Below are 57,671 nucleotides of genomic sequence, written 5' to 3'. Positions count from 1 at the left end.
AGCGCGGCCGCGGCGTCTTCGACCTGCTGCAGCGCAAGGGGCTGGCCAAGCGGGTCACCGAGGACGAGGCGGTGGACGCCGCGGTGGAGACTCCGCCGCAGACCACGAGGGCCAAGCTGCGCGGCGATTTCATCACCGCCGCCCAGGAGGCGGGACGGGACTTCACCGTCGACTGGGTGCACCTCAAGCTGAACGACCAGGCGCAGCGCACCGTGCTGTGCAAGGATCCGTTCCGCTCGGTGGACGAGCGCGTGGATCGGCTCATCGCATCCATGTGACGGCCGTCCATTACCCTCTATCGGGTGGCGATATCCAAGGTCGAACGGCTGATGAATCTGGTCATCGCGCTGCTGTCGACCAGGCAGTTCCTCACCGCCGAGCGGATCAGGACCAGCGTCGCCGGGTACGAGGACTCGGCCAGCGACGACGCGTTCAGCCGGATGTTCGAGCGGGACAAGAACGAACTGCGCGATCTCGGCATCCCGCTGGAGGTCGGGCCGGTCGGCCGATTCACCTCGGTGGAGGGGTACCGGATCAACCGGGACGCCTACGAGCTCCCGGAGATCGACCTCACCAGTGAGGAGGCGGCGGCGGTCGCGGTCGCCGTGCAGATGTGGGAGTCACCGGAGCTGGCCGCCGCGGCGGAGGGCGCGCTGCTCAAATTGCGCGCCGCCGGTGTGCACGTGGAGACCGACGCCGCCATCGCCTCGGTGCCCGCCGTCCCGGCGCGCACCCGCGGGTCGGAGCCGGTGCTGAACAAGCTGCTGGCCGCGGTGGACGCCGGGCGCGCGGTGCGCTTCGAGCACCGGGCCCGGTTCAACGCCCCCTACCTCATGCGCGACGTCGAGCCGTGGGGCGTCGTCACCCACCGGGGCCGCTGGTACCTGGTCGGGCACGACCGCGACCGGGACGCCGTGCGCACCTTCCGGCTCTCCCGGATCGGCGACGACATCACCGCGTACGGCCCGGAGAACACCGTGCGCAGACCGGACGGGGTCGACCTGCGCGAGGTGGTCGGCCGGGTCACCGAGGATTCCCCCGTGGTCGGCACCGCCACCGTCTGGGTGGCCGACGGCCGCGGCCGCGAGCTGCGCAGGCGCGGCACCGTCACCGGGACGAAGGAGCTCGCAGGCCGTAAGGGCGAGGTGGTGGAGCTGCCGGTGCGCTCCCTGGGCTGGCTCGTCGGGCTGATCACCGGGCTCGGTGCGGACGCGCTGGTCATCGGGCCGGAGGAGCTGCGCACCGATGTGGTCGCGCGGCTCCGCTCGGTCCTCGACCGCACCGAGGTGGCGCTGTGACCAGCAGGCTCTCCGTGCGGCTCGCCCGGCTGCTGAACATGGTGCCGTACCTGATCGCCAACCCGGGGATCAGCGCGGCCGAGGCCGCCGCCGACCTCGGCGTCACCACCAAGCAGCTGATGAGCGATCTGAACCAGCTCTGGATGTGCGGGCTGCCCGGCTACGGCCCCGGCGACCTGATCGACCTCTCCTTCTCCGAGGAGAGCATCGAGGTCACCTTCTCCGCCGGTATGGACCGCCCGCTGCGGCTGACCTCGACCGAGGCGACGGCGCTGCTGGTGGCGCTGCGCTCGATCGTGGACATGCCGGGCATGGTCGATCCGAGCGCCGCCTACGCCGCCATCGCCAAGCTGGAGGCGGCGATCACCGGCGCCGCGCCGGCGCCGTCGGTGCTGCCCGGCGCCGAGCCGCCGGTGGAGCCGCCCGAGGTGGCCACCGTGCGCGCCGCGCTGGCCGACGGGCGGGCGCTGCGGCTGGTCTACTACTCGGCCAGCCGGGACGAGGTGGCCGAGCGGGTGGTGGACCCGATCCGGATCGTGCTGGTGGACGACAACAGCTACCTGCAGGCCTGGTGCAGGCAGGCCGAGGGGGTGCGGCTGTTCCGGTTCGACCGGATCGAGGGCGCCACCGAGCTCGACGAACCCGCGGCGCCGCCGCGCGACGCCACCGACCGGGCCGCCGGGCTCGACCTCTTCCAGGACGATCCGTCGGTGCCGCTGGCCCGGCTGCTGATCCGCGCCGAGCACGCCTGGGTGCTCGACCAGTACCCGATGCACCGGGTGCGCACGAACCCGGACGGCGGGCTGGAGGCCACCATGCGCTTCGCCACCCTGGACTGGATGGCGCGGCTGCTGCTCGGCTTCGGCTCCGGGGTGACCGCGCTCGGGCCGCCGGAACTGGTCGCGGCGGTGCGCGACCGCTCGACCGCCGCGCTGGCCGCGTACGCCGAGGCCGGGCTGACCGAGTCCGGCATCTGATGGCGGTCGCCCGCAAATGCTGACCGCAACACGCGGTCCCGCCTATCCGGGTCCGGTAGCATCGGACCTACCACAGCTTCGGGAGGTAGAACAATGGGCAGTCTGAGCATTTGGCACTGGCTGATCATCGCCGCGCTCTTCGTGATGTTCTTCGGCGCGAAGCGGCTGCCGGATGCCGCCCGCGGCCTCGGCCGCTCGCTGCGCATCTTCAAGAGCGAGGTCAGCCAGATGCAGAACGAGAGCGGGAGCCAGCAGGCGGCGCCGCAGCAGCAGGCCGCCGAGCCGACGCAGCAGCTGCCCGCCGCGGCGCCGCAGCCGGCGCCGGTCACCGAGCCGACGACGCAGACCAAGTCGCTCTGACGAGGCCGGCCCGCCGCTCCGCGGGGCCGGAAGCGGTCCGGTCGGCGGCCGGGCCAGCGCGCCGCGGCGCCGGACGGCACGCCGGGCGCGGACGCCGGTCGTTCGCCACCGTCACCACGCACCACTCCGCATCCACGACGCAGCCGGCAGGTGCCGCGCCGCGCGGCTAGCCAGGGGCCTCACCGATCATGCGAATCCCGTTCGATCCGCGGCGCAGCCGGCGCCGGACGAACCCCGACGGCACCATGTCGTTGGTCGAGCACCTCCACGAACTGCGCAGCCGCATGCTCAAGGCGATCGCGGCCGTCGCCTTGGGCACCGTCATCGGCTTCCTCTGGTACTCGCACTCCTTCTTCGGGCTGGAGAGCCTGGGCGAGCTGCTGCGCGGCCCCTACTGCTCGCTGCCGCCGGAGGCGCGCGCCGCGCTGACCACGGACGGCGCCTGCCGGCTCCTCGCCACCGGTCCGTTCGAGCAGTTCATGCTGCGGCTCAAGGTGGGCATGACCGCGGGCATCGTGCTCTCGGCGCCGTTCTGGCTGTACCAGATCTGGGCGTTCATCACCCCGGGGCTGTACGCCAAGGAGCGGCGCTACGCGGTGAGCTTCGTCGTCATCGGCACCCTGCTCTTCGTGACCGGCGCGGTGCTGGCCTACGTCGTCGTCGCGCACGCCCTGAGCTTCCTGCTCACCATCGGCGACAATGTGCAGATCACCGCGCTGAGCGGTTCGCAGTACTTCGGCTTCATCATCCAGCTGCTGGTGATCTTCGGCGTGAGCTTCGAGTTCCCGCTGCTGATCATCGGGCTGAATCTGGTCGGCGTGCTCAGCTACGTCAAGCTCAAGGCCTGGCGGCGCGGCATTGTCTTCGGGCTCTTCGTCTTCGCCGCCATCGTCACCCCGCAGGACCCGTTCTCCATGCTGGCGCTCGCCCTCGCGCTGACGGTGCTCTTCGAGGTCGCGGTGCAGATCTCCCGGTTCAACGACGGCCGGAAGGCCCGCCGCGACAGCGCGGATGGCCTCGGCGCGCTCGACGACGAGGAGGCCTCCTCCATCGATGGGCCGTCCGGCGTCGACGCCGCGGCCCCGGTCACGAAGGCCGGAAAAACTCCGCGCTCGGTGTCGGACTACTCCGATACGCTCTGAGGAGTGACACACGACCGGTCGCTGACGGGCGAATTGGCACGCTTCGCCGCCCGCCTCTCCTTCGCGCTCGACCCCTTCCAGCGGGATGCCTGCGCCGCCCTCGAGGCGGGGCACGGCGTGCTGGTCTGCGCGCCCACCGGCGCGGGCAAGACCGTGGTCGGCGAGTTCGCCGTCCACCTCGCGCTCGCCTCCGGCGGCAAGTGCTTCTACACCACGCCGATCAAGGCGCTCTCCAACCAGAAGTTCGCCGACCTGGTGGAGCGGCACGGCCGCGAGAGCGTCGGGCTGCTCACCGGTGACCAGTCGGTGAACCCGACCGCCCCGGTGCTGGTGATGACCACCGAGGTGCTGCGCAACATGCTCTACGCCTCCTCGGACACGCTCCGCGCGCTGTCGTATGTGGTCATGGACGAGGTGCACTACCTGGCCGACCGGTTCCGCGGCGCGGTGTGGGAGGAGGTCATCCTGCACCTGCCCCAGGAGGTCAGGCTGGTCAGCCTCTCGGCGACGGTCAGCAACGCCGAGGAGTTCGGCGCCTGGATGGAGACGGTGCGCGGCGACACCGCCGTCGTCGTCGACGAGAACCGGCCGGTGCCGCTCTGGCAGCACGTGATGGTCGGGCGCAGGCTCTTCGACCTCTTCGACACCTCGTCCAGCGAGCAGAAGATCATCGTGGACGAGGATCTGGTGCGCTACATCCGGCAGCGGGAGAGCGCGGACCGGATGAACAACTGGGGCGGCCCGCGCGGCCGCGGCGGCGGGCCGCGCCGCGACTTCCGCCCGCTGCCGCGCCCCGAGGTGCTGGCCCAGCTGGACGAGGAGGGGCTGCTCCCGGCGATCACCTTCATCTTCAGCCGGGCCGGCTGCGACGGCGCGCTGGCGCAGTGCGTGCGCTCCCGGCTCGACCTCGGCCGCCAGGACGAGCTGGCGGAGGTCGACCGGATCATCGAGCGGCACACCGGCGACCTGCCGCGCGGCGATCTGGAGGTGCTCGGGTACTGGGAGTGGCGCGAGGCGCTGCACCGCGGGCTCGCCGCGCACCACGCGGGCATGCTGCCCGCGTTCCGGCACACCGTGGAGGAGCTGTTCGTGCGCGGCCTGGTCCGCGCGGTCTTCGCCACCGAGACGCTGGCGCTCGGCATCAACATGCCCGCCCGCACCGTGGTGCTCGAGCGGCTGGTCAAGTTCAACGGCGAGAGCCATGCCGAGCTCACCCCCGGCGAGTACACCCAGCTCACCGGCCGGGCCGGGCGGCGCGGCATCGACGTCGAGGGGCACGCCGTGGTGCTCTGGCAGCCGCAGGTCGACGCCAGCGCGGTGGCCGGGCTCGCCTCCACCCGTACCTACCCGCTGCGCAGCTCCTTCCGGCCCGGCTACAACATGTCGATCAACCTGATCGACCGGATGGGCGCGGCCGAATCGCGCGAGCTGCTGGAGCGGTCGTTCGCGCAGTTCCAGGCCGACCGCTCGGTGGTCGGGCTGGTGCGCGGCATCGAGCGCAACCAGGGGCAGCTCGCCAAGCTGCGCGACCAGCTCGGCGGCGCGGGCGGCGGCGTGCTCGAGTACATCGCGCTGCGCGAGCGGATCGCGCAGCGTGAGCGGCAGCTCAACCAGCAGCGCAGGGCCGATCGCCGGGGCGCCGCCGCGGACGCGCTCGTCGCGCTGCAGCGGGGCGACGTGGTGGCGATTCCCGCCGGGCGCAGGGCCGGGCTCGCGGTGATCCTGGAGCCGGACGCCACCCCGGGCGATCCGCGCCCGCTGGTGCTCACCGAGGACAAGTGGGCGGGGCGGATCTCGGTCGCCGACTTCCCGAGCCCCGCCGAGGCGCTCGGCCGGATGCGGCTGCCGCGCCGGGTCGACCACCGCACCGCGCGGGCCCGCCGGGATCTGGCGTCGGCGCTGCGCAGCACCGGCATCGCCGCGCCCGGCCGGGGCAGGCGCACCGGCAACCGGGCCGATGCCGCCGACGACCGCGAGCTCGCCACCCTGCGCCGCACGCTGCGCGCGCACCCGGCGCACCACCGCCCCGACCGCGAGCAGCTGTGCCGGGTGGGGGAGCGGTACAGCCGGCTCGAGCGGGAGACCGAGTCCATGCGGCAGCAGGTCGCCGCCACCACGAACTCGCTGGCCCGCACCTTCGACCGGATCGTCGGTTTGCTGGCCGAACGCGGGTACGTCGCCGACGGCGAGGTCACCGCGGACGGCAGGCGGCTGGCCCGGATCTACACCGAGAGCGATCTGCTGGTCTCGGAGTGCCTGCGGCAGGGCATCTGGCGCGGGCTCGGCCCGGCCGAGCTGGCCGCGGTGGTCTCCGCGCTGGTGTACGAATCGCGCCAGGAGGTCGGGCTGATCGGGGCGGCCGGGCCGACCCAGCCGATCCGGCGGGCGCTGAACGCCACGCTCGCGGTCTGGACCGCGCTGCGCGCGGACGAGGCGGCGCACCGGCTCGCCCCCACCCGCGAACCGGACCCCGGTTTCGTCGGCACCGTCTACCTGTGGGCGCGCGGCGACGGCCTGGCCGATGCGTTGCTGGCCGGTGGCGAGCAGAGCTCGCCGCTCTCCGCCGGTGATTTCGTGCGCTGGTGCAGGCAGGTGATCGATCTGCTCGACCAGATCCACGGCACCGCCGACGACGTCGAGCTGGCGGCGACCGCCGCCAAGGCGGTGCGGGCCATCCGGCGGGGTGTCGTCGCCGTGGACGCCGCGTGACCGAACCGTGTGTGATTTGATTTCCTCGCGTACCGACCGTGTACGCAGCCGTCGCCATGCGACGGGTCGCGCACGGGGGGCTACCGTGTGTACAACGATGCGAGTGGAGGCAAACCGATGAGCGGCCCGTACGGACCGAGCGGCCCCGATCAGGGACGCAACGATCCCACCCAGCAGTGGGGTGGACAGCAACCGGTGAGCGGCGCGCAGCCGACGCAGCAGTGGACCGGTCAGCCTCCCTCGCAGGCCCAGCCGACCCAGCAGTGGGGCGGGGGTGACCAGTCGCAGCAGCCGCAGCAGCAGTGGGGCCAGTCGCAGCCGCAGTGGGGGCAGCAGCCGCAGCAGTCCCAGCCGCAGTGGGGCCAGCAGCAGCCGCAGCAATCGCAGCCGTGGGGGCAGCAGCCGCAGCCGGGGCAGCCCCAGCAGCAGTGGGGTCAGCCGCAGCAGCAGTGGGGGCAGCCCCAGCAGCCGCAGCAGGGTGGCAAGGGCAAGGGGCTGCTGATCGGGCTGATCGTCGGCGGGCTCGTCGTCGTCGGGCTGATCGTGGCGCTCGTCCTCGCCGTCACCGCGACCGACAAACTGGACCAGGCGGCCGTGCAGGACGGCGTCGAGAAGGTGCTCGGCGATTCGTACGGCATCTCCGATGTCGGCTCGGTCTCCTGCCCCTCCGGGCAGAAGGTCGAGGTGGACGCGGTCTTCCAGTGCACCGTCGACATCAGCGGTGAGCAGAAGACGGTCCAGGTGAAGATCACCAGGGACGACGGCACCTACGAGGTCGGTCGACCCAGCTGAGACCGGTCCCGGCGGATTCCGCCGGGAGGTCCGGGCGGCGCCGACGAGGGGCGTCGCCCGGTTTGTCGTGTCTCGCACCGGAGCCGAGCGGACGGGCCGGTTCGCCGAGGCCAGGGCCTGCGGGCGGGTCAGCCCCGGTTGCCGCGGGTCAGCCCGCGTGCGCGGCGGCGATGGCCTTGATGAGTCGCTCGATCGGGCTCTCCGCGTTGTACTTCGCGGCGAGTTCGCGCAGCCGCTCCGGATCAGCCGGCTCGGCGGGGAGGGCATCGTCCTTGGAGAGCGCGACGTCGGCGTCGCGGACCACCCGTACCACCGGGGCCGCGGCGGTCAGGTAGTCGGCGGCGGCGCGGAGTTTCGCGCGGACCCCCGCGGCCAGGTCGGCCGCCGGATCCTCGACCGCGGCGCGCAGCGCCTCCAGCGAGCCGAAGCGCTGGATGAGCGTGGCAGCCGACTTGTCGCCGATCCCGGCGACGCCGGGCAGCCCGTCCGAGGCGTCGCCGCGCAGCGTCGCCATATCCGCGTAGGCCGGGCCCGCGTTCGGCACCGGCACCCCGTACTTCGCCGCGACCTCGGCGGGCCCGAACAGCTCCGCCTTGGCCAGCCCGCGCCCGGCGTAGAGCACCCGGACCCGCGGCTCCGGCTCGTCGCGCACCAGCTGCAGCAGGTCGCGGTCGCCGCTCACGACCACCACCGGGTCGGTGCGCTCCCGATCGGCGAGGGTGCCGAGCACGTCGTCGGCCTCCAGGCCTTCGGCGCCGCCGGTGGCGATCCCGGCCGCGGCCAGTACCTCCAGGATCATCTCCACCTGCGGGGTCAGCTTGTCCGGCACCGCCTCGGTGCCCGGCGCCGCGGCGGTGTCCAGCCGGTGCGCCTTGTAGCTGGGCACCAGCTCGACCCGGTAGGCCGGACGCCAGTCCAGGTCGAGCGCGACCACCAGCCGGCGCGGGGTGTGCTTGGTGACCAGCGAGGCCACCATGTCGGTGAAGCCGCGCACCGCGTTCACCGAGCGGCCGTCCGGCGCGGTCAGCTTGTCCGGGATGGCGTGGAACGCGCGGAACCACAGGCTCGCGCCGTCGAGCAGCAGCAGGGGCCGATCGGGATCGCTCACGGGCCGAAGGGTACCCGGCATCCCCGACACCGGGACGTGACGCCGCGCGGGCTGGTCGCCCCGGCGTACCACGCGCGCCCGCACCGGGGGCGACGGCCGAGTAGGGCCGCGCGCCGCCATTCGGCGCTCGCACGGCGGGCGTTGCACGCGGGGCGGCCGGGTGCCGGGTACGGTCGTTCCATGAGCGAGGAGACGCGGTTCGCGGCAGATGTCTACGGCGACCGGCTCGAGCGGGCGGTCGCGGCCATGCGCGCCGCGCACCTGGACGCCCTGCTGGTCACCCCCGGCCCCGACCTGCGGTACCTGCTCGGGTCGGCGGCACAGTCGTTCGAGCGGCTCACCTGCCTGGTGATCAATGCCGACGGCGCCACCCCCTCGGTCGTGGTGCCCAAGCTGGAGCTGGCCTCACTGCAGGGATCCGCGGTCTCGGATCTCGGGCTGCGCGTGCTCGACTGGGTGGACGGCACCGATCCGTACAAGCTGGTCCGCTCCGCGCTGCACGCCGGGTCACGGGTCGCGGTGGCCGACGCCATGCCCGCGCTGCACCTGATCCCGCTCGCCGAGTCGTTCTCCGGGCTGCCGGTCTCGGCCACCCCGGTGCTGCGCGAACTGCGGATGATCAAGGACGAGGCGGAGATCGAGGCGCTGCGCCGGGCCGGCGCCGCCATCGACCGGGTGCACGCCAGGATGGGCGACTTCCTCATGGCGGGCCGCACCGAGGCGCAGGTCGCCGCCGATATCGACCGTGCCATCCAGGAGGAGGGGCACACCGAGGCCGCCTTCATCATCGTCGGCAGCGGCCCGCACGGCGCCGACCCGCACCACGAGGTCTCCAACCGGGTGATCCAGCGCGGCGACGTGGTGGTCATCGATATCGGCGGGCCGGTGGAGCCCGGCTACTACTCCGACAGCACCCGCACCTACGTGCTCGGTGAGCCGCGGGGCGAGGTCGCGAAGCGGATCGCGGAGCTGGAGCGCGCGCAGGCGGCCGCGGTCGCCGCGGTGCGGCCGGGGGTGACCGCCGAAGCGGTGGACGCCGCCGCGCGGGCCCCGCTGACCGACGCCGGGTTCGGCGATGCCTTCGTGCACCGCACCGGGCACGGGATCGGGCTCTCGGTGCACGAGGAGCCCTACATCGTGGCGGGCAACGACCTCGAGTTGCGCGCGGGGATGGCGTTCAGTGTGGAGCCGGGGATCTACTTCCCCGGGGAGTGGGGCGCCCGGATCGAGGACATCGTCGTGGTGACAGAGGACGGGTGCGAGTCGGTGAACCAGCAGCCGCACGGGCTGACTGTGCTCTGAGCGCCTACCGGTCGCGCAGGGTGCGGCTGGACAGCACCTTCGCCACCCGGATCACCAGGACGACGCGGGTCGGGTTCTCGCGGGGGACGCGGTAGCGGGCGGCGTAGCGCTGCTCGGCGTCGGTGACGCTCGCCGGGTCGTCGAGCACCTCCGCCGGACCCTCCAGGGTGAGCCAGCGCGGGCCGTCGACCTGGCTCACCGCGGCGTAGCCGGAGCGGCGCGCGTTGCGCGCCTTCACCGAGCCGCCGTCGGTGATCACCCGGGCCAGCCCGGCCTCCGGATCCCAGGTGAAGCCGACCGCGGTCACCTGCGGGGTGCCGTCGGCGCGGAGCGTGGTGAGCGTGGCCAGGTGCCGCTCGGTGACGAATTCGCTGGCGGCGGGGGAGAGCTGCGTGATGCCGGTCGTCATGGCACGACGGTAGCCGGGGCGCGCTCCGGCGCCGCGCCCGGTGCCTGACAGGATGGGCGCATGGGAGAAGGAACCGTGCTGGTGCTCGGGGGCCGCAGCGAGATCGGGCTCGAGGTGGCGGAGCGGCTCGCGCCCGGCCGCACCGTGCTGCTCGCCGCGCGGCGCAGCGCCGAGCTGAGCGCCGAGGCCGCGCGGGTGAGCGCGGCCGGTGCCGCCGCCGTGCACGCGATCGAGTTCGACGCCGACGACATCGCGGGCCACCAGGCGCTGCTGGAGAAGGTCGCCGCCGAGCACGGCGCGATCGGGGTCGCGGTGCTGGCCTTCGGGGTGCTCGGCGATCAGGCCCGTGCGGAGCGGGATCCGGCGCACGCGGTCGCCGTCGTGCACACCGACTTCGTCGCGCAGGTCTCGGTGCTCACCACGCTGGCTGATCTCATGCGGGCGCAGGGGGCGGGGCAGCTCGTCGTCTTCTCCTCGATCGCCGGGGCGCGGGTGCGCCGGGCGAACTACGTCTACGGCTCGGCCAAGGCCGGGCTGGACGGTTTCGCCTCCGGGCTCGGGGACGCGCTGCACGGGAGCGGGGTGCGGCTGCTGCTGGTGCGGTCCGGGTTCGTGATCGGGCGGATGACCGAGGGGATGAGTCCGGCGCCGTTCTCCAGCACGCCTGCCCAGGTCGCTGCGGCGGTCGTCCGCGCGTTGAGCAAGGGGAAGGCGCGGGTCTGGGTGCCGTCGGTACTGCGGCCGATCATCGTCGGGACGCGGCTGCTGCCGCAGGCGGTGTGGCGGCGGATGCCGCGGTGAGGCCGGTGCGCGGATTCGCGGCGCGCCGGACCCGGCGGGTGTCGTCGACGGGCGCGGCGTGACGGCCTCGGCGTGGCGTGGCGAGCCCATTCTCGTCGCGGGGATCGGGGCGGACGGGTGGGCGGGGATCGTGCCGGGTGTGCGGGCCGAACTCGCGGGGTGCGCGGTGCTGTTCGGCTCGGCCAGGCAGCTCGATCTGGTGCCTGCCGACGAGGTGCCCGCGCGGCGGATCGCGTGGCCGTCGCCGCTGGTTCCGGCGCTGCCCGGGCTGCTCGCCGAGCACGAGGGGGAGCGGGTCGGGGTGCTGGCGAGCGGTGACCCCATGTTCTTCGGGATCGGCAGCACGCTGGCCGGGCTGTTCGGGCCCGCGGCGCTGCGGGTGCGGCCGCGGCCCTCGTCGGTGGCGTTGGCCTGTGCCCGGCTCGGCTGGGCGGGCCAGGACGTTCCGGTGGTGAGCGCGGTCGGGCGGCCGGTCGAGACGGTACTGCCCGAGCTCACCGACGGCCGCCGGATCCTGGTGCTCAGCGCCGACGGCACCACCCCGGGAACCCTCGCGGAACTGCTGCGCGACAACAGCTTCGGCGGGTCGCGGCTGACCGTGCTGGAGCAGCTCGGCGGCCCGGCCGAACACCGGCGCACCGGCACCGCCGCCGGCTGGCCGGCTACCGCGTGCGACCCGCTCAACATCGTCGCCGTCGAAGCCGTTGCCGACGCCGGCGCACTCCGGCTGACCCGCACCCCCGGTCTCCCGGACGCCGTCTTCGGCGGCGACGGCCAGTTCACCAAGGCCGAGATCCGCGCACTCACCCTGGCCGCACTGGCGCCTGCCCCCGGCGAGCTGCTCTGGGATGTCGGCGGCGGCTCCGGCACCATCGCCATCGAGTGGTGCCGCACCCACCCGAGCTGTCGCGCGGTCACCTTCGAGCAGCGCGCCGACCGCCGCGAGCGGATCACTGCCAATGCGGCCGCGCTCGGCGTCCCCGGCATCGCTGTGCGCGGCGCCGCCCCGGATTTCCAGCCCTGGGACGGGACTCCGGACGCCGTTTTCATCGGTGGCGGAATCAGCCGATCCGGATTGCTGGAGGCGTGCTGGGCCGCGCTGCCGCCCGGTGGCCGGCTGGTGGCGGCGGCGGTGACGGCGGAGTCCGAGGCCCTGCTCCTGGCGAGTTCCCGGCGGTACGGCGGTACATTGCGCCGCTACCAGGTGTATCGGGGTACGCCGCTCGGTGGGTTCACCACCTGGTCGCCGCAGCTGCCGGTGACGCATTGGGCGGTCCGGAAGACCGGCGAAATACCGGCCGGTTCGTGAAACGCGGCAGCGTGAAGGGGTAGGGTCGGCCCCGAGTTCCGGCCACCCGGAAACGGATTTCCTGATGGGGAGACTGATGAAGTACAGCAAGTTCGCCGCCACCGCGCTGCTCGCCGCCGCCGCCACCGGCATCGCCTCCGGCACCAGCTACGCGGCCCCGGTCCCCGCCGCGCCCGCCGAGCAGCAGCAGGCCACCTCGCCCTCGGTGCAGGGCCAGGACAAGGGCGTCGACTACGCCGTCGCGCTCGCCGACGCGGGCAAGTCGATCGTCACCACGGTCACCGGCGGCGCGTTCAGCCTGGACGCCGACAAGGGCGCGGTCACCCTGACCAACGCCGCGGGCGAGGTCGTCACCACGATCCCGCTGAGCGGCAAGGCGCAGGACCGGGACGTGGCCATCGGCGCCGCGGTCTCCGCGGACGGCACCGCCCTCACCCTGACCCCGGTCGCCGGTTCGGTCGGCGGCATCAAGGACATCTCCTCGCAGGACTGGTTCTTCGCCGAGCTGCAGCGCGCCTCGCTCGGTGCCGCCGTCGGCGCCGTGATCGGTGCCCTGCTCGGCCTGGTCGGCATCGTCACCGTCATCCCGGGCGCCGTGATCGGCGGCGTCATCGGCCTGCTCGTGGCCGGTGGCCCGTCCCTGCTGAACGCGGGCGCCGCGTACTTCAGCGGCCAGCCCTGACCCGGGTCCTGATCCTGGGCGGAACCGCCGAAGCGCGGAGCCTCGCCCGCATCGCGGCCGTGCTGCCCGAGGGGGCGGTTCGGGTCGGGGGGTTCGGCGGAGTCGACGGGTTGCGGGCGTACCTGCGCGACAACGCGATAGACGTACTGGTCGATGCCACCCACCCGTTCGCCGCCGTCATGAGCTCCCACGCCGCCGCCGCTGCCGCCGCGGCCGGGATTCCGCTGCTGCACCTCCGTCGCCCCGGTTGGTCCGGCGCGCAGGGTGATTCGTGGACTCGCGTGCCCTCGCTGCCTGCCGCCGCCGAGGGGCTGTGCGGGCGCGTCTTCCTGACCGTCGGCAGGCAGGGCGTCTCCGCCTTCGCCGGTGTCGAGGAGGCGTGGTTCCTGATCCGAGCGATCGACCCGCCGGACCCGCCGGTGCCCGCATCCCACGAAATACTGCTCGCGCGCGGACCCTTCGCCGTCGACGAGGAGATCGAGTTGCTGCGCAGACAGCGGATCGACGTGCTGATCACCAAGGACAGCGGCGGGCCCGATACCGAGGCGAAGCTGATCGCCGCTCGCGAACTCGGGGTGCCGGTGATCGTGGTCGACCGTCCCCCCCTGCCCGCCGGTGGTGCGCCGGTGGTCGCCGGCGTGGACGAGGCGATGGCGTGGCTGCGGGAGAGGTGACAGGGTCACCCCGGCGCGCGGCCGTCCAGGATCGCGGTCAGATCGTCGAACCAGCCGAGCACCGCGCGCTCGTAGCGGATGCCGAACTCCAGGGTCGCGCGCTGGTAGCGGGCCTGCGGCGGGCAGTCCTCGGCCAGGTAGCCGTCCAGGCGCCCCTGGTGCACCGCGCGGTTCGCGGCGACGATGCGGTCGACGTGTGAGCGGTCCAGATGCTCGCCGAAGGAGAGGGTGAGCAGCAGCGGGACGCGGATGGTCTCGGTGCCCGGGTCGCGGGCGATCCACGCGCCGAAGGCGGCCTTGCCCGCCTCGGTGATCCGGTACGGGGTGCGCTCGCGGGCGCCCGCCTCGCCCTTCTCGACCAGGCCCGCGGCGTCCATGGCGGCGAGTTCGCGGTAGACCTGGCTCTGGGTTACGGTCCAGAAGTCGCCGATCCGCTGCTGGGCCTCGGTCACCAGGTCCCAGCCGGAGCGCGGGCCCTCGTGCAGGAAGCCGAGCAGCGAGGCGGCGGTCGCGTTCAGCGGTTTGGGCTTGGATTCGGTCATGCTGCGCACCTTCCTCTGTGGAATTTCAGCGCGGCAGGGCGGCGTAGCGGCGCGAGGTGAAGACCCGTGGTCCGTGCACCGCGGTGGTGGAGGCGCCGATGATCAGCAGGGTGCGCATATCCACCTCGGCCGGGTCGAGCTCGGCGAGCGGAACGACGCGGACCGATTCCGCCGGGCCGCCGACATCGCGGCCGAGGATCACCGGGGTGTCCGGTGCGCGGTGCTCGAGCAGCAGGTCGCGCATGGCGGCGACCTGCCAGGTGCGCTGCGAGGAGGCCGGGTTGTAGACGGCGATGGCCATGTCGGCGGCGGCCACCGCGGCGAGCCGCTCGGCCACCACCTCCCACGGCTTGAGGCGGTCGGAGAGCGAGATCGTCGCGTAGTCGTGGCCGAGGGGGGCGCCCGCCCTGGAAGCGACGGCGTGCGCAGCGGTGACGCCGGGCAGCACCCGGACCGGGACGCCGTCCCAGCGCGGGTCGGCCGCCTCCTCCAGGACGGCGGCGGCCATGGCGAAGACACCCGGGTCGCCCGAGGAGACGACCGCGACGCGGGCCCCGCGCCGGGCCAGGTCGAGCGCCATCGCGGCGCGCTCGGACTCGACCCGGTTGTCGCTGGCATGCCGCCGCTGGCCCGGCCTGGCCGGGACGCGATCGATGTAGGTGGTGTAGCCGACGAGGTCGGTCGCCTCGGCCAGGGCCGCGGTGACCTCGGGTGTGGTCCACTTCGGGTCGCCCGGACCGAGACCGACGACGACCACCTCGCCCACCGGGGGGTCGCCGATGCCTGCTCGGTCTCCCGGCACGGAACCGCTCTCGCTCGACGCGCGCGAGGGCTCCGCCCGAACCCCGTCGGCGGTCAGCGGAATCCGCGTTTCCGGCTTCGGCCCGGGCACGACGGCGATGGCGAAGTACGGCACAGTGCTCTCGTCCACGTCGGCGGCGCGCAGCACCCGCTGCCGCCCGGTGCTCGCGCGCTCGATGTAGAAGGCGTCGTCGAGCCGGCCGGCGTCGTCGAGCGCCTGCCGCACAGCGGGATACGTGCGGCCGAGCTTGAGCACGGCCGCCGCCTCGGTGGCGCGCAACCGCTCGGCGAGCTCGGCGGCGGGCAGCGTGCCCGGCAGCACGGTGAGCACCTGTTCCCCCTCGACCAGCGGCGTGCCGAGCGCGGCGGAGGCGGCGCTGACCGAGGTCACGCCGGGTACGATCTCGGCGTCGAAGCGATCGGCCAGCCGCCGGTGCATGTGCATGTACGAGCTGTAGAAGAGCGGGTCACCCGCGGCCAGCAGCGCCACCGAGCGCCCGGCCGCGAGGTGTACCGCGAGCCGCTCGGCGGCGTGGGCGTAGAACTCGTCGATGGCGCCCTGGTACCCGTCGGGGTGGTCGGTGGTCTCGGTGGTCACCGGGTAGACGAGGTGCTCCTCGAGCTGCCCCGCCCGCAGGTAGGGCGCCGCGATCGCCCGCGAGATGCTGCGCCCGTGCCTGGCGCTGTGGAAGGCGATCACATCCGCCGCGCCGATGATCCGCGCCGCTTTGACGGTGACCAGTTCCGGGTCGCCGGGACCGAGCCCGATGCCCCACAGCTTTCCGCTCATTCCGCCTCGCTCGCGATGGCGTTCAACGCCGACGCGGTGACGGCGCTGCCGCCGCGCCTGCCCCGCACGGTCAGGTACTCGACCCCGCCGTAGGAGATCAGCGCCTCCTTGGACTCGGCCGCGCCGATGAAGCCGACCGGGATGCCGAGGATCGCGGCGGGGCGCGGTGCTCCGGCGTCGAGCATGTCGAAGAGGTGGAAGAGCGCGGTCGGCGCGTTGCCGATGGCGACGACGGCGCCGGCCAGGCGGTCCCGCCACAGTTCGAGCGCGGCGGCGGAGCGGGTGGTGCCGAGTTCGGCGGCGAGCGCGGGGGTGCGCGGGTCGGTGAGGGTGCAGAGCACCTCGTTCTCCGCGGGGAGGCGCTTGCGGGTGACGCCCGCGGCGACCATGGTCGCGTCGCAGAGGATGGGGGCGCCTGCCCGCAGCGCGGTGCGGGCGGCGGTGACGACGCCGGGGGAGAAGGCGATGTCGTCGGCGAGGTCGACCTGTCCGGTGCCGTGGATCATCCGCACCGCCACCTGCGCGACGTCGGCGGGGAAGCGCCCCAGGTTCGCCTCCGCCCTGATGGTGGCGAAGGACCGCCGGTAGATCTCGGCGCCATCGGTGAGGTAGCCGGCACGGGTTACGGACATGGACACCACAGTAGGACGTCGGCGGTCAGGGCCCGGTCACCCGGTAGCCGTCCGGGCCGGCGACGATATCGGTCGCCGGGCCGTGCGGGTGCCCGCACCGGCGCTCGCACCCGGACCAGTGCTGGCGCCCGGACACCCGGACGTCCCCGGCGGGAATCGGGCCGAGTGCCGCACCCGTCTCATCGGTAGGGCTCGCCACCCGCCCCGACTCCACCGCGGCGGTGGCATCGGCGCGCACGTCCGTGTGCGACTTCGCGCACCCGGGCGCCCCGGCGCAACTGCTGACCCGCACCCACGGCGACTCCGCGTCGAAGATCAGCCCCATCGGGGCGAGCACCCGCACCACCTGCTCGGCGGTCCACTCGTCGAGGTCGGGGACGACCAGCCCGCGCCACGGCGTCACCAGCACCGGCTTCTCGACGGCCGCGACGAAGAGCGCGGTGCGCGCGGGCAGCACCCCGAGCCGCACCCCGGCACCGAGCGCGACCAGCCCGTCGTCCTGCGGAAGCCAGCCGATCGGCGGGTGGTCGGCGGGATCGGGGACCACCCGTCCCGGCGCGGTGGAGGCGAACCCGAGCAGCTCGCGCACCCGCGCGGCCCCGTCCGCGACCTCGGCCAACCGCCACCCACCCCCGCGGATCTCCGCGAAGGCGCGGGCGGCGGCGAGCACCAGCCCGACCGCGTCTCCCGACGCGACCCGGATCCCGCTGTCCGCCCCGGCGAGCAGCACCGCGAACACCTCGTGCTCCACCGCGTGCAGCCCGATGTCGCCGCCGAACCCGCTGACGTCCCCGCGCCCGTCGTCCAGCGTGAACAGCACCCGGCCCGGCAGCCCGGCCAGCTCCGGCGCGGCCCGCAACCCGGCGTCGAGCGCCGGGGCCAGCTCGCGCACATCGGCCACCCCGCCGGCCAGCCCGGAGAGCGGCGACGCGACGATATTGCGCACCCGCTCGTGGCTGGCGCTCGGCAGCAACCCGGCGGCATCGAGCCGCTCGGTGAGCGCGGCGGCGTCCCGGATCCCGCGCAGCTGGACATTCCCGCGCGAGGTCAGCTCCAGCGCGCCGTCGCCGAGCTCCTCCGCCGCCTCGGCCAGCGCCTGGAGTCCGGCGGCCCCGAGCTGCCCGCCGGGTATGCGCACCCGGGCGAGCGGCCCGTCGGCCGCCTCGTGCAACCGCAGCACCCCCGGGCAGGAATCAGCATTCGATCGCGTCATGACCCGCTCCAGCCTACGGACCCGCCGCCGTCAAACCGCACCCGCGCCGGGAACCTCGCGTCGAGCGCACCCACCCGCCCCCGGTAGCATCCCGGATGCTCGCGGGAAGCGAAGAGGAAACCGGTGCAAGTCCGGTGCGGTCGCGCCACTGTTCACAGCCAGACCCTCTCCGGCGAGCACCACATCCCGCTGGGCGCGTCTCCCGAGGAAGGTCGTTCGTGATCCTGCTGCTCTCCACCTCCGACACCGATCTGCTGAGCGCTCGCGCCAGCGGCGCGGGCTACCGGTGGGCCAACCCCGCCCGGCTGCTGGTCGACGACCTGCCCGGGCTGCTGGACGGCGCCGATCTGGTGATCGTGCGCATCCTCGGTGGCAAGCGCGCCTGGGAGGAGGGGCTGGCCGCGCTCGGTGCCGCCGGCGTCCCGCTGGTAGCGCTGGGCGGCGAGAACGCCCCGGACGCCGAGCTCATGGAGCTCTCCACGGTGCCGGGCGGCGTCGCCGCCGACGCGCACAACTACCTCGCCGCGGGCGGCCCGGACAACCTGCGCGAACTGCACCACTTCCTCTCCGACACCGTCCTGCTCACCGGCAACGGCTTCCACCCGCCGGTGCAGCTGCCCGCCTGGGGCGTGCTGGAACGGGAAGCCGCCGCGATCGACGGCCCGACCGTCGCGGTGGTCTACTACCGCGCCCAGCACCTGGCCGGGAACACCGGCTACATCGCCGCGCTCTGCGACGCCGTCGAGGCCGCCGGAGCCAGGCCGCTGCCGGTGTACTGCGCCTCGCTGCGCACCGCCGAACCCGAGCTGCTCGACACCCTGCGCGCCGCGGACGCCCTGGTCGTCACCGTGCTCGCGGCGGGCGGCAGCACCCCGGCCACCGCCGCCGCGGGCGGTGACGACGAGGCGTGGGACGTGGCCGCGCTGGCCGCGCTCGACGTCCCGATCCTGCAGGGGCTCTGCCTGACCTCCGGTCGCGCGCAGTGGGCGGCGAACGACGACGGCCTCTCCCCGCTCGACGTCGCGACCCAGGTGGCGGTGCCGGAGTTCGACGGCCGGATCATCACGGTCCCGTTCTCCTTCAAGGAGTTCGACGCGGACGGGCTCTCCATCTACGTGCCCGACCCGGAGCGCGCCGCCCGCGTCGCGGGCATCGCCACCAGGCACGCCCGGCTCCGGCACATCCCGGCCGCGGAGAAGAAGCTGGCGCTCATGCTCTCCGCCTACCCGACCAAGCACGCCAGGATCGGCAACGCCGTCGGCCTCGACACCCCGGCCAGCACCATCCGCCTGCTGCACGAGCTGCGCGCCGCCGGGTACGACATCGGCGCCCCCGGCGAGGTGCCCGGGCTGGAGGAGCGGGACGGCGACGCGCTCATCCACGCGCTCATCGCGGCGGGCGGGCAGGACCCGGACTGGCTCTCCGCCGAGCAGCTCGAGGGCAACCCGGTGCGGATCGGCGCCGCCGCCTACACCGCCTGGTTCGAGACGCTGCCGGCCGACCTGCGCGAAGCGGTGATCGCGTCCTGGGGCCCGCCGCCGGGTGAGCTCTACGTGGACCGCTCGGCCGACCCGACCGGCGAGATCGTCATCGCCGCCCTGCGGTTCGGCAATGTGGTGCTGATCGTGCAGCCGCCGCGCGGGTTCGGCGAGAACCCGGTCGCGATCTACCACGACCCTGATCTCGCGCCGAGCCACCACTACCTGGCGGTGTACCGCTGGCTGGCGGACGGGTTCGGCGCGGACGCCGTGGTGCACCTCGGCAAGCACGGCAACCTGGAGTGGCTGCCGGGCAAGACGCTCGGCATGTCCGCCTCCTGCGGCACCGACGCGGCGCTCGGCGACCTGCCGCTGATCTACCCGTTCCTGGTCAACGACCCGGGCGAGGGCACCCAGGCCAAGCGCCGGGCGCACGCCACCCTGGTCGACCACCTGATCCCGCCGATGGCGCGCGCCGAGACCTACGGCGACATCTCCCGGCTGGAGCAGCTGCTCGACGAGCACGCCAACATCTCCGCGCTGGACCCGGCCAAGCTGCCCGCCATCCGGCAGCAGATCTGGACGCTCATGCGCGCCGCCGAGATGGACCACGACCTGGGGCTCGCCGAGCGTCCGGAGGAGGACGTCTTCGACGACATGCTGCTGCACGTCGACGGCTGGCTCTGCGAGATCAAGGACGTGCAGATCCGGGACGGGCTGCACATCCTCGGCCAGGCGCCCGCCGGGGAGACCGAGCTCGACCTGGTGCTCGCCATGCTGCGCGCCCGCCAGCTCTGGGGCGGCGAGCACTCGGTGCCCGGGCTGCGCGAGGCGCTCGGCCTGGACGAGTCCGGGGGCGAATCCCGCACCCGCGTCGACGCCGTCGAGGAGCGCGCCCGCGGTCTCGTGGCCGCGCTGCAGGCCGCGAACTGGTCCGTCGACGCGGTCGACGCCATCGTCGACGCCGCCTCTGCCGCGCCGGATGGCACCGCCGCTCCCGCCGCGCCGGATGGCACCGCTGCGCCCGCCGCCGCGCCGGAAGGCGCCCCCGCGGCCGCCGCGGGGGCGATCCGCGCCGCGCTCGAGGGCGTCACCGACACCGAACCCGTGCGCGCGGTGCTCCGCTTCGCGGCGCGCGAAGTCGTCCCCCGCCTGCGCGGCACCGGCATCGAGCTGGACCGCGTCCTGCACGCCCTGAACGGCGGCTTCGTCCCGGCGGGCCCGAGCGGCTCCCCGCTGCGCGGCCTGATCAACGTCCTCCCCACCGGCCGCAACTTCTACTCGGTCGACCCCAAGGCGGTCCCGTCCCGCCTGGCCTGGGAGACCGGCCAGGCCATGGCCGACTCGCTGCTGGAGCGGTACCTGGCCGACCACGGCGAGTACCCGCGCTCGGTCGGGATCTCGGTGTGGGGCACCGCCGCGATGCGCACCTCCGGCGACGACATCGCCGAGGTGCTCGCGCTGCTCGGCGTGCGCCCGGTGTGGGACGAGGCCAGCCGCCGCGTCACCACGCTCGAGGTGCTCGACCTCGCCGAGCTGGGCCGCCCCCGGATCGACGTCACCGTCCGGATCAGCGGCTTCTTCCGCGACGCCTTCCCGCACGTGCTCGCCCTGCTGGACGACGCGGTGCGGCTGGTCGCCGGGCTGGACGAGCCCGCCGAGCAGAACCATGTCCGCGCGCACGCCGCCGCCGACCTCTCCGAGCACGGCGACGAGCGCCGCGCCACCACCCGCATCTTCGGCTCCAAGCCGGGCACCTACGGCGCCGGGCTGCTCCAGCTCATCGACTCGAAGAGCTGGCGCACCGACGACGACCTGGCCCAGGTCTACACCGCGTGGGGCGGCTTCGCCTACGGCCGCGACCTGGACGGCGCCCCGGCCGCCGACGACATGCGGACCGCCTACCGGCGGATCGCGGTCGCGGCGAAGAACACCGACACCCGCGAACACGACATCGCCGACTCCGACGACTACTTCCAGTACCACGGCGGCATGGTCGCCACCGTGCGCGCGCTGACCGGGAAGAACCCGGAGGCCTACATCGGCGACAGCACCCGCCCGGACGCGGTGCGCACCCGCACCCTCTCCGAGGAGACCACCCGGGTCTTCCGCGCCCGCGTGGTGAATCCGCGCTGGCTGGAGGCCATGCGCAGGCACGGCTACAAGGGCGCCTTCGAGATGGCCGCGACCGTCGACTACCTCTTCGGCTACGACGCCACCACCGACGTGGTCGCCGACTGGATGTACGAGAAGCTCAGCGAGAACTACGTCTTCGACGACGTGAACCGCAAGTTCATGACGCAGTCGAACCCGTGGGCGCTGCACGGCATCGCCGAGCGGCTGCTCGAGGCGGCCGAGCGTGGCATGTGGGCGCAGCCCGAGCCGGAAACCCTCGACCGCCTGCGCGAGGTCTACCTGGAGACCGAGGGCGAGCTGGAGTAGCGTGGAATCAGGCGGTCTCGGCCAGCCCGGCCGAGCGCCAGACCTCGGCCAGCTCCTGCACCGGCAGGTCGAGCGCGTGGCAGAGCGCGACGACGGTGCCGAAGCCGGGGGAGGGCAGCCGCCCGGTCTCGATCTTGCGCAGCGTCTCCGGCGAGATCCCGGCGGCGTGCGCGACGGCGCCGGGATCTCGCTCGCCCCTGGCGGCGCGCAGCCGCGTACCGAGCCTGCGCCCCGCTTCGAGCTGGGCCGGGGTCAGGGGAAGGCGAACCATGCGGCCACCCTAGAGCCGGTATTGAAATACCGCAAGAATTGGTATTCAAATACCGGCTCGGCTACCGTTGCGCCGGTATTCCTATACCGGAGGTGCCCATGGTCGAGTTGAAGTCCCCCGCGGAGATAGCGCGCATGCGGGTCACCGGCGCGTTCGTCGCCGATGTCCTGGCGGGCGTCCGCGAACGCGCGGTGGTCGGCGTGAACCTGCTGGACCTGGAGCTGTACGTGCGCGACCGGATCGCCGAGCGCGGCGCCGTCTCCTGCTACTGGGACTACGCCCCGTCCTTCGGCCGCGGCCCGTTCCGCAACACCGTCTGCCTGTCGGTGAACGACGCCGTGCTGCACGGCCTCCCCTTCGACTACGTGCTGCGCGACGGCGACGTGCTCACCGCCGACCTCGCCGTCACCATCGACGGCTGGGCCGCCGACGCCGCGATCACCACCGTGGCGGGCACCCCGGACCCCGAGGACCTGCGGCTGATCCGCGCCACCGAGGAGGCGCTGGCCGCCGCCGTCGCCGCCGCGCGGCCGGGCAACCGGATCGGCGACGTCTCCGCCGCCATCGAGGCGGTCGCGCGGGCGGCGGGCTACCCGGTGAACACCGAGTACGGCGGCCACGGCATCGGCCGCACCATGCACGAGGACCTGCACATCCCCAACGCCGGGCGCCCGGGCCGCGGCTACCCGTTGCGCCCCGGCCTGACCATCGCCATCGAGCCCTGGTTCGCCCGCACCACCGACCGGATCGTCACCGACCCGGACGGCTGGACCATCCGCTCCGCCGACGGTTCGCGCACCGCGCACACCGAGCACACCGTCGCCGTCACGGCCGAGGGCCCGGAGATCCTCACCGCCGCCAGAACAGGTGGTGCGTGACCCCGCTCGCGCTCGGCACCCGCTCCAGGTGGAACCGATCGGTGAGCTCGTCCGGGCTGCTCCACAGCCGCTCGCCGCTGCCGAGCTCCACCGGGGCGACCGACACGTGCATGGTGTCGATCAGATCGGCGTCGAGGAACTCGCGCACGGTGTGCACGCCGCCGCCGATCCGCACGTCCTGCCCGTCCGCGGCCTCGAGCGCGCGATCGAGCGCCTCCCGCGGCGTGGCGTCCAGGAAGTGGAAGGTGGTCTGCCCGAGCGTGATGGACGGGCGCGGGTGGTGGGTGAGCACGAAGACCGGGGTGCGGAAGGGCGGCTCCGCGCCCCACCACCCCTCCCACGAGTGGTCCTGCCACGGCCCGCGCTGCGGCCCGAACTTGTTGCGCCCCATGATCTCCGCGCCGATATTGCGGGCGAAGTCGCGGGTGAAGTAGTCGTCGAGCCCGTAGCTGCCGCCCGGTTCGCTCCGATTCACCCAGTGCGCGGTGGCGACTGCCCAGCCGAGCAGCGCGCCCGGGTCGGCATGGCCGAACGGATGATCGAGGCTCTGGCCCTCGCCTGCGCCGAAGCCGTCGGCGGAGACGCCGAAGTTCTGTACCCGCACGAGTGGTGGCACGGTGGGTTCCTCCCGGTCGGGGATGCTGTCCGCCGGGACGCTACCGCGACCCGGTGACAGGTTCGGCCCTGCCGGTCACCACTCGCCGTCGGCCACCGGCTTCTCGCCGATCGTGATCACCGGGAGCGGCTGCGTGACGGCCGGGTTCTCGCCCTCGTCGGCCAGCCAGTCGCCGGTGGGGCGCACCCCGGCGAGTTCGTCGGCGGCGGGCAGGTCGGCGGCGTCCGCGTCGTAGTACTCGTACCACGGCAGCCCGTGCTCGGCGTAGGCGTGCGCGGTGATCGGGGTGGCCGGGGCCGGTTCGCCGGTGAGCGCCTTCCACTCCGCCGCCGAGGCGAGGTGCACGAAGACCCGCCCGGCAGGCTCCGGCCGGTAGTCGGTGAGCGGGCGGGTGTCGGCGACGATCTCCTGCCGCATGGTGCCGCCCGCCCCGAGCCCCATCGCCCGCCGCGCAGGCGGACCTCCGGCCCGAGCGGGGGCGCCCGCGGGTGCGGGCGCCGAGTACGCCGCGGGCATCGCGGCGGGCGCGGCACCGAACCCCGGCCCGCCGCCGGCCCGCGCGATCGGCGGCCGCGCCCGCTGCTCGGCCGCCCAGGCGGACCGCGCCGCCGCGGTGAGCGGGTGCACCGCGAGCTGCACCCCGCCCCACCGCTCGCTCCCGGTGACCTGTCCCTCGACGGTGGCGCCGAGCCCGAGCGGCACCGCCACGAACTGCCGCACCGTCCCGGTGCCGGAGTTGATCCCGTCCAGCCACGGCTGGCGCGGCAGCGCGAGGTAGTTCTGCGGCTTCCCGGCCAGGGCGTCGCTCCACGGCTTCCCGGAGACGGCGCACACCTTCCCGACCCCGACCTGCAACGCGGCCGGCGCGGGCGCGGCGAACCGCAGCCACATGGCCTCCCGCTGATACACCGGAAGCATCACCCCGCCGCGCTCGCGCCACTCGGCGGGAACCGTCTCCGGGTAGTCGGCCACCCGGCGCAGCGGGAACGACCCGAGGCCGGGAGGCAGCGGATAGGTGCCCTCCTCGGGGAGCCGGAGAGTGCGGACGAAGGTCACCCGCACCCCGCCGGGCAATTCCAGCGCATCGCCGATCAGCTGCACATCCGTGGCCATGGCCGCCGATCCTTCCCGCGATGGCGGCCGCGCGCAAACCTCAGTCGGCGTCCAGCCACGCGGCGAGATCGGTGGCGATCCGCAGGTGCTCGGCGATCGTCGTGCGCTCCTCGGCGCTCAGCTCCAGCTCCGCGATCTTTCCGCGCAGCTCGGCGGCACGGGCCGAATCCTCCTCGGCCACCGCGATCTCCACCAGGTCCGCGAGGGCGTGCGCGCGCTCCAGCGCGGTCGCGGTGCCGCCGTGCCTGCGCAGCCCGGCCTCCAGCGCGCGGCGCGCGGCGGGGTCGTCCTGCTTGGAGAAGCGCAGGATGCGGGCATTGTCGATGACCTTCGCCAGGCCGGTGAGCTTCGTCGAGCCGCCGTACTCCATCTCGGGTTCGTCGTGCCGAATGTAGGTGATGCCGTTGCCCGCCGGGTCGTACACGGTGAACCGGGTCTGGCCCGGCCGCATCCGGGTGATGCGCGGGATGCCCCGCGCGGGCACCCGCCCGTACTTCGCGCGCAGCGCGGCGCTGAAGCCGGCGTGCAACTCCTCCACCTCGCCGACCATGACCAGACAGCCGACGTTCTCGACGGGCCCGCGATCGCCCTTCGGCGGCGCGAAGAAGTGCAGGTCGTACCCCGGCCGCCGGATCGCGCCGTAGGTGTAGGGCCGGGTCTGCTCGTAGGTCACCTCGTATCCGAGCGTCTTGTAGAAATCCAGCGTCTCGCTCAGCTCGCCGGCCCACATGACCGGTACGGCGGTATCCGCCACAACCCCTCCTAGGTAGTCAAATTTGATTACCAGGCTAGGGTGAGCACGCATCGCTCGTCAAGGAAGGGGCGCGGATGGCCGCGGTACGCCTGCTCGTGCTCGGGGTGATCCGCGGGCGCGGCTCCGCGCACGGGTACGCGGTGCGCCGCGAGCTGCTCGACTGGCGCGCCGAGACCTGGACCAATGTGCGCCCCGGCTCGATCCACCACGCGCTCAAGCAGCTCACCGCCGAGGGCAAGCTGCGCGAGCTCGGCACCGAGCCGGGCGACCGCGGCCCCGGCCGCACGCTCTACGCGCTGACCGCGGCGGGGGAGCGGGAGTTCCGCGCGCTCATGGACGAGGCGCTGGTGAGCATCGACATGGAGGAGCTCGGCGCCGCCATCGCCTTCATGGACGCGCTGCCCCGCGCGCACGTGCTCGCGCGATTACGCGAGCAGCGAACACGCAGCGCCGAGGTGGAGCGCGAGCTGCTCGGCATGGTGCCGGATTTTCCCGGCCGCTACGAGACCCCGCACACCACCGACCTGCTGGAACTCTGGAGCAGCGTCTTCGGCAACCTGACCGGCTGGACCGACGGCGTGATCGCGCGACTCGAGGCGGGGGAGTACCGCATGGCGGACGATCGCTGACCTTCCCGGCTACGCTGCCGGGCATGAGCACAAGCTTCGGCGCCGTCGCCACCGCGAACTACGTTCTGCTGACCACGTTCCGGAAGGACGGCACGCCGGTGGCGACGCCGGTCTGGGCGGTCTCCGAGGGCGACACCCTCTACGTGTGGACCGAGACCAACGCGGGCAAGGTCAAGCGGATCCGCCGGGACGGCACCGTCACCCTGCAGCCCTGCTCGGCCACCGGCAAGCCGACCGGCGACGAGATCGAGCACGGCAGCGCCAGGGTGCTGGACGCCGCGGGCACCGAGAAGGTGCGCTCGCTGCTGCGCCGCAAGTACTGGCTCACCGCGCCGCTGCTCATCCTCGGCAGCAACATCCGGCGCGGCAAGGGCGGCACCATCGGGGTCGCCATCACCCCGGCGGCCGCCCCGGCCTGATCGGTACTGCCCGCTCCGGCCTGGTCAGGTCGCCTTGCTCACCGAGGACATGTGGAAGTCCGGGATCCGCAGTGGCGGCATGGCCGTGCGGGTGAACCAGTCCTTCCACTCGCGCGGCAGCGTGATCTCGGTGGCCCCGGCCTCGGCGGTGCGGCGCAGCAGGTCCAGCGGGCTCTCGTTGAAGCGGAAGTTGTTCACCGCGGCGGTGACCGCGCCGTCCTCCACCAGGTAGACGCCGTCGCGGGTGAGCCCGGTCAGCAGCAGCGTGGCCGGGTCGACCTCGCGGATGTACCAGAGCGTGGTGAGCAGCAGTCCGCGCTCGGTGCGGGCGACCATCTCGTCCAGCGTGGCCGTCGAGCCGCCGGTGAGCAGCAGGTTGTCGCCGGGCACGGTGGGTGCGGTGCCGAACTCGGCGGCGGTGGCGCGCGGGTAGACCAGCGAGCGCACGGCGCCCTCGCGCACCCAGTCCACCCGCTCGGCGGGCAGCCCGTTGTCGAAGACCGAGAGCAGCTCCGAGGAGGCCGGCGTCGCCACGAACGGCCGGTACTCCAGCCCGGCGGCGGCGGGGTCGGAGTACAGCGTGAGCGGGAGCTCGGTCAGCTGCTCGCCGATCCTGGTGCCGCCGGCGCGGGAGAAGGCGGTGTGCCCCTCGTGCGCGGCCCTGCCCTCCATGGACCAGGTCAGGTAGATCATCAGGTCGGCGACGGCGGACGGCGGCAGCAGCGTCTCGTAGCGCCCCGCGGGCAGCTCGACCCGGCGGCCCGCCCAGTCCAGCCTGCGGCTCAGGTCGGCGAGCAGCCCCGGGGTGTCCACGTCGGTGAAGTCGGTGGTGCCGACGCCGACCCAGGCGCTGGCCACCTCGTCGCCGCTGCCGCGCTTGCCGTTGATCTCCACCGAGCCGGTGGGCTGGGTGAAGCGGCGCCGCACGCCGGTCGAGGTGCCGAGCCAGGTGGTGTGCACCTGGTGGTGCGCGAAGCCGTAGAGCCGGTCGGCGCCGTCGAAGCCGCCTGCCAGGTCGCCGGCCAGCCTGGTGAAGACCTCGATGTCGGTGCCCGCGGGTGCGGCCGCCCAGTCGTCGTCGCCCGCGCCGCGGGCGGCGGCGGCCTCCAGCAGCGGGACGGCGTCACCGGCCGGGGTGGCGCCGCGCGCCGCGGCCTCGGCGGCGCGTACCACGGTGCCGATCTCGCCGGGGTCCATGCTGGTCGAGCCGACCACGCCGACCCGGGCCGCGTTCGGCCCCTCGCGCACGATCGCCACCACCGACCACTGCCTGGCCACCGACGAGCCGTTGGTGGTCATGGAGTTCCCGGCCCAGCGCAGCGACGCCTCGTGCGCGTCGGTCACCAGCACGATGGTCTCGTCCGCGGTGGAGTGCGCGAGCGCGCGCTCCACCAGTTCGCCGCCGGGGACGGTCTCGTTCGCGGTCACTGCCCCGCCTCCGCTCGGGTGTTCAGGACATTGATGCCGCGCACCAGGATCGACGGGCAGCCGTGGCTCACCGCGGCGACCTGCCCCGGCTGCGCCTTGCCGCAGTTGAAGGCGCCGCCGAGCCGCACCGTCGACGGCCCGCCGACGGCTTCCATCGCGCCCCAGAAGTCGGTGGTGGTGGCCTGGTAGGCGACGTCGCGCAGCTGCCCGGCCAGCTCGCCGTTCCTGATCCGGAAGAAGCGCTGCCCGGTGAACTGGAAGTTGTACCGCTGCATGTCGATCGACCAGGAGCGGTCGCCGACGATGTAGATGCCGTCCTCGACCCGGGAGATCAGCTCGGCGGTGCTGGTGTCGCGCCCGGGGTCGGGCTGCAGCGAGACGTTCGCCATCCGCTGGATCGGCACGTGGTGCGGGGAGTCGGCGTAGGAGCAGCCGTTCGAGCGCTCCAGCCCGAGCCGCGGCGCGAAGACCCGGTCCAGCTGGTAGCCGACCAGGACGCCGTCGCGCACCAGGTCCCAGCGCTGCCCGGCCACGCCGTCGTCGTCCCAGCCGGTGCTGGCCAGCCCGAAGCGTTCGGTGCGGTCGCCGGTGACGTGCATGACCGGGGTGCCGTACTGCAGCGTGCCCAGCTTGTCCGGCGTGGCGAAGGAGGTGCCCGCGTAGGCGGATTCGTAGCCGATGGCGCGGTCGTACTCGGTGGCGTGGCCGATCGACTCGTGGATGGTGAGCCACAGGTTGGTCGGATCGATCACCAGGTCGGCCGGGCCCGCGACGACGCCGGGCGCCTTCACCTTCTCGGCGAGCCAGCCGGGGATCCGGGCCAGCTCGTCGGCCCAGTCCCAGACCCCGTCCGCGCCGGTGACGTACTCCCAGCCGCGCCCGGCAGGCGCGGCCAGGGTGCGCATGGACTCGAAGACGCCGGAGCCCGCGTCCACCGTGACCGCCTCCAGCTGCGGGTGCAGCCGCACCCGCTGCTGGGTGATCGCCGACCCCGCGGTGTCGGCGTAGAAGGTCTGCTCCTTGACCTGCAGCACCGACGCCGACACGTGATCGACGCCGTCGGCGGCGGCCAGCCGCTCGGAGTACTCCTGCAGCAGCGTGACCTTGTCGCCGGTCGGTACCGCGAAGGGGTCGAGCGCGTAGTCGGAGACGTAGCGCACGTCGGTGTGGACCGGCTCGTCGGCGAGCTCGACGCGCTCGCGGTTCAGCGCCCGCAGCGTGGTGGCCACGTGCACCGCGCGGCGGGCGACCTCGGCCGCGGTCTCCGCGGTCAGCACCGCGTGCGAGGCGAAGCCCCAGGTGCCGTCGACGATGACCCGCACCGCGAAGCCGAGCTCGGTGCCGTCGGTGATCGCCTCGACCCGCCCGTCGCGCAGCCGGATCGACTGCGTCACCAGGCGGTGCACCCGCAGGTCGGCGTGCGACGCCCCGGCGTCGCGGGCCGCGCCGAGCGCCGCGTCGGCCAACCGGCGCAGCGGCAGCGCGAGGAATTCGGCGTCCACCTCGTGCGGTGCGCCGGGGGAGTGCGAAATGCTCACCCGCCCACGCTAGCCGGTGGTGCCCGCGCCCCGCGATCCGAATCCGCCCGGCCGCGTCAGCCGAACTGCTGCCAGCCCAGCCGCAGCACCATCCCGATCACCACCACCAGCAGCACGATCCGGACGAACCCGGCCCCGCGGGCGAGCGCCATCCGCGACCCCGCCACCGCCCCCGCGATGTTCGTCACCGCCATGGCCGCGCCGAGCGCGACCAGGACGTGGCCGGTGAGCGCGAAGTAGAGCAGCGCGCCCACATTCGAGCCGCAGTTGATCACCTTGGCCATGGCGGCGGCGCGCACGAACTCGGTGCCGAGCAGGGTGGCGAAGGTGATGATCAGGAAGGTGCCGGTGCCGGGGCCGAGGATGCCGTCGTAGAAGCCGATCAGCCCGGCCGCGAGCCCGATCACGAGCAGCGTGCGCCGCCGGGTCGGCGGGTCGGTCGCCATGGTGACCCCGATCGCGGGCCGCAGCGTCACGAAGACGGCCACCCCGACCAGCACCACCAGCACGATCGGGATGAACAGTTCGCGGTCGATCAGCGAGACCGCCGCGGCCCCCGCCGCCGCCGTCACCGCGGCGAGCAGCGCCGCCGGGATCAGTACCGGCCAGCGCAGCGGCACCCGGCGGGCGAAGGTCAGCACCGAGGCGAAGGTGCCGGCGACCGCGGCCATCTTGTTGGTGGCGAGCGCGGTCTGCGGCGCGATGCCGGGCGCGACCAGGAGCAGCGTCGGCAGGATGATCAGCCCGCCACCGCCGACCACCGCGTCCACCCAGCCCGCGGCCGCGGCCGCCGTGAGCAGCACCATCCAGTCCGTCACCTGCACGGCACCAGCCAAGCAGACGGCTCCCGGCCTAGGGTGGGCGGCGTGCGCCGGTTCAGTCTGTGGGTTCGGGACAACCCCGTCGTCGCCGACTCGGTACTCGCCGTCGGGCTCTTCCTGCTCGACCTGACCGCGCTGCAGAGCAGCACCCAGAAGCCGGTCTTCCTGGTCTTCGCGCTGCTGCTGCCGCTGCCGGTGGTGGTGCGCCGGGTCTACCCGCGCACCGCCGCGCTGGCGCTGTTCGTGCTCTCCCAGCTGAGCACCGGGCTCTCCGGCGCGCTCGGCGACCACACCCTGCACCCGAGCTCGCTCGGGCTCGGCCTCGCGCTGTACACCCTGGTCGCGTACGTGGGCAGGCGGCAGGGGCTGTTCTACCTGGCACTGCTGCTCGCCGACGGCGTGAGCACCATGCTGGTCCTGCACCAGGACCCGACCACGGTGGTCGCCTTCACGATCACCTTCTACGCGCTGTGCTGGACGCTGGCCGAGTTCACCGGCGCCAGGCACGCCTACGACACCGAGGTGCAGGCCAGGCTCGCGGTCGCCGACTACGACCGGGAGCGCCGCGCGCACGACGCCGTCGCCGCCGAGCGCACCCGGATCGCCAGGGAGCTGCACGACGTGGTGGCGCACGCGGTGAGCGTGATGATCGTGCAGGCCGACGGCGCCCGCTACACCCTGCGCCGCGACCCGGACGCCGCCGAGCGCGCGCTCGGCACCATCGCGGGCACCGGCCGGGACGCCCTGCGCGAGCTGCGCCGCACCGTCGCGCTGCTGCGCACCGAGCACGCCCCCGACGACCTGCCGCAGCACGGCACCGCCGGGATCGCCCGGGTGGTGGCGATGATGCGGGACACCGGGCTCGCGGTCGACCTGGAACTCAGCGGCGAGCTCGACGACGTCCCGCCCGAGGTCAGCCTGGGCGTGCACCGGGTGGTGCAGGAGGCGCTGACCAATACGCTGCGGCACGCGGGCGCGCACCCCAAGGCCTGGGTCACCGTGCGCCGCACCGGCGACCGGGTGCACATCGAGGTGGTGGACACCGGTGGCGTCCCGGTCCACACCGCGATCACCGGAAGCGGGCTCGGGCTGGTCGGCATGCGGGAGCGGATCGCGGTGCTCGGCGGGGTGCTGGCGGCCGGGCGCGAGCCGTCCGGGCGCTGGCGGGTGGCCGCGGAGCTCCCGGTGTATCGGGAAACCCCGTGACACCGCCGATACAGTGGGGGCGTGCCGATCACCGTGCTCGTCGTGGACGACCAGGAGCTCATGCGGATGGGGCTGGAGATGGTGCTCGGGGCGCACGACGACCTCGAGGTGGTCGGGCAGGCGGAGAACGGCGCCGCCGCCATCGGCAAGGCGAAGGAGCTGCGCCCCGACGTGGTCCTGATGGACGTCCGGATGCCGGTGGTGGACGGGGTCACCGCGACCGCCCGCATCCTGGAGGCGGGCGACGGCTGCAAGGTGCTGATCATGACCACCTTCGACCTGGACGAGCACGCGCTCGGCGCGCTGCGCGCCGGGGCCAGCGGCTTCCTGCTCAAGGACACCCCGCCGGAGGACCTGGTCTCCGCCATCCGCAGCGTCGCCGCCGGTGACGCCGTCGTCTCGCCCAAGGTCACCAAGCGGCTGCTGGACCGGATGATCGCCGATGACCCGGTTCCCGCCCGCGACCCGGGGCTGCTGGACGCGCTCACCGCCCGCGAGCGCGAGGTGCTGGAGCAGATCGCGGCGGGCCGCTCCAATGCCGAGATCGCCGGCAAGCTCTTCCTCTCCGAGGCGACGGTGAAGACGCACGTGGGCCGGGTGCTCACCAAGCTGGGGCTGCGCGACCGGGTGCAGGCCGTCGTGCTGGCCTACGAGACCGGATTGGTACGTCCGGGCGGGTAGCGCCGGGAGAAAAATCGAGGGCTCGCGCGTTGGTACGCCTAGATCGTCCCGGAAGGAACGCCATGCCAGCCGTACTGCTCGCCGTCTACCTCGTCGCCGAGATCGCCACCTTCGTCGCCGTCGCGCACCTCGCCGGCGTCGGCGCCGCGATCCTGCTGCTCATCGCCTGCTCCGCCGTCGGCGTCCTGCTCGTGGCCGGGCAGGGCAGGAAGGTGCTGGACGGGTTCCGCCGGGTCGGCCGCGGCGAGCTGAGGGCGGGCACCGCCGTGGCGGACGGCGCCCTCGTCGCCGCGGGCGCGCTGCTCGTGCTCGTCCCCGGGCTGCTCACCTCGGTGCTCGGACTGCTGGTACTGCTGCCGCCGACCCGCGCGCTGCTGCGGCCCGCGCTCACCGCCTTCGCCGCGCGCCGGGCCGCGAAGGTGCTCGACACCGTGCAGGGGAACCGGGTGATCATCGATGCCGACGGCACCGTGGTCGACGGCTCGGTGGTGCACACCGTGTGGGATCCGGCGGCCGGTGATTCCGGCGGCCGCTCGCTGACCAAGGGCTGACCCCGCCCGGTGCCACCGGGTACGGCAGACTTGTGCTCCGTGGCTACGCAGTTGCTGATCGGCGGTCGGTTCTACAGTGCGAGTTCGCCCGATGCCACCGCGATGGCGGTCACCGACGGCACCGTGGTGTGGCTCGGCGCCGAGCGGCCGGGGCGGGCGCTGCACCCGGGTGCGGAGGTCATCGATGTCGGCGGCGCCTTCGTCGCCCCCGCCTTCGTCGACCCGCACGTGCACGTCACGGCGCTGGGACTGAAGCTGATCGGGCTCGACCTGTCCGCGGCCCGCTCGCTGGCGCACTGCCTGGAGCTGCTCACCGCCTTCGCCGCCGCGCACCCGTCCGGGGTGTTGCTCGGCGACGGCTGGGACGACACCGGCTGGCCGGAGCAGCGTCCGCCGAGCACCGATGAGCTCGACGCCGCCGCCGGGCCGGGCAGGCTCGTCTACCTCTCCCGGGTCGACGTGCACTCCGCCGCCGTCTCCACCGCGCTGCTCGACACCGTGCCCGGGGTGCGCGACGCCGCGGGCTTCACCAGGGGCGAGCCGCTCCGGGCCGCCGCGCACCACCTGGTCCGCACCGCCGCGCTGGAGCGCGCCGACCGCGCGCTGCGCGACCGGGCCCGCACCGCGGCGCTCGACTCCGCCGCCGCGCACGGGGTCGCCGAGGTGCACGAGTGCGGGGGGCCGGAGATCGCGGGCCGCACCGACCTCGCCGAGCTGCTCGCCTTCTCCCACGGCGTCTCGGTGCGCGCCTACTGGGGCGAGGCGGTGCACGACGAGGACGAGGCGCGCGCGCTGGTGGCCGAGCTCGGGGTGCACGCGCTCGGCGGTGACCTCTTCGTGGACGGCTCGCTCGGGTCGCGCACCGCGTTGCTGCGCGCGCCGTACGCCGACGGGGGCGGGCACGGGGTCGGGTACCTGGACGCCGCCGGGGTCACCGCGCACGTGCGGGCCTGCACGCTGGCCGGGGTGCAGGCCGGGTTCCACGTGATCGGCGACGCCGGGATGGACGCGGTGGTCGATGGCATCGGGCTGGTGGCCGCCGAGCTCGGGGCGCCTGCGGTGGCCGCCTGCGGGCACCGCGTCGAGCACGCCGAGATGATCTCGCCGGAGCAGATCGCCGCGCTCGCGAGCTGGGGCGTGATCGCCAGCGTGCAGCCCGGCTTCGATGCCGCCTGGGGCGGGCCGGACGGCATGTACGCCACCCGGCTCGGCGCCGAGCGCGCCGCGGCGCTGAACCCCTTCGCCGCCATGGCCGCGGCCGGGGTCGCGCTCGCCATCGGCTCGGACGCACCGGTCACGCCGCTCGACCCGTGGGCGGCGGTGCGAGCCGCCGTGCACCACCGGACGCCGGGGCACGGGCTCTCGCCGCGTGCCGCCTTCGCCGCCGCCACCCGAGGGGCCTGGCGGGCGGGCGGGGTCCGCGACGGGGTCGCGGGGACGCTGGTCCCCGGCGCCCCCGCCTCCTACGCCGTCTGGGAAGCCGACGACCTCGTGGTGGCTGCCGCCGCCGACTCGGTGCAGCGCTGGTCCACCGACCCCCGCTCCCGGGTCCCCGGGCTGCCGCCGCTCGACCCCGGCGCGTCGCTCCCGCGCTGCCTGCGCACCGTGCACCGGGGCGTGACGATCTATGAAGTCTGAGGAAACCGCTGCTCCGCAGCGTGATTCAGCGCCTGGTGCCGGTGATTCCGCGGCCGGGCGCGGGGCCCGGTTTCCCGGCGGCGCCTTCTGGCTGCGCGCCGCCGCGGCGCTGCTCGCGGGGCTGCTCCTGTTCGGCTCCTTCCCTCCGCGACCCCTGTGGTTCCTCGCCCCGCTCGGCATCGCGCTGCTGACGTCGGTGCTCCAGCGGGCGCGGACCGCGCGCGGGGCGGCGGGGTACGGGCTGCTGGCCGGGTTCGGCTTCTTCCTCCCGCTGCTGCCGTGGACCGGCATCTACGTCGGCCCGGTGCCGTGGCTCGCGCTCTCGACGGCGTGCGCCGCCTTCCTCGCGCTGTTCGGCGCGCTGGTGTACTGGACGGCGCCGCTCCCGGCGCGCCCGCTCTGGATCGCGCTGGCCTGGACGGCCTGCGAGTGGGCCCGCTCCAGCTTCCCCTTCGGCGGCTTCCCCTGGGGCAGGCTCGCCTTCGGCCAGGCCGACGGCTGGTACCTGCCGCTGGCCGCCATCGGCGGCGCCCCCCTCATCGGCTTCGCCGTAGCCCTCACCGGCACCTGCCTCGCCTACCTCGGCACCGCGCTCGCCCGCCGCCCCCGCGCCGCCGGGCAGGCTACGCATACGCGCGCCACCGCCTCTGCGGCTCCCGAGTCGGCCGCGCCCGAGCCATCCCGCCACCGGCGAATCGCGCTCACGGCAGCGGCCGCCGCGGTGATACTCCTCCCGCTCACCGGCCTCGCCCTCCGGGCAGCCCTCCCCGCCCCGGAGGCGGGCGACCGCACGATCACCGTCGCCGCGGTGCAGGGCAGCGTCCCCCGCCTCGGCCTCGACTTCAACTCCCAGCGCCGCGCGGTCCTGGACAACCACGTGCGCCGCACCGAGCAGCTCGCCGCCGACATCGCCGCCGGCCGCGCCCCGCAACCGGACGTGGTGATCTGGCCGGAGAACGCCTCCGACATCGACCCGCTGCGCAACCCCGACGCCGCCGCCGCGATCACCGCCGCCGCCCGTGCGGTGGGCGCCCCGATCCTGGTCGGCGCGGTGCTGATCAACGCCGACCGGAAGACCACGACCAACTCGGTGATCGTCTGGGACCCGGCCACCGGCCCGGCGGAGCGGCACGACAAGAAGATCATCCAGCCGTTCGGGGAGTACCTGCCGCTCCGTGGCTTCTTCCGCCTCTTCTCCGAGCACGCCGACCGGGCCGGCTACTTCGTGCCCGGCGACGGCACCGGCACCGTGCACGCGGCAGGCGTGCCGATCGGTGTCGCGACCTGCTACGAGGTCGCCTTCGACCGCGCCTTCCGCGATTCCGTCGCCGCCGGCGCGCAGCTGCTGACGGTGCCGACCAACAACGCCACCTTCGGCGACAGCGAGATGACCTACCAGCAGCTGGCCATGTCCCGGGTGCGCGCGGTGGAGCACGGCCGCGCCCTCGTGGTGGCCGCGACCTCCGGCGTGAGCGCGATCGTCGCCGCCGACGGCGCGGTGACCGAGCAGAGCGAGCTCTTCGTCCCCGCCGCGCTCACCGCCCGGCTGCCGCTGCGCACCGACCGCACCCTCGCCACCCGGCTCGGCCCCGCCCCGGAGTATCTGGCCGTCGCGCTGTGCGGGCTCGGCCTGGCCGCCGCCGCGGTGCTCCGGCGCCGGGAGCGCACCGTTTCGAAGCCGGTGTGACGAGCCACACATAGTCGGCACCTCAGGTATAGCTTGGGGAGCCGCAGCGCTTTCCGGGGGGTTGGGACACTTCCAGCAAACCGGTTCACCCGCAATTAGCGGTAGTACGGCCGTCTTGTGCCGGGAATTCTGAACCGCGAGTCTTTTTCCGGTAAAAAGCTGCACCTATTCGGCGTTTGCGGAAACATTGCTGAGCACTCCGGCGACAGTTCGGATGACTCGGTAGTGCGACGTATCCATCCGGTCGGCAATCCGCCGGATGTGATGCACCGAATCAAAGGGCGGGCGAGGCGGCCTCGGGGACCGTCTCGATGCATCCGCTGAAGGTCTGCTCGGGGAGATGCGACATGTGCGGCAGAACGGAGTGATTGATGAGTTCATTGGCCACCGAGCGGGTCGACCAATGTGCATCCCCCTGTGATTCCCGGGACGGTGTCGAGCCGTTCCCACTCTCGCCGGCGCAGAGCGCGCTCTACTACGCGCAGCGGCTGCGCCCGGACGTACCGCTGATCATCGCGCAGTACGTCGAGCTCCGCGGAGAGCTCGACCTCGGCAGGCTGCACTACGCCATCGAGCGGTGCGGCGCCGAGGCCGAGGTCGGCCGGGTCCGGCTGATCGAGGAGGACGGCGTCCCCTACCAGGTCGTCGACCCCGAGGTGGGGCCGGAGTGGCTCCGGCTCGACCTGCGCGGCGAGCCCGACCCGCGCACCGCCGCCTTCCGCTGGATGACCGAGCACGCCGCGTCGCCGGTGGATATCGAGCGGGACCCGCTCTCCACCAACGCCGTGCTGCGGATCGGCGACACCCACCACCTCTGGTACGTTCGCGCGCACCACATCCTGGTCGACGGCTACGGCGCGATGAACGTGCTGACCAGGGCGGCCGAGATCTACACCGCCGCCACCGACGGCACCGAGCCCACCGTCTCGCGCGCCGCGCCGCTGACCGAGATCTACGAGAACCAGTCCCGCTACCGCGATTCCACGCGCTTCCTCGCCGATCGCGAGCACTGGCGCGCGCAGCTGGCCGGCACCGGCGAGCCGGTGAGCCTGGACGGCAGCCCGCTCGCCGAGGTGCCCGACGCACCGGGCAGGCACCTGACCACCGCCGTGCTCGACGAGCCGACCGCCGCCGCGCTGGCCGCGGCGGGCACCGCGCACGACGCCAAGACCGCCGTGCTCTTCGTCGCGGCCGCCGCCTGCTACGCGCACGCCGTCACCGGCAGGGCCGATGTCCTGCTGAGCCTTCCGGTCTCCGGCCGCACCACGATGGCGCTGCGCCGCTCCGCGGGCGTGGTCTCGAACGTGGTGCCGCTGCGGATCGAGTTCACGCCGGAGACCACGCTCGCCGACGTGGTCAGGGCGGCCGAGCTGCAGGTCACCGCGGCGCTGCGGCACCAGCTGTACCGGCACGACGACATCCGCCGCGACGGCGGCTACTCGCGCGCCGCGCGCGGCTTCTTCGGGCCGATGGTCAACATCATGCTGTTCAAGAACGAGCTGCGCCTCGGCGACATGCTGGGCTCCATGCACGTGCTCGCCACCGGGCCGGTCGAGGACCTGTCGATCAATGTCTACAACGGCATCGACGGCGAGATCCACCTCGACTTCGAGGCGAACCCGGCGCGCTACCGGGCCGCCGAGGTCACCGCCCAGCACACCCGCTTCCGCGACTTCCTCGCCCGCTTCCTCGCCGCGCGGCCGGAGACCGGCGCGGACGCGCTCTCCGCGCTCACCGCCGACGAGCGGCACCGGGTGCTGTACGGCTGGAACGACACCGCCATGCCGTTGCGGCCGGGCACGCTCGCCGAGCTCTTCGACGGCGCCGTCGCCGGGAGCCCCGCGGCACCCGCGCTGGAGTTCGACGACGAGCTGCTGAGCTACGCCGAGCTGGACCGCAGGGCGAACCGGCTGGCCCGGTTCCTGATCGCGCGCGGCGCGGGCCCGGAGCGCGTCGTCGCGCTCGCGGTGCGGCGCAGCGTGGAGCTGGTCGTCGGCATGTACGCGGCGATGAAGGCGGGCGCGGCGTACCTGCCGCTCGACCCGGACCACCCGGCCGAGCGGCTGGCAGGCATCCTCGAGCAGGCCGAGCCGGTCGCGGTGCTCACCACCGAGCGGGACGAGGTGCCGCTGCCCGCCGGGGTCGCCCGCTTCGCGCTGGACACCATCGACCTCTCCGCGGAGTCCGCCGCGCCGGTCACCGACCGGGACCGCCGGTCGCCGCTGCGCCCGGACAACCCGGCGTACCTGCTCTTCACCTCCGGCTCCACCGGCCGCCCCAAGGGCGTGACGGTGACCCACGCCGCCATCGTGAACCGGCTGCGCTGGATGCAGCACGAGTACCCGATGGACCACACCGACGCGGTGCTGCAGAAGACCCCGGCCACCTTCGACGTCTCGGTCTGGGAGTTCTTCTGGCCGCTGCAGGTCGGTGCGCGGCTGGTGATCGCCGCGCCGGACGGCCACCGCGACCCGGACTACCTGGCCAGGACCATTGCCGAGCGGTCGGTCACGACGGCGCACTTCGTCCCGTCCATGCTCTCGGTCTTCGTCACCGACACCGACGTGCGCGGCTGCGCCGGGCTGCGCCGGGTGTTCTGCAGCGGCGAGGCGCTGCCCGCCGCCACCGTGCGCGCCTTCCAGGCGGCGCTGCCGCGGGTGCGGCTGCACAACCTCTACGGCCCGACCGAGGCCGCGGTGGACGTCACCGCCTGGACCTGCCCGCCGAACCCGGCGAGCGTGCCGATCGGCTCGCCGGTCTGGAACACCCGCACCTACGTGCTCGACGCGCGGCTGCGGCCGGTGCCGCCCGGCGTCTCGGGGGAGCTGTACCTGGCCGGGGTGCAGCTGGCCCGCGGCTACCTCGGCCGCCCGCAGCTCACCGCGGACCGGTTCGTCGCCGACCCGTTCACCGCGGGGCAGCGGCTCTACCGCACCGGTGACCTGGCCCGCTGGCGCGCCGACGGCGCGCTGGAGTATTTGGGGCGCAGCGACTTCCAGGTGAAGATCCGCGGCCAGCGGATCGAGCTGGGCGAGATCGAGGCCGCGCTGCTGGCCGACGAACGGGTGGCGCGCGCGGTCTGCGTGGCGCACACCGGCCGGGTCGGCGCCGAGCTGGTCGGCTACGTGGTGGCCGCGCCCGGCGCGAGCCGCCCGCTGGACCGGGACGCCCTGCTGGCCGGGGTGCGCGCGCTGCTGCCCGCCTACATGGTGCCCGCGCAGCTGGTCGAGCTGGACGAGCTGCCGCTCAGCGCCAACGGCAAGATCGACCGCAAGGCGCTGCCCGCCCCCGCCGCCCCGGCCCGCTCGGCGGGCGGCACCCGGCCGCGCACCGAGGTCGAGCGCGCGGTGGCGAAGATCGTCGCCGAACTGCTCGAGCTGGACGACATCGCGGTCACCGAGAGCTTCTTCGCGCTCGGCGGCAACTCGCTCATCGCCGCCCGCGCCATCGCCAGGATCAACGCGCTGCTCGGCACCGGGCTCACCATCCGCGACCTGTTCGAGGCCGACACCGTCGCCGCGCTGGCCGAGCGCTGCGCCGGGCACGCCGACGAGCGGACCGCGCCGGTGCTCGCCGCCGGTCCGCGCCCGGAGCACGTGCCGCTCTCCCCGGCCCAGCAGCGGCTGTGGATCCTGAACCGGATCGACGAGCAGGCCGCCGCCTACAACATGCCGCTCGCCCTCCGGATCGACGGCCCGCTCGACGTCACCGCGCTGCGCGCCGGGCTGCGCGACGTGCTGGAGCGGCACGAGAGCCTGCGCACCACCTTCCCGGAGACCCCGGCGGGCCCGGCCCAGCGGGTGCACCCCGCCGCCGACATCCCGCTCACCCTCGACCCGGTGCCCGCCCCGGCCGCGCAGGTGCCCGCGCTGATCGGCGAGTTCACCGGCTACGGCTTCGACCTGCGCGAGCAGGCCCCGATCCGGGTCGCGCTGTGGCGCACCGGGCCGGACACGCACATCTTCGTCGCGGTGCTGCACCACATCTGCGGCGACGGCTGGTCGCTGGCACCGCTGACCCGCGATCTCACCGTCGCGGTCTCCGCGCGGGCCGCAGGCCGGGCGCCGGCCTGGACCCCGCTGCCGGTGCAGTACGCCGACTTCGCGCTCTGGCAGCGCGCCCTGCTCGGCGACGAATCCGACTCCGGCAGCGCGCTGAGCAGGCAGCTGACGCACTGGCGCGGTGCGCTGGACGGGCTGCCCGACCAGCTCGACCTCCCGCTGGACCGCCCGCGCCCGCGGCGCCGCGGCACCGAGGGCGGGCGGGTGCCGTTCACCGTCCCCACCGAGACCCGCGCCGCCGCGGCGGCACTCGCCGCCGAGCGCGGCGTCAGCATGTTCATGGTGCTGCACGCGGCGCTGGCCACCCTGCTCGCCCGGATCTGCGCCACCAGGGACATCGCCGTCGGCACCCCGATCGCCGGCCGCTCCGACCCACAGCTGGACGAGCTGGTCGGCATGTTCGTCAACACCCTGGTCCTGCGCACCGCGGTCGATCCGGCGGCCGGCTTCGACCGGGTGCTCGACCACGCCCGCGACACCGACCTCAACGCCTTCGCCAATGCCGACGTGCCGTTCGAGCGGCTGGTCGAGCTGGTCAACCCGGAGCGAAGCACCGCGCGGCACCCGCTGTTCCAGGTGATGCTGGCCTACGACAACGGCCCCGACCTCACCGTCCAGCTGCCCGGCGTGCGCACCGAGCGCATCGACCTCGATGCCGACGTGGCCAAGTTCGACCTCAGGCTCGAGGTGCACGACGGCGGCGAGGACGCCCCGCTCACCGGCGAATTCGGCTACGCCGCCGATATTTTCGACCACGCGACGGTCGCGGCGGTGGCTCGCCGCTTCGTCGCCGTCCTGACCGCGGCGGTCGCCGACCCGGCCCGCCCGGTCGGCGACATCGACCTGCTCGACCTCAGGGAGACCGGGCGCTTCCTGCCGCTGGCCGGCGGCCCGGCCGAGCCGGTGGTCACCCTCTCCGGGCTGTTCGGCGCGGTCGCCGAGCGCGCCCCCGAGTCGATCGCGCTGCGCTACCGCGGCACGAGCCTGAGCTACGGCGAGCTGGAGGCGAGGGCCAACCGGCTGGCCCGGGTGCTGGCCGGGCACGGCGCGGGCCCGGAGATGGTGGTGGCGGTCGCGATCCCGCGCAGCCCGGAGGCGATCGTCGCGATCTGGGCGGTGGCCAAGACCGGCGCCGCCTACGTCCCGGTCGACCCGCGCTACCCGAGCGACCGGATCGAGCACATGCTCACCGACTCCGAGGCCGCGCTCGGGCTGACCGTCGCGCGCAGCGTCGACGGGCTGCCGCGCCGCACGCTCGCGGTGCAGGGCAGGCACCACCGGGCCGAGATGGAGTGGCTGGTCCTGGACTCGGCGGAGCTGGACCGCGCCTGCGCCTCCGCCGCGCCGCGCCCGCTCACCGACGCCGAGCGGGAGCGCCCGCTGCGCGGCGCGCACCCCGCCTACCTGATCTACACCTCCGGCTCCACCGGCAAGCCGAAGGCCGTGGTGGTGACGCACGCCGGGATCGCCTCGCTCGCCGCCGAGCAGCGCTACCTCTTCGGCGTCACCGACCGCTCCCGCACGCTGCACTTCTCCTCGCCCAGCTTCGACGCCTCGGTGCTGGAGCTGCTGCTCGGCTTCGCCGCCGGCGCCACCATCGCGATCGCCCCCGACGACGTCTACGGCGGCGCCGAACTGGCCAGGCTGCTGCGCGACGAGCGGGTCACGCACGCCTTCGTCACCCCGGCCGCGCTGGCCACCGTGCCCACCGCCGAGCCCTTCGCCGATCTCGGCACCGTGATCGTCGGCGGCGAGGCGGTCTCCGCCGACCTGGTGCGCACCTGGGGCGCGCGCTACCGCATGCACAACATGTACGGCCCGTCCGAGGCCACCGTCGCCGCCACCGCCTCGGCGCCGATGGTGCCGGGCGCGCCGGTGCCGCTCGGCGCGCCGGTGCGCGGTATGCGGCTCTTCGTGCTGGACGGCCGGCTGCGTCCGGTGCCGCCGGGCACCCCCGGTGAGCTCTACCTCTCCGGCCCCGGCGTCGCCCGCGGCTACCTGGGCAAGCTCGGCCTCACCGCGGCCCGCTTCCCGGCCAACCCGCACGGCCGCCGCGGCGAGCGGATGTACCGCACCGGCGACCTGGTCGTCGCCGACCGCACCGGCGCGCTGCGCTTCCTCGGCCGCGCCGACGACCAGATCAAGATCCGCGGCTTCCGGGTCGAGCTCAGCGAGATCGACCACGCGCTGCGCGCCCAGCCCGGCGTCACCGCCGCGGTCACCGTGCCGCACACCGACCCCGCCGGACACACCAGGCTCGCCGCCTACGTCACCGGCGCCGACCACCTCACCCCCGCCGACGTGCTCTCCGGCGTGCGCGGCAGACTGCCCGGCTACATGGTGCCCGCCTCGCTGCTCGTCCTGGACCGGATGCCGGTCACCGGCGCGGGCAAACTCGACCGGCGCGCGCTGCCGAACCCGGTCTTCGACGCCGCCGCGGGCTCCCGCGCCCCGCGCACCGAGACCGAGCGCCGGGTCGCCGCGCTCTTCGGCGAGGTGCTCGGGCAGCCGGTGACCGGCGCCGAGGACGGCTTCTTCGAGATCGGCGGCACCTCGCTGCTCGCCACCAGGCTGGTCGCCGCGCTGCACGACGAGTTCGGCGTCGAGCTGCCGGTGCGGGCGATCTTCGAGGCCCCGACCGTCGCCGACATCGCCGCCGCGCTCGCGGTCTCGCCGCGCACCGAGCGGGTCCGGGTGACCGCGGGCGAGCGCCCGGAGCGGATCCCGCTCGCCCTGCCGCAGCAGCGGCTCTGGTTCCTGAACCGGCTCGACCCCGCCAACAGCGCCTACAACATCGCGGTGGCGCTGCACATCAGCGGCGAGCTCGACGTCGCCGCGCTGCGCTCCGCGCTCGGCGACCTGGTGGAGCGGCACGAGGTGCTGCGCACCGTCTTCCCGGAGGACGCGCACGGCCCGGTGCAGCGCATCCTGCCGACGGTCGCGGCCACCCCCGCGCTGCCGGTGCTGGAGAACGCGGCCGACGCCGAGCACGCCACCCAGGCGCTGACCGCGCTCGCGCAGCGCGGCTTCGACCTCGCCACCGAGCCGCCGCTGCGGGTCGCGCTGGTCCGCACCGCCCCCGACGAGCACGTACTCGCCGTCGTGCTGCACCACATCGCCGCCGACGGCGCCTCGCTCACCCCGCTGACCCGCGATCTCGGCGCCGCCTACCTGGCCCGCGCGGCCGGGACGCCGCCGAACTGGGCGCCGCTCCCGGTGCAGTACGCGGACTTCGGGCTCTGGCAGCGCGAGCGCTTCGGCGCCGTCGACGACCCGGCCAGCCCGGCCGCCACCCAGCTCGCGCACTGGCGCGCCGCGCTGGCCGACCTGCCGGACGAGCTCCCGCTGCCCTACGACCGGCCGCGCCCGGCCGAGCCGACCCAGCGCGCGGGCACGGTGCGGATCCCGCTCCCCGCCGGGCTGCGCGCCGCGCTGGAGCGGCTGGCGCGGGACCGCGGCGTCAGCCCGTTCATGGTGCTGCGCTCGGCGCTGGCCGTGCTGCTGCGCGGGCTCACCGGCGGCCGCGACGTCGTGATCGGCACCCCGGTCGCCGGCCGCTCCGCTCCGGAGCTGCACGACCTGGTCGGCATGTTCGTCAACACCGTCGTGCTGCGCTCCGACGTCGACCCGGACGCCGCCTTCACCGAGCTGCTCGCCGCCGACCTCGATTCCGAGCTGGCCGCCATGGAGCACGCCGACCTGCCCTTCGACCTGCTCGTCGCCGAGCTCGGCGCCGAGGTGCGCGGCACCGGGCGGCACCCGCTCTTCCAGGTCGCGCTGACCGTGCAGGACGAGCCGCACCCCGGCCTCGCGCTGCCCGGGCTCACCGTCACCGCGCGGGCGCTCGACATCGCCCGCGCCAAGTTCGACCTGGAGCTGCGTGCCCCGGCCGGGCTCGGTGACGAACTCGAGCTCGTCTACGCCGCCGAGCTCTTCGACGTGGGCACCGTCGAGACGGTGGGGCACCGGCTGCTCACCGTGCTCGCCGCGGTCGCCGCCGACCCGGAGCGCCCGGTGCACCGGATCGACCTGCGCACCGACTGGGAGCGGGCCGTGCTGAGCCCCGCGCACGGCGGCCCGGCCGCGGCCCCGGTCACCCTGGCCGAGTACTTCGAGCGCACCGCCGACGAGCACCCGCACCGGATCGCCGTGCGGTCCGCGGGCACCGTGCTGGACTACTTCGAGCTCGCCGAGCGGGTGAACCGGCTGGCCCGCATGCTGCGCGCCCGCGGCATCGGCGCGGGCGACCGGGTCGCGCTCGGGCTCACCCGCTCGATCGACTCGGTGGCGGCTGCGCTCGCCGTCGTCACCGCGGGCGCGGCCTACGTGCCGCTCGATCCCGCCTACCCGGCGGACCGGCTGCGGCACATGCTCGCCGACTCCGGCTGCCGGGTCGGGCTCACCCGCTCCGCGCACGCCGCCGCGCTGGCCGCCGCCGACGGCGGCGGCACCCGCTGGCTGCTGCTCGACGACAAGGAGCTCACGGCCGAGCTCGCCGCCCACTCCGCCCGCCCGCTCGCCGCCGCCGAGCGCGCCCGCCCGGCCCGCCCGGACGACCTCGCCTACGTCATCTACACGTCGGGATCCACCGGTACCCCCAAGGGCGTCGCGGTCACGCACACCGGCCTGGCCGGGCTGGCCGAGGAGTTCGGCGCGCGCGCCCAGGTCACCCCGGACTCGCGCACGCTGCACTTCTCCACCCCCAGCTTCGACGCCGCCATGCTCGACCTGCTGCTCACCATCAACGCGGGCGCGGCCATGGTGCTCTGCCCGACCGACGTCTTCGGCGGCGACGAGCTCGGCGCGCTGCTCGCCGCGGAGCGGGTCACCCACCTGTTCCTCACCCCGGCCGCGCTGGCCACCGTCGACCACGAGCGCTGGCCGCTGCCCGCGCTGCGGTCGCTGATGGTCGGTGGCGAGGCGGTCGGCGCCGAGCTGGTCGCCCGCTGGGCGCCGGGCAGGCGCATGTTCGACGTCTACGGCCCGACCGAGACCACCGTCGTGGCGACCATCTCGCGCCCGCTCACCGTCGGCGGCCCGATCGATATCGGAACCCCGGTTCGCGGCGCCCGCGCGCTGGTCCTCGACGACCGGCTGCGGCCGGTGCCGGTCGGCGTCCCCGGCGAGCTGTACCTGGGCGGCTACGGCGTCGCCCGCGGCTACCTGGACCGGTACGGCCTCACCGCGGCGCGCTTCGTCGCCGACCCCACCGAACCGGGCGCCCGGCTCTACCGCACCGGCGACGTGGTGCGCTGGACCGCCGACGGCGCGCTGCGCTATCTGGGCCGCAGCGACCACCAGGTCAAGATGCGCGGCTTCCGGATCGAGCTCGGCGAGATCACCGGCGCGCTCAGCGCGCACCCCTCGGTGCGGTTCGCGCACACCGAGGTGCGCCGGATCGCGGGGGCCGACCGGATCGCCGCCTTCGTGCACCCCGCCGACCCGGCCGCCGGGATCGACGTGGAGGCGCTGCGCACCCACGTCGCCCGCGTCCTGCCCACGCACATGGTCCCCTCCGCGCTCACCGTGCTCGACGAGATCCCGCTGACCCCGGTCGGCAAGCTCGACATCGCGCGGCTGCCGGAGCCGCAGCCGCTGCCGGGCACCGGCAGCGGCCGCGCCGCGGAGACGCAGGCCGAGCGGCTGGTCGCCGCCACCATGGCCGAGCTGCTCGGGGTGCAGACGGTGCACGCCGACGACGGCTTCTTCGACATCGGCGGCAACTCGCTGCTCGCCACCAGGCTGGTCGCCCGGCTGGCCGAGCAGACCGGGGTCCGGCTCGAGGTGCGCACGGTCTTCGCCGAGCCGACCGTCGCCGCGCTCGCCACCCGGATCGACCGCGCCGAGCCGTCCACGCGGGTGTCCCGCCCGGTCGCGGTGCGGCGCCCGGCGCACATCCCGCTCTCCGCCGCCCAGCGCAGGCTCTGGTTCCTGGACCGGTTCGAGGAGAGCGGCTCGCGCGGCGCCTACAACGTCCCGCTGGTGCTCCGGCTGCGCGGCAGCCTCGACCTGGAGGCGCTCGCCTCCGCGCTGGTCGCGGTGCAGGAGCGGCACGAGACGCTGCGCACGGTCTTCCCCGAGCACGAGGGCGAGCCGGTGCAGCGCATCCTCGACGCCGCGACGACGACCGTCCCGGTCGCCTTCGACTCGGTGCGGCCCGCCGAGGTCGTCGAGGCGATATCCCGGTTCACCGCACCGGGTTTCGACCTCGCCACCGAGGTCCCGGTGCGGGCCGCGCTGCTGCACGTCTCCTCCGGCGGGCCGATCGAGGACTACGTGCTCGCCGTCGTCGTGCACCACATCGCGGTGGACGGCTGGTCGCTCGGCCCGCTCGCCGCCGACATCGCGATCGCCTACCGGGCGGCCCGGCTGCACGCCGCGCCGGAGTGGGAGCCGCTGCCGCTGCAGTACGCCGACTACACGCTGTGGCAGCGCGACGCGCTCGGCGCCGAGGACGATCCGGCCGCGCCCGCGCACCGCCAGCTCACCTACTGGCGGGAGACCCTCGCCGAGCTGCCCGAACTGCTCGCGCTGCCTGCCGACCGGCCGCGCCCGCCGGTGCCGAGCCACCGCGGCGGCACCGCCGAGGCAGGCGTCGACGCCTTCACCCACCGCGAGCTGAGGCGGATCGCCGACCGCGCCAACGCCAGCATGTTCATGCTGCTGCACGCCGCGCTCGCGGTGCTGCTGCACCGGATGGCAGGCACCGGCGACGTCACCGTCGGCACCCCGCACGCCGGCCGCGGCGACCGCGAGCTGGACGGGCTGATCGGCATGTTCGTCAACACCCTCGTGCTGCGCACCGCGGTCTCCCCCGAGCTGCGCTTCGGCGAGCTGCTCGCCCGGGTCAGGGAGACCGACCTGGACGCCTTCGACCACGCCGACCTGCCGTTCGAGCGGCTGGTCGAGGTGCTCAACCCGGCCCGATCGCGCTCGCACCACCCGCTCTTCCAGGTCATGCTCTCGGTGCGCAACGAGCCGGTCGGCCCGCTGGAGCTGCCCGGGCTGCAGATCGAGCCGCTCGACCTGGACGCCGGGATCGCCAAGTTCGATCTGCAGTTCACCCTCACCGAGCACGGCGGCGCCGACCCCGGCGGCATCACCGTCGGCGTCAACTACGCCGCCGACCTGTTCGACCACAACAGCGCGCTCGGACTCGGCGAGCGGCTGGTCCGGCTGCTCACCGCGATCGCGGCCAACCCGGCGAGCGCCGTCGGCGACCTTGACCTGCTGCACCCGGCGGAGTGGTCCGGGCTGGCCCCGGTGCACGGCGCCGAGCCCGACCGCCCGCTCACCTTCCCCGATGTCTTCGCCACCGCGGTCGCCGCCGAGCCGGACGCGATCGCGCTGCGCGCGGACGGCACCGACGTCACCTACGAGGCGCTCGACCGCTGGAGCAGCAGGCTGGCCCGGCTGCTCATCCGGCGCGGGGTCGGCCCGGAGACACTGGTCGCGCTCGGCATCGCGCGCTCGGTGGAGTCGGTGGCGACGGTGCTCGCGGTGGTCAAGACCGGCGCCGCCTTCGTCCCGGTGGACCCGCGCTACCCGGCCGCCCGGATCGCGCACATGCTCGCCGACTCCGGCGCCGCGCTCGGCCTCACCCTGGCCGCGCACCGCGACACCCTGCCGAACACCGTCGACTGGCTGGTGCTCGACGACCCCGACACCAGGGCCGGGGTGCTGGCTTCCGAGGACAGCCCGCTGGCCGAGGCCGAGCGGCCTGCGCCGCTGCGGCTGGAGAACCCGGCCTACGTCATCTACACCTCGGGCTCCACCGGCACCCCCAAGGGCGTCGTCGTCACGCACGGCGGGCTCTCCAACTTCGCCGCCGAGCTGGCCGAGCGCTTCGACGTCCGGCCCGGCTCCCGGGTGCTGCACTTCGCCACCCCGAGCTTCGACGCCGCCATGCTCGACCTGCTCTTCGCGCTCGGCGGCGGCGCCACCCTCGTCATCGCGCCGCCGGAGGTGGTCGGCGGCGACGGGCTGCGCGAGGTGTTCGTCGGCGAGCGCATCACGCACGCCTTCATCACCACCGCCGCGCTCGGCACCGTCGACCCCGGCGGGGTGGTCGACCTGGCGCACATCCTGGTCGGCGGCGAGGCACTGCCGCCGGACCTGGTGAACCGCTGGGCGCCGGGGCGCAACCTCTACAACGTCTACGGCCCGACCGAGACCACCATCGTCACGGTGATCTCGCAGCCGATGGCGCCCGGCGCGCCGATCACCATCGGCGGCCCGATCCGCGGCGTGGCGGCCACCATCCTCGATTCGCGGCTGCACCCGGCCCCGGTCGGCGTCACCGGGGAGCTGCAGCTGGCCGGTGCCGCGCTGGCCCGCGGCTACCTGAACCGCCCCGGCCTCACCGCGCAGCGCTTCGTCGCCAACCCGTACGGCAAGCCGGGCGAGCGCATGTACCGCACCGGCGACCTGGTCCGCTGGCGCGAGACCGGCGCACCCGAGCTGCCCGGCCGCCGCTCCGGCCGGGAGATCGAGTACGTCGGCCGCTCCGACCACCAGGTGAAGATCCGCGGCTTCCGGATCGAGCTCGGCGAGATCGACGCCGCGCTGGCGAGCCAGGGCGAGGTCGATTACTCGCTCACCATCGGGCACCGCACCGAGGCGGGCGCCACCGCGCTGGTCTCCTACGTCAAGCCGCGCGCGGGCACCGCGCCGACCGCCGCCCAGCTCACCGCGCACGTGGCGGGCAAGGTGCCGAACTACATGGTGCCGCAGGCGATCATGCTGCTCGACGAGCTGCCGCTGACCCCCGTCGGCAAGCTGGACCGGGCCAGGCTGCCCGAGCCGGTCTTCGCCGGCGCGCACGGCTACCGGGCACCGCTCGGCCCGCTGGAGACGGCGATCGCCGCCGCCTTCGCCGAGGTGCTCGGCATTCAGCGGGTCGGCGCCGACGACGGCTTCTTCGAGCTCGGCGGCAACTCGCTGCTCGCCACCAGGGTGGTCGGGCTGCTCCGCGCGGCCGGGATCGAGGTGGCGGTGCAGCAGATGTTCGGCGCGGCCAGCCCGGCGGCCATCGCGGCGAGCCTCTCCGGCGGCGCGAGCATCGACCCGCTGGCCCCGGTGCTGCCGATCCGGACCACCGGCGACGCCGCCCCGCTGTTCTGCGTGCACCCCGCGATCGGGCTCTCCTGGTGCTACTCCGGGCTGCTCGCGCACCTGGACACCGACCGTCCGGTGTACGGCCTGCAGGCGCCGCACGTCACCGGCGACGAGCCGTTCGAGAGCATCTCCCAGGCCGCGAACCGCTACATCGAGCACATCCGCTCGGTGCAGCCACACGGCCCGTACCACCTGCTCGGCTGGTCGCTCGGCGGGCTCATCGCGCACGCCGTCGCCACCAGGCTGCAGCAGCAGGGCGAGGAGGTCGCGCTGCTCGGGCTGCTGGACAGCTACCGGCTCTCCGACGACCTGCTGGAGCTGGCCATGCCGAGCGTGGCGGAGATCGTCGCCGAATTCGGCGGCATCGCCGCCGACGACCTGGACCCGGAGCTCGACCTGGCCGGGGCCGCCGCGCTGCTGCGCGAGGAGAACGGGCCGTTCGCGGCGCTCACCGGCGAGCACCTGGAGCGGCTCTACGAGGGGTACCGCGCGGGAACCGTGCTGGCGCACGGTTTCCGGCCGCGGGTCTTCGACGGTGACCTGCTCTTCTTCACCGCCGCCGAGGACGAGATCAACCGCGCCGACCCGAACCGGTCCGCGGCGGCCTGGCGGCCGTTCGTCGCCGGTGCCATCCACGATCACGCGCTGCCGTGCAGGCACGCGGACATGACCACACCCGAAGCGCTCGCCGTGATCGGCCCGGTACTGCGGTCCCGGCTCGGCGGCGGCGGGGGGACAGGAGAAACGATGAGTGCCCGAGCAGAGGTGCGCAGGTGAGCCTCGCCGTCGAAGTCAGCGACCTGAGCATGAGTTACGGCAAGATCCGCGTGCTCGACGGGATCGATCTGGAGATCCCGGCGGGCACCGTGATGGGGCTGCTCGGCCCCAACGGCGCGGGCAAGACCACCACCGTCCGGATCGTCACCACGCTGCTCAGCCCCTCCGCGGGGACCGTGCGGGTGGCCGGGGTCGACGTGCTCCGCGACCCCGCCGGGGCGCGCAGGCTGATCGGGCTCTCCGGCCAGTACGCCGCGGTCGACGCCAACCTCACCGGCTTCGAGAACCTGCGCATGGTGGCCAGGCTCTACGGCATGTCCGGCAAGCGCGCCACCGCGCGCGCCGAGGAGCTGCTCGGCGCCTTCGGCCTGGAGCACGCCGCCGCCCGCCGCGCGGGCACCTACTCCGGCGGCATGGCCCGCCGCCTCGACCTGGCGGGCGCGCTGGTGGCGCGGCCGCCGGTGGTGGTCCTCGACGAGCCGACCACCGGCCTCGACCCGCGCGGCAGGCTGGACATGTGGCAGGTCATCGGCGACCTGGTCGACGACGGCACCACCGTGCTGCTCACCACCCAGTACCTGGAGGAGGCCGACCAGCTGGCCGACCGGATCACCGTGATCGACCGCGGCCGGGTGATCGCGCGCGGCTCCGCCGACGAACTCAAGACCTCGATCGGCGGCGACCGGCTCACCGTCACCCTGGCCGCAGGCCAGGCCACCGCGCTGGCCAAGTCCGTGCTCGCGCAGATCGGGCTCGGCGAGCCGAACCACGAATCCGGCACCGACCAGGTCTCGATCGTGGTGGGGGAGGGCTCGCGCACCATGGTCGAGGCGCTGCGCCGGCTCGACGACGCAGGCGTCTGCGTGGTCGACGCCGAGGTCGCCCGCCCCAGCCTGGACGACGTCTTCCTCTCCCTGACCGGCACCGCACCCGCCGCGGAGGCCGCCCCCGCGCCCGAAACCGACGATGTTCCCGAGGAGATCCTGTCGTGACCAGCAGTGCCCAGGTCCTGGAGAAGCGGGGCAGGCACGCCCGCCCGGAGCAGGCGTCCACCCAGGCCGCCGAGCCCGAACCCCGCGGCCGGATCTTCCGGGACAGCGCGATCGTCGCCTACCGCAACCTGCTCACCATCCTGCGGGTGCCGACGCTGCTGGTGACCGCGACCATCCAGCCGCTCATGTTCGTCTTCGTCTTCGCCTACATCTTCGGCGCCTCGCTCGGCGGCGACCAGTACCGCGAGTTCCTGCTGGCAGGCATCTTCACCCAGACCGTCGCCTTCAACGCCGCCTTCACCACCGTCGGGCTCGCGGGCGACCTGCAGAAGGGCATCATCGACCGGATGCGGGCGCTGCCCATGTCCCGGCTCGCGGTGCTCATGGGCCGCACCCTCTCCGACCTCGTCGTGAACGTGCTGAGCCTGTTCGTCATGGTGGTCTGCGGGCTGATCGTCGGCTGGCGGATCAACGGCTCGATCGGCGACGCGCTGCTCGCCTTCGGCGTGATCCTGCTCTTCGCCTTCGCCATGTCCTGGGTGGGTGCGCTCACCGGCTTGCTCTCGCCGACCGTGGAGGTGGCGCAGAGCGCCGGGCTGATCTGGCTCTTCCCGCTGACCTTCATCTCCTCGGCCTTCATCTCCGGGGAGACGCTGCCCGGCCCGCTGAAGAACATCGCCGAGTGGAACCCGATCACCGCCGTCTCCACGGCGGGGCGGCAGCTCTTCGACAACAGCTCGCCGCCGACCTTCATCCCGGCGACCGGCTGGGTCGCCGACAACGCGGTGCTCTACTCCATCGGCTGCTCGCTCGCCATCCTCGCGGTCGCCATGCCGCTGGCGCTGCTGCGCTACCGCAAGGTGGCGAGCCGCTAGCACCCGAGCCGAGCACACGACGAAGGCTCCCACCCGGTGCGGGTGGGAGCCTTCGTCTCGTGGTGCCGGTCAGCCCCGGCGGCGCGTCTTCAGCAGCTCCAGCCGCTCCTTGAGCAGCTCCTCGAGCTCGTCCTTGGAGCGCCGCTCCAGCAGCATGTCCCAGTGCGTGCGCGGCGGCTTGACCTTCTTGGCCTCCTGCGCGGTGCCCTCGAGGAGCACCCCCTCCTGGCCGTTGCGGCACAGCCAGGTGGGCGGGATCTCGGCGTCGTCGGCGAACGGGACGTCGAATTCCTCGTTGTTGTCGGTCCGGTAGCGGGCAATCCGGCGCGGCGCCAGGTCGTGGTCGCGATCGGTCTCGTAACTCACCGCTCCGAGCCTGCTGCCCCGGAGTACGCGATCTGCCATGTGTGCCTCTCCCTGTCGAGTCCCAGTCGTGTCGAACGTGGCCGGTGCCGCTCGGTACAACGCTCGGTGACGAGCCGGTGTTCCCGGGGCAACCGGCTAACCCCTCCATGATAGTGCCTCGCCCGGAGTGCCCGGCCCGGCCGGTGCCATCGGCACGCGCCGCGGCCGGGAGTTCTCGCCGGGGCCGCCGTACGGCTAGTGTTCTGCGGCATGCGCCGCTTGCTGTCCTGCCTGTGGTGCGGGCGGGAGATCGTCGAGTCGGAGGCCGGACGCAGGCGCCGGTACTGCCGGCAGTCGTGCCGTCAGCGCGCCTACGAACACCGGAACAGCCTCAAGGGCACCGGCATCCCGGCCGACTCCGTCGTGCTCAGCGCCCAGGAGGCGGCGGCTCTCGCGGACCGCTGGTTCGCCGCCCGCTGCGCCGCCGAGGATATCGCGATCGCGGTCGACGAGGGCGCGGGCGCGGTCGAATTGGCCGTGCTCAGTGCGAAACTCGTGTCGCTGGCGCGCGACGCAGAACGGCTGCGCTGAGCACGAGCGCCACCCCGAGCGCCGTCGCCGCGAGCAGCGCCGCGCCCGTGAGCAGCACCGGGCCGTCCGGCGCGGCGGGTGGCACCCCGCGCAGCGCCTGCCACAGCGTCAGCGCGAGCAGCCCGGTCCAGGCCGCCGCCAGCACCCCGACCAGCCGGGCGCGGGCGCGCTCTTCGCGCAGCGCGGGGTAGCGGCGCGCGGCGAACCCGAGCGCGACCGCCGCGAGCAGCAGAACCTGCATGCCGTGCAGCCCGACGAAATGCGGAACCCGCAGATCGCCGCCGGTCGTGCTCCAGTGCGTCACCGGCAGCCCGGCCGGGTCGTCGCGCACGCCGCGGTCGCCGACGGTGTGGCTGCCGACCAGCTCGACGGCCCTGCCGTCCGCGGCCTCCGCCGTCCGCGCACCGGTGAACCCCATGAGGTAGCCGAGCGCCATCCCGGCGACGGCCAGCACCAGCCCGGCCCTGATCGCCAGCGTGACCGGCCGATCGGCCACCCGCTGCCACAGCACGACCACCGCGATCACCAGGTTGGCCGCGAACAGCCCTGGCACGCCGGAGGCGAAGATCAGCTGCCCGACGGTGTTCACCGCGTCGGACTCGGTGTTGAAGTGGCTGAACGTCCCGCGCGCGGCCTGCACCACGACGAACCCGACGTCCACCACGGTGGTCACCGCGAAGATCGTGCCCATGCACCGGGTCACCCGCGAGCCCCGGTGCGGCAGGCCGAGCAGCCAGGCCAGGGTGGCGGTGTAGAGGACGAAGGCCGCGGCGAACTTCGCCGGCTTGGCCCAGGCGGGCTCGCCGCCGATCAGCCGGTCGTCGAGTACCAGCCCGGCCAGCGACCAGAGCAGCAGCGCGGCCATCAGCCCGCAGGCGACGAGCAGCGGCCGGTGCGGGCGCCGCGGCCCCGATTCGAGCGGGAGCGTGGATCCTTCGTCGAGCTGCGTCATGCGTCGACGGTAGGAACGCGGGATGCTCGGCGACCTCCCGCTCGCGGGTGATCCCGGTGTCGTACCCCGGTAGGGGTCAGCCCGCGGGGCGGTGCGCGTCCACGCCGCGCGCGGCCAGCCAGGGCAGCGGATCCAGCTCGGCGCCGTCCGCGGCGTGCACCTCGTAGTGCAGGTGCGGGCCGGTGGAGAAGCCGCGGTTGCCGACGGTGGCGATGACGTCGCCCGCGCGCACCTGCTGCCCGACGGCGACCAGGATGTCATGCACGTGGCCGTAGACGCCGACGGTCCCGTCGTCCTGCTGCACCCGGACCCACAGCCCGAAGCCCGCGGCCGGCCCCGCCTCCAGCACGGTGCCATCGGTGACCGCCGCGATCGGCGCGCCGATCGGGTCGCCGAAGTCGAGCCCGGCGTGCAGCGCGCCCCAGCGCATGCCGAAGAGCGAGGTCAGGCTGCCCGCCACCGGGCGGACGGTGCGCGGCCGCGCCGCCTCGACGGCGAAGCGGTGCTGCTCCTCGACCACCGCCGCGGGCACGGTCTGCGGCCGCTGCGCCTCCCACGGAGTCACCGCGGCGGCGAGCGCGGGCCTGGCGGCGGTGGCGGGGGCCGGATCGTGTCCGGCCACCGCGAGCACCGCGAGCGAGGCGCTCACGGCGGCGGTGGCGACGGCCGCCCGGGTCACGGTGCGGCGCGTGGGTAACGAGCAGGTTACGGGCATGGCGTCGAACGTACGACAGCGCAAACCCGAGCCCGCAATTCTGTGGCAACCTTCACCGCCGGTGAAATCGCAGGTAGAAACCCTTCATCCGATCTTGGTCGCGCGCAGCGCTCCCGAACGACCTGGTACTTCGGCGACCCCGCTCCGGTTGACGGAACCGGCCGCAGGCGCGCACACTGGATTAGTGCCGACTAATGGAGTGTGCGCCATGGTCGCGCTCGCCGACCCGACCAGGCGAGCCATCTTCGAAGCGCTGCCCGCCGCGCCGCGCTCGGTCGGCGAGCTGGCCGAGCGGGTCGGCGTCACGAGCTCCGCGGTCTCCCAGCACCTGCGGGTGCTGCGCGAGGCCAGGCTGGTGCGGATGCGGCCGGACGGCAACCGCCGCCTCTACCACCTCGACCCGCGCGGCCTCGCCGACGTCAGGGACTACGTGGAGCAGTACTGGCCGAGCGCGCTCGCCGCCTACGCGGCCGCCATCGACGAGGCGTGGAGCGCCGGGCCGTGACGCTCAGCCGACCCGGCGGTACGGCGTGCCTGCCGAGCAGCTGCGGCGGCGGGCCGGGTGAACGCCCCGGCCCCGGCCGCGGGTCACGGAACGGAAACTCCAGGCAAATCAGCGCGGTTGCTCGCGACACCGGGCATAACATCACGTCATGACGACAACGGAAGCGGTCGGCGGCCCGGTCCGAGCTCTCGCGCGGGCTGCCTGGCAAACGATTCTCGTCACCGGAATCCTCTCGGTGATCCTCGGTGTGCTCATCCTGGTCTGGCCCCGTGCCACCCTCGCCGTCGCGGGGGTGCTCTTCGGTATCTATCTGGTGGTCAGCGGCGTGCTCCAGCTGCTCGCGGCCTTCGGGGCGCCCGCGAGCACCGGGCTGCGGGTGCTCGCCTTCATCAGCGGCGTGCTCTCGATCGTGCTCGGCGTCTTCTGCTTCCGCGACGAGATCGCCTCGCTGCTGCTGCTCGGCATCTTCATCGGCATCGGCTGGCTCTTCCGCGGGATCGGCGCGGTCATGGCCGCCGTCTCCGAGCCGAACCTGCCCGGCCGCGGCGTCCAGGGTTTCTTCGGCGTGGTCACCGCGATCGCCGGCGTGGTACTCGTGGTCTGGCCGGTCAGCTCGGTGGCGACGCTGGCCTGGGTGGCAGGCATCTGGCTGGTGGTGATCGGCATCATGGAGATCGCCACCGCCTTCGGCGTCAAGCGCGACAGCGAGCGGAGCGGCGCGTTGCACGACGCCATGTAGTAGACGTACTCCGCGTGAACTAGGCTGCGAATCCATGGATTTCGTCTACAACGTGCTGGTCGTGACGCACCTGCTCGGAATGGCCGCGGTGGTCGGCGGCTGGGTGGCGTGCCGCCCCGAGGTCAACTCGGTCATGGTCTGGGGCGCCCGCGCCCAGCTGATCTCCGGGATCGCCCTGGTCGGGCTCGCCGAGTCGATCGACTCGCTCGGCAAGGACCCGAACATGGCCAAGATCGGAGTGAAGCTGGCGATCGCCGTCGCGGTCGCCGGGTTCGCCGAGGTGGGCTACGCCGATGCCAAGCGGGGCAAACCGGTGGGCAGGCTCTCCGATGCCGCGGGCGGGCTCGCCGTCGTCAACGTCGTCGTCGCCACCCTGTGGACCTGAGCCGGACGCCGCTCCCGCCCCGCGGAGCGGGAGCGGCGCCCGCTCAGCCCGCGAGCAGCGGCTGCCCCAGGTAGCCGCCGGTTCGCGGACCCCGGCAGCACCGCGAAGACCGCGGAGCCGATCGGCACCGTCCACCGGTTGAGCGCGTCGAACTCGGCCAGCCGCCGCTGCACCGGCGGGAACTGCGCGCCGATGTCGCGCTGGCAGGCGGCGAAGAGCAGCCCCGAGTTCGAGTCCGCGCCCGCCCCGGCGGGTCGTCGGCGATCCGCCTGCCGATCACCAGCTCCCGCGACACCGGGCCGAGCTCGTCCCAGGTGTCCAGCTGGGTCTCGATCCGGCGCAGCACCAGCGCGCAGCCACCGGCAGGCGGCCCGGCGTCCAGCCACACCAGCCGGTCCAGTCATGGGGAAACTCCGAACGTGCGAAAGGGAAGGGGGAATCGCCGCCTGTCCCAGCGCCGGCACGAGCAGCAGCCGCGCGAACCCCGGTGGCTGCGGCGCCGCCTCGACCAGCACCCCGACCAGGCAGCAGACCGCGAGCAGCGCCGCCGTCGCCGGCCCGCCGGGCGCGACCACCCCGCCACCCATGGCATGCGCGGCCGCCGCGACCGCCCCGGACCCGGCCCCGACGAAGACCCACGCAACGGCGCGACGGGCGTCATCCGAACCGGCACGCCGGCGATACTGCTACCGCTCGCAGGAGATCATCGGGCCGCAGAGTGGTACGGCGGCCCCAGCGGCTCGGCCCGCTCGCGCAGCGGGGTGAGCTGCGGCCGCTTGGCCGTCACCCGGTCACCGGTCGAGATCCCACGCGCCCGGCGTACCAGCCACGGCAGCATGTGCACCGTCGCCCAGCGCAGCTCGTCGAAGACTCGCTCACCCCCGCGCTGCCGCACCGGCGGCAGCGGCTGCCGCCACGACCCGTCCGCGCCGGGCACCCGCAGCGCCTCGGCGGCAGCCCGCGCCACCATCTCGTGCCCCAGCGGGCTCAGATGCAGCCGGTCCTGCGCCCACAGCAGCCGGTGTGCGGCCACCGGCACCGGCTCGAGCTCCACCAGCACCGCCTCGTAGCGCACCGCCAGCTCCCGCACATCGGCGTTGAACTGCCGGATCCGCCCCGCCAGTGGCCGCACCACCGGGGCGATCGCCCCGATGTCGGGGAAGGTGAAGGTGACCACCGTCGAACCGGCCGCTCGAAGCGGCTCGATCAGCGCCGCGAGGTCGGCGAGCAGTGCCTCCCGGTCGAAGCGCGGCCGGATCAGGTCGTTCAGCCCCGCCAGCACCGCCGTCAGATCCGGCTGCATGGCCAGCGCCGGCGCCAGCTGCTCCGTGCGGATCTGCCCGGCCCGCCTGCCGCGGATCGCGAGATTGGCGTAGCGGAACTCGGGCGCCTCGGCACCGAGCATGTCGGCGAACCGATCCGCCCAGCCGCGCAGTTCCCCGGACTCGTCGGGGTCGCCGACCCCCTCGGTCTGGCTGTCCCCGATGGCGACGAAGCGCGTGTAGCACTGCACGTTCCGAGGCTAGGAGTCCCGGATGAACAGGCGGTTTACCCATAGGGGCGGGCAGTCGTCGTGTGCTGGGTCACACCGTTGTGATTCGGCCCGGATCGCACCGCGTTGACCTGGGCATTCACGGTGTCCACCAGGCGATTTGACGTTGCGTTTCCCGCCGCGTAACTTATTCCATGTCAGAGCGACACGGACACCGACCCGGGAGACCGGGACACGAGGTTGGACGGTTGAGCGCCTGGTGGTTGGCTGGCCTGTTTGACATCTCGGATGTTCGGGTTTAGCCTGGAACAGTTGCCCTACGGAAGATCCAGTGTCGCTGGTTCGGATGTTGGTGCGTGTGTTCTTTGAGAACTCAATAGTGTGTCGATGAATGTCAGTGCCAAATTTTTTGGTTCTCGATTTCTTGCACCCCC

The 57,671-nt window shown here is 73.9% G+C and carries 45 protein-coding genes and 1 pseudogene (1 of these 46 running past the window's edge); 28 read left to right on the top strand and 18 right to left on the bottom strand.

The genetic code is table 11. The annotated features are described in order from the left end of the window. The 7 genes from pafA to ACFO0B_RS11835 form a co-directional block, all read left to right on the top strand. A protein-coding gene (gene pafA / locus ACFO0B_RS11865) for a Pup--protein ligase (protein ID WP_233018996.1) crosses the window boundary here: on the top strand, positions 1 to 278 show its end. 1,081 nt of this gene lie to the left of the window's left edge; only the last 278 of its 1,359 coding nucleotides appear in the window; its start codon lies beyond the left edge, outside the window; its stop codon occupies positions 276 to 278. A gap of 24 nt (positions 279 to 302) precedes the next feature. Then, positions 303 to 1,298, top strand: a complete 996-nt coding sequence (locus ACFO0B_RS11860) for a helix-turn-helix transcriptional regulator (RefSeq protein WP_378612448.1) — start codon at positions 303 to 305, stop codon at positions 1,296 to 1,298. Further along, positions 1,295 to 2,275, top strand: a complete 981-nt coding sequence (locus ACFO0B_RS11855) for a helix-turn-helix transcriptional regulator (protein ID WP_378612447.1) — start codon at positions 1,295 to 1,297, stop codon at positions 2,273 to 2,275. Before ACFO0B_RS11860 ends, ACFO0B_RS11855 begins: the two co-directional genes overlap by 4 nt. Before the next feature lie 93 nt (positions 2,276 to 2,368). Further along, complete coding sequence (gene tatA, locus ACFO0B_RS11850) at positions 2,369 to 2,635, top strand: Sec-independent protein translocase subunit TatA (RefSeq protein ID WP_378612446.1); 267 nt, start codon at positions 2,369 to 2,371, stop codon at positions 2,633 to 2,635. Positions 2,636 to 2,823: 188 nt separating this feature from the next. Continuing rightward, the gene (gene tatC / locus ACFO0B_RS11845) at positions 2,824 to 3,777 is read left to right on the top strand and encodes a twin-arginine translocase subunit TatC (protein WP_378612445.1); all 954 of its coding nucleotides are present in this window, start codon (positions 2,824 to 2,826) and stop codon (positions 3,775 to 3,777) included. A 3-nt stretch (positions 3,778 to 3,780) separates the two neighbouring features. Next, the gene (locus tag ACFO0B_RS11840; protein WP_378612444.1) at positions 3,781 to 6,486 is read left to right on the top strand and encodes a DEAD/DEAH box helicase; all 2,706 of its coding nucleotides are present in this window, start codon (positions 3,781 to 3,783) and stop codon (positions 6,484 to 6,486) included. 117 nt (positions 6,487 to 6,603) lie between these two features. Beyond that, positions 6,604 to 7,278, top strand: a complete 675-nt coding sequence (locus tag ACFO0B_RS11835; protein WP_378612443.1) for a DUF4333 domain-containing protein — start codon at positions 6,604 to 6,606, stop codon at positions 7,276 to 7,278. Positions 7,279 to 7,426: 148 nt separating this feature from the next. On the opposite strand, the gene ACFO0B_RS11830 is transcribed toward ACFO0B_RS11835, so the two are convergent. Then, complete coding sequence (locus tag ACFO0B_RS11830) at positions 7,427 to 8,386, bottom strand: 5'-3' exonuclease (protein WP_378612442.1); 960 nt, start codon at positions 8,384 to 8,386, stop codon at positions 7,427 to 7,429. Between the two features lie 180 nt (positions 8,387 to 8,566). Here ACFO0B_RS11830 and ACFO0B_RS11825 point away from each other — a divergent pair, with 180 nt between their 5' ends. Next, positions 8,567 to 9,688, top strand: coding sequence for a M24 family metallopeptidase (locus tag ACFO0B_RS11825; RefSeq protein WP_378612441.1), 1,122 nt, complete (start codon positions 8,567 to 8,569; stop codon positions 9,686 to 9,688). A gap of 4 nt (positions 9,689 to 9,692) precedes the next feature. Here ACFO0B_RS11825 and ACFO0B_RS11820 read toward each other — a convergent pair whose 3' ends face one another. Next, positions 9,693 to 10,097, bottom strand: coding sequence for a PPOX class F420-dependent oxidoreductase (locus ACFO0B_RS11820; protein ID WP_378612440.1), 405 nt, complete (start codon positions 10,095 to 10,097; stop codon positions 9,693 to 9,695). Between the two features lie 60 nt (positions 10,098 to 10,157). Between ACFO0B_RS11820 and ACFO0B_RS11815 the strand changes: the two genes are divergently transcribed. From ACFO0B_RS11815 to ACFO0B_RS11800, 4 genes are all read left to right on the top strand, one after another. Beyond that, positions 10,158 to 10,898: an SDR family NAD(P)-dependent oxidoreductase gene (locus ACFO0B_RS11815; protein WP_378612439.1), complete on the top strand. Its 741-nt coding sequence runs from the start codon at positions 10,158 to 10,160 to the stop codon at positions 10,896 to 10,898. A gap of 58 nt (positions 10,899 to 10,956) precedes the next feature. Next, entirely contained in the window at positions 10,957 to 12,207 is a 1,251-nt protein-coding gene (gene cbiE / locus ACFO0B_RS11810; RefSeq protein ID WP_378612438.1) for a precorrin-6y C5,15-methyltransferase (decarboxylating) subunit CbiE, read from the top strand. 64 nt (positions 12,208 to 12,271) lie between these two features. Continuing rightward, positions 12,272 to 12,889, top strand: coding sequence for a hypothetical protein (locus ACFO0B_RS11805; RefSeq protein WP_378612437.1), 618 nt, complete (start codon positions 12,272 to 12,274; stop codon positions 12,887 to 12,889). Next, positions 12,886 to 13,563 (top strand): cobalt-precorrin-6A reductase, encoded by a 678-nt coding sequence (locus tag ACFO0B_RS11800; RefSeq protein WP_378612865.1) that lies wholly within the window; start codon positions 12,886 to 12,888, stop codon positions 13,561 to 13,563. Before ACFO0B_RS11805 ends, ACFO0B_RS11800 begins: the two co-directional genes overlap by 4 nt. Before the next feature lie 5 nt (positions 13,564 to 13,568). On the opposite strand, the gene ACFO0B_RS11795 is transcribed toward ACFO0B_RS11800, so the two are convergent. Genes ACFO0B_RS11795 through cobG form a run of 4 tightly spaced genes read right to left on the bottom strand, consistent with a single transcriptional unit; the run spans position 13,569 to position 17,541 of the window. After that, positions 13,569 to 14,105 carry a PadR family transcriptional regulator gene (locus ACFO0B_RS11795; protein WP_378612436.1) on the bottom strand — a complete coding sequence of 179 codons (537 nt, stop codon included), beginning with the start codon at positions 14,103 to 14,105 and terminating at the stop codon, positions 13,569 to 13,571. 25 nt (positions 14,106 to 14,130) lie between these two features. Further along, positions 14,131 to 15,696 (bottom strand): precorrin-3B C(17)-methyltransferase, encoded by a 1,566-nt coding sequence (cobJ, locus tag ACFO0B_RS11790; RefSeq protein WP_378612435.1) that lies wholly within the window; start codon positions 15,694 to 15,696, stop codon positions 14,131 to 14,133. Next, complete coding sequence (locus tag ACFO0B_RS11785) at positions 15,693 to 16,328, bottom strand: precorrin-8X methylmutase (RefSeq protein ID WP_378612434.1); 636 nt, start codon at positions 16,326 to 16,328, stop codon at positions 15,693 to 15,695. The genes cobJ and ACFO0B_RS11785 overlap by 4 nt, the downstream gene beginning before the upstream one ends. A 25-nt stretch (positions 16,329 to 16,353) precedes the next feature. Next, on the bottom strand, positions 16,354 to 17,541 hold the full coding sequence (gene cobG, locus ACFO0B_RS11780) for a precorrin-3B synthase (RefSeq protein ID WP_378612433.1): 1,188 nt from the start codon (positions 17,539 to 17,541) through the stop codon (positions 16,354 to 16,356). A 218-nt stretch (positions 17,542 to 17,759) separates the two neighbouring features. Here cobG and cobN point away from each other — a divergent pair, with 218 nt between their 5' ends. Next, positions 17,760 to 21,461: a cobaltochelatase subunit CobN gene (cobN, locus tag ACFO0B_RS11775; RefSeq protein WP_378612432.1), complete on the top strand. Its 3,702-nt coding sequence runs from the start codon at positions 17,760 to 17,762 to the stop codon at positions 21,459 to 21,461. Positions 21,462 to 21,468: 7 nt separating this feature from the next. On the opposite strand, the gene ACFO0B_RS11770 is transcribed toward cobN, so the two are convergent. Continuing rightward, a complete protein-coding gene (locus ACFO0B_RS11770) occupies positions 21,469 to 21,732 on the bottom strand; it encodes a helix-turn-helix transcriptional regulator (RefSeq protein WP_378612431.1) in 264 nt (87 codons plus the stop codon). A gap of 98 nt (positions 21,733 to 21,830) precedes the next feature. On the opposite strand from ACFO0B_RS11770, the gene map reads away from it, so the two are divergent. Further along, positions 21,831 to 22,610, top strand: coding sequence for a type I methionyl aminopeptidase (map, locus tag ACFO0B_RS11765; RefSeq protein WP_378612430.1), 780 nt, complete (start codon positions 21,831 to 21,833; stop codon positions 22,608 to 22,610). On the opposite strand, the gene ACFO0B_RS11760 is transcribed toward map, so the two are convergent. The 3 genes from ACFO0B_RS11760 to ACFO0B_RS11750 all read right to left on the bottom strand — a co-directional run bounded on the left by ACFO0B_RS11760 (position 22,582) and on the right by ACFO0B_RS11750 (position 25,093). Next, a complete protein-coding gene (locus ACFO0B_RS11760; protein ID WP_378612429.1) occupies positions 22,582 to 23,226 on the bottom strand; it encodes a dihydrofolate reductase family protein in 645 nt (214 codons plus the stop codon). The genes map and ACFO0B_RS11760 overlap by 29 nt on opposite strands. 75 nt (positions 23,227 to 23,301) lie before the next feature. Next, on the bottom strand, positions 23,302 to 24,339 hold the full coding sequence (locus ACFO0B_RS11755; RefSeq protein ID WP_378612428.1) for a hypothetical protein: 1,038 nt from the start codon (positions 24,337 to 24,339) through the stop codon (positions 23,302 to 23,304). 40 nt (positions 24,340 to 24,379) lie between these two features. Beyond that, entirely contained in the window at positions 24,380 to 25,093 is a 714-nt protein-coding gene (locus ACFO0B_RS11750; RefSeq protein ID WP_378612427.1) for a glyoxalase, read from the bottom strand. Between the two features lie 74 nt (positions 25,094 to 25,167). Here ACFO0B_RS11750 and ACFO0B_RS11745 point away from each other — a divergent pair, with 74 nt between their 5' ends. Both ACFO0B_RS11745 and ACFO0B_RS11740 read left to right on the top strand, forming a co-directional pair. Next, positions 25,168 to 25,722 carry a PadR family transcriptional regulator gene (locus ACFO0B_RS11745; protein ID WP_378612426.1) on the top strand — a complete coding sequence of 185 codons (555 nt, stop codon included), beginning with the start codon at positions 25,168 to 25,170 and terminating at the stop codon, positions 25,720 to 25,722. A gap of 23 nt (positions 25,723 to 25,745) precedes the next feature. Next, positions 25,746 to 26,141 (top strand): PPOX class F420-dependent oxidoreductase, encoded by a 396-nt coding sequence (locus tag ACFO0B_RS11740; protein WP_378612425.1) that lies wholly within the window; start codon positions 25,746 to 25,748, stop codon positions 26,139 to 26,141. 24 nt (positions 26,142 to 26,165) lie between these two features. Here the strand turns inward: ACFO0B_RS11740 and ACFO0B_RS11735 are convergent, their stop codons facing one another. From ACFO0B_RS11735 to ACFO0B_RS11725, 3 genes are read right to left on the bottom strand one after another with little or no spacing between them, the layout of a single operon-like run. Continuing rightward, positions 26,166 to 27,569, bottom strand: a complete 1,404-nt coding sequence (locus ACFO0B_RS11735) for a metallopeptidase TldD-related protein (protein WP_378612424.1) — start codon at positions 27,567 to 27,569, stop codon at positions 26,166 to 26,168. Further along, a complete protein-coding gene (locus ACFO0B_RS11730; RefSeq protein WP_378612423.1) occupies positions 27,566 to 29,107 on the bottom strand; it encodes a TldD/PmbA family protein in 1,542 nt (513 codons plus the stop codon). The genes ACFO0B_RS11735 and ACFO0B_RS11730 overlap by 4 nt, the downstream gene beginning before the upstream one ends. A gap of 56 nt (positions 29,108 to 29,163) precedes the next feature. Beyond that, a complete protein-coding gene (locus tag ACFO0B_RS11725) occupies positions 29,164 to 29,931 on the bottom strand; it encodes a TSUP family transporter (protein ID WP_378612422.1) in 768 nt (255 codons plus the stop codon). A gap of 42 nt (positions 29,932 to 29,973) precedes the next feature. Between ACFO0B_RS11725 and ACFO0B_RS11720 the strand changes: the two genes are divergently transcribed. From ACFO0B_RS11720 to ACFO0B_RS11685, 8 genes are all read left to right on the top strand, one after another. After that, positions 29,974 to 31,134, top strand: a complete 1,161-nt coding sequence (locus ACFO0B_RS11720) for a sensor histidine kinase (RefSeq protein ID WP_378612421.1) — start codon at positions 29,974 to 29,976, stop codon at positions 31,132 to 31,134. A 21-nt stretch (positions 31,135 to 31,155) separates the two neighbouring features. Beyond that, positions 31,156 to 31,815, top strand: a complete 660-nt coding sequence (locus ACFO0B_RS11715) for a response regulator (protein WP_378612420.1) — start codon at positions 31,156 to 31,158, stop codon at positions 31,813 to 31,815. Positions 31,816 to 31,877: 62 nt separating this feature from the next. Further along, positions 31,878 to 32,366, top strand: coding sequence for an FxsA family protein (locus ACFO0B_RS11710; protein WP_378612419.1), 489 nt, complete (start codon positions 31,878 to 31,880; stop codon positions 32,364 to 32,366). A 39-nt stretch (positions 32,367 to 32,405) separates the two neighbouring features. Beyond that, entirely contained in the window at positions 32,406 to 34,004 is a 1,599-nt protein-coding gene (locus ACFO0B_RS11705) for an amidohydrolase (RefSeq protein WP_378612418.1), read from the top strand. Then, positions 33,994 to 35,691, top strand: a complete 1,698-nt coding sequence (gene lnt / locus ACFO0B_RS11700) for an apolipoprotein N-acyltransferase (protein WP_378612417.1) — start codon at positions 33,994 to 33,996, stop codon at positions 35,689 to 35,691. Before ACFO0B_RS11705 ends, lnt begins: the two co-directional genes overlap by 11 nt. A 371-nt stretch (positions 35,692 to 36,062) precedes the next feature. Beyond that, positions 36,063 to 49,646, top strand: coding sequence for an amino acid adenylation domain-containing protein (locus ACFO0B_RS11695; RefSeq protein WP_378612416.1), 13,584 nt, complete (start codon positions 36,063 to 36,065; stop codon positions 49,644 to 49,646). Then, complete coding sequence (locus ACFO0B_RS11690) at positions 49,643 to 50,638, top strand: ATP-binding cassette domain-containing protein (RefSeq protein WP_378612415.1); 996 nt, start codon at positions 49,643 to 49,645, stop codon at positions 50,636 to 50,638. The genes ACFO0B_RS11695 and ACFO0B_RS11690 overlap by 4 nt, the downstream gene beginning before the upstream one ends. A gap of 92 nt (positions 50,639 to 50,730) precedes the next feature. Beyond that, entirely contained in the window at positions 50,731 to 51,513 is a 783-nt protein-coding gene (locus tag ACFO0B_RS11685) for an ABC transporter permease (RefSeq protein WP_378612864.1), read from the top strand. Positions 51,514 to 51,582: 69 nt separating this feature from the next. Here ACFO0B_RS11685 and ACFO0B_RS11680 read toward each other — a convergent pair whose 3' ends face one another. After that, positions 51,583 to 51,918: an RNA polymerase-binding protein RbpA gene (locus tag ACFO0B_RS11680; RefSeq protein ID WP_067659014.1), complete on the bottom strand. Its 336-nt coding sequence runs from the start codon at positions 51,916 to 51,918 to the stop codon at positions 51,583 to 51,585. 210 nt (positions 51,919 to 52,128) lie between these two features. Here ACFO0B_RS11680 and ACFO0B_RS11675 point away from each other — a divergent pair, with 210 nt between their 5' ends. Continuing rightward, on the top strand, positions 52,129 to 52,449 hold the full coding sequence (locus ACFO0B_RS11675; RefSeq protein WP_378612414.1) for a hypothetical protein: 321 nt from the start codon (positions 52,129 to 52,131) through the stop codon (positions 52,447 to 52,449). Here the strand turns inward: ACFO0B_RS11675 and ACFO0B_RS11670 are convergent. Both ACFO0B_RS11670 and ACFO0B_RS11665 read right to left on the bottom strand, forming a co-directional pair. After that, positions 52,400 to 53,401, bottom strand: coding sequence for a hypothetical protein (locus ACFO0B_RS11670; protein WP_378612413.1), 1,002 nt, complete (start codon positions 53,399 to 53,401; stop codon positions 52,400 to 52,402). The two genes, ACFO0B_RS11675 and ACFO0B_RS11670, sit on opposite strands and share 50 nt — an antisense overlap. Positions 53,402 to 53,477: 76 nt before the next feature. After that, entirely contained in the window at positions 53,478 to 54,116 is a 639-nt protein-coding gene (locus tag ACFO0B_RS11665; protein ID WP_378612412.1) for a M23 family metallopeptidase, read from the bottom strand. A 208-nt stretch (positions 54,117 to 54,324) separates the two neighbouring features. Between ACFO0B_RS11665 and ACFO0B_RS11660 the strand changes: the two genes are divergently transcribed. The 3 genes from ACFO0B_RS11660 to ACFO0B_RS11650 all read left to right on the top strand — a co-directional run bounded on the left by ACFO0B_RS11660 (position 54,325) and on the right by ACFO0B_RS11650 (position 55,745). Beyond that, positions 54,325 to 54,621: an ArsR/SmtB family transcription factor gene (locus tag ACFO0B_RS11660; protein ID WP_378612863.1), complete on the top strand. Its 297-nt coding sequence runs from the start codon at positions 54,325 to 54,327 to the stop codon at positions 54,619 to 54,621. 148 nt (positions 54,622 to 54,769) lie between these two features. Beyond that, positions 54,770 to 55,360, top strand: coding sequence for an HdeD family acid-resistance protein (locus ACFO0B_RS11655; RefSeq protein WP_378612411.1), 591 nt, complete (start codon positions 54,770 to 54,772; stop codon positions 55,358 to 55,360). A gap of 34 nt (positions 55,361 to 55,394) precedes the next feature. Then, on the top strand, positions 55,395 to 55,745 hold the full coding sequence (locus ACFO0B_RS11650) for a hypothetical protein (protein WP_378612410.1): 351 nt from the start codon (positions 55,395 to 55,397) through the stop codon (positions 55,743 to 55,745). Here ACFO0B_RS11650 and ACFO0B_RS11645 read toward each other — a convergent pair. Both ACFO0B_RS11645 and ACFO0B_RS11640 read right to left on the bottom strand, forming a co-directional pair. Then, a pseudogene (locus ACFO0B_RS11645) lies at positions 55,646 to 56,091 on the bottom strand (hypothetical protein). The gene ACFO0B_RS11650 and the pseudogene ACFO0B_RS11645 sit on opposite strands and share 100 nt — an antisense overlap. Positions 56,092 to 56,448: 357 nt before the next feature. Then, the gene (locus ACFO0B_RS11640; protein WP_378612409.1) at positions 56,449 to 57,258 is read right to left on the bottom strand and encodes an SGNH/GDSL hydrolase family protein; all 810 of its coding nucleotides are present in this window, start codon (positions 57,256 to 57,258) and stop codon (positions 56,449 to 56,451) included. Positions 57,259 to 57,671 lie beyond the last annotated feature (413 nt).

Source organism: Nocardia jiangsuensis, assembly GCF_042650385.1.
Classification (GTDB): Bacteria; Actinomycetota; Actinomycetes; order Mycobacteriales; family Mycobacteriaceae; genus Nocardia; species Nocardia jiangsuensis.
This window is presented reverse-complemented; position numbering and strand designations above follow the sequence as displayed.

What these genes read in the sequence shown, in the direction of transcription:
- ACFO0B_RS11670 (WP_378612413.1), bottom strand. Translation starts at nt 53,401, where the DNA reads ATGACGCAGCTCGACGAAGGATCCACGCTCCCGCTCGAATCGGGGCCG.
- ACFO0B_RS11815 (WP_378612439.1), top strand. Translation starts at nt 10,158, where the DNA reads ATGGGAGAAGGAACCGTGCTGGTGCTCGGGGGCCGCAGCGAGATCGGG.
- ACFO0B_RS11650 (WP_378612410.1), top strand. Translation starts at nt 55,395, where the DNA reads ATGGATTTCGTCTACAACGTGCTGGTCGTGACGCACCTGCTCGGAATG.
- ACFO0B_RS11660 (WP_378612863.1), top strand. Translation starts at nt 54,325, where the DNA reads ATGGTCGCGCTCGCCGACCCGACCAGGCGAGCCATCTTCGAAGCGCTG.
- ACFO0B_RS11655 (WP_378612411.1), top strand. Translation starts at nt 54,770, where the DNA reads ATGACGACAACGGAAGCGGTCGGCGGCCCGGTCCGAGCTCTCGCGCGG.
- ACFO0B_RS11665 (WP_378612412.1), bottom strand. Translation starts at nt 54,116, where the DNA reads ATGCCCGTAACCTGCTCGTTACCCACGCGCCGCACCGTGACCCGGGCG.
- ACFO0B_RS11745 (WP_378612426.1), top strand. Translation starts at nt 25,168, where the DNA reads ATGGCCGCGGTACGCCTGCTCGTGCTCGGGGTGATCCGCGGGCGCGGC.
- ACFO0B_RS11785 (WP_378612434.1), bottom strand. Translation starts at nt 16,328, where the DNA reads ATGTCCGTAACCCGTGCCGGCTACCTCACCGATGGCGCCGAGATCTAC.
- ACFO0B_RS11820 (WP_378612440.1), bottom strand. Translation starts at nt 10,097, where the DNA reads ATGACGACCGGCATCACGCAGCTCTCCCCCGCCGCCAGCGAATTCGTC.
- ACFO0B_RS11795 (WP_378612436.1), bottom strand. Translation starts at nt 14,105, where the DNA reads ATGACCGAATCCAAGCCCAAACCGCTGAACGCGACCGCCGCCTCGCTG.
- ACFO0B_RS11835 (WP_378612443.1), top strand. Translation starts at nt 6,604, where the DNA reads ATGAGCGGCCCGTACGGACCGAGCGGCCCCGATCAGGGACGCAACGAT.
- map (WP_378612430.1), top strand. Translation starts at nt 21,831, where the DNA reads ATGGTCGAGTTGAAGTCCCCCGCGGAGATAGCGCGCATGCGGGTCACC.
- ACFO0B_RS11710 (WP_378612419.1), top strand. Translation starts at nt 31,878, where the DNA reads ATGCCAGCCGTACTGCTCGCCGTCTACCTCGTCGCCGAGATCGCCACC.
- tatC (WP_378612445.1), top strand. Translation starts at nt 2,824, where the DNA reads ATGCGAATCCCGTTCGATCCGCGGCGCAGCCGGCGCCGGACGAACCCC.
- ACFO0B_RS11740 (WP_378612425.1), top strand. Translation starts at nt 25,746, where the DNA reads ATGAGCACAAGCTTCGGCGCCGTCGCCACCGCGAACTACGTTCTGCTG.
- cobJ (WP_378612435.1), bottom strand. Translation starts at nt 15,696, where the DNA reads ATGAGCGGAAAGCTGTGGGGCATCGGGCTCGGTCCCGGCGACCCGGAA.
- ACFO0B_RS11675 (WP_378612414.1), top strand. Translation starts at nt 52,129, where the DNA reads ATGCGCCGCTTGCTGTCCTGCCTGTGGTGCGGGCGGGAGATCGTCGAG.
- ACFO0B_RS11770 (WP_378612431.1), bottom strand. Translation starts at nt 21,732, where the DNA reads ATGGTTCGCCTTCCCCTGACCCCGGCCCAGCTCGAAGCGGGGCGCAGG.
- ACFO0B_RS11825 (WP_378612441.1), top strand. Translation starts at nt 8,567, where the DNA reads ATGAGCGAGGAGACGCGGTTCGCGGCAGATGTCTACGGCGACCGGCTC.
- tatA (WP_378612446.1), top strand. Translation starts at nt 2,369, where the DNA reads ATGGGCAGTCTGAGCATTTGGCACTGGCTGATCATCGCCGCGCTCTTC.
- ACFO0B_RS11805 (WP_378612437.1), top strand. Translation starts at nt 12,272, where the DNA reads ATGGGGAGACTGATGAAGTACAGCAAGTTCGCCGCCACCGCGCTGCTC.
- ACFO0B_RS11755 (WP_378612428.1), bottom strand. Translation starts at nt 24,339, where the DNA reads ATGGCCACGGATGTGCAGCTGATCGGCGATGCGCTGGAATTGCCCGGC.
- cobG (WP_378612433.1), bottom strand. Translation starts at nt 17,541, where the DNA reads ATGACGCGATCGAATGCTGATTCCTGCCCGGGGGTGCTGCGGTTGCAC.
- ACFO0B_RS11680 (WP_067659014.1), bottom strand. Translation starts at nt 51,918, where the DNA reads ATGGCAGATCGCGTACTCCGGGGCAGCAGGCTCGGAGCGGTGAGTTAC.
- ACFO0B_RS11695 (WP_378612416.1), top strand. Translation starts at nt 36,063, where the DNA reads ATGAGTTCATTGGCCACCGAGCGGGTCGACCAATGTGCATCCCCCTGT.
- lnt (WP_378612417.1), top strand. Translation starts at nt 33,994, where the DNA reads ATGAAGTCTGAGGAAACCGCTGCTCCGCAGCGTGATTCAGCGCCTGGT.